This is a genomic window from Candidatus Hydrogenedentota bacterium (genome assembly GCA_012730045.1).
Lineage (GTDB): Bacteria > Hydrogenedentota > Hydrogenedentia > Hydrogenedentales > CAITNO01 > JAAYBR01.
The window spans coordinates 1-57,671 of sequence record JAAYBR010000099.1; the positions used below are offsets into that span (position 1 = coordinate 1).

General features: G+C 67.8%; 32 protein-coding genes. 24 read left to right on the plus strand and 8 right to left on the minus strand.

Annotation, left to right across the window (positions count from 1 at the left end; translation table 11 throughout):
• The 8 genes from GXY15_10145 to GXY15_10180 form a co-directional block, all read left to right on the plus strand.
• On the plus strand, positions 1–488 hold a 488-nt coding region (locus GXY15_10145; GenBank protein ID NLV41571.1), incomplete at its 5' end, for an RHS repeat-associated core domain-containing protein.
• A complete protein-coding gene (locus GXY15_10150; protein ID NLV41572.1) occupies positions 488–1,390 on the plus strand; it encodes a hypothetical protein in 903 nt (300 codons plus the stop codon). The genes GXY15_10145 and GXY15_10150, both read left to right, overlap by 1 nt.
• 512 nt (positions 1,391–1,902) lie before the next feature.
• Positions 1,903–3,207, plus strand: a complete 1,305-nt coding sequence (locus GXY15_10155) for an amidohydrolase family protein (protein NLV41573.1) — start codon at positions 1,903–1,905, stop codon at positions 3,205–3,207.
• Between the two features lie 18 nt (positions 3,208–3,225).
• A complete protein-coding gene (locus GXY15_10160; GenBank protein ID NLV41574.1) occupies positions 3,226–5,532 on the plus strand; it encodes a hypothetical protein in 2,307 nt (768 codons plus the stop codon).
• A gap of 64 nt (positions 5,533–5,596) precedes the next feature.
• A complete protein-coding gene (locus GXY15_10165) occupies positions 5,597–7,984 on the plus strand; it encodes a hypothetical protein (GenBank protein NLV41575.1) in 2,388 nt (795 codons plus the stop codon).
• A gap of 87 nt (positions 7,985–8,071) precedes the next feature.
• Positions 8,072–8,578, plus strand: a complete 507-nt coding sequence (locus GXY15_10170) for a flavodoxin (protein NLV41576.1) — start codon at positions 8,072–8,074, stop codon at positions 8,576–8,578.
• Between the two features lie 198 nt (positions 8,579–8,776).
• Positions 8,777–8,962, plus strand: coding sequence for a 30S ribosomal protein S21 (gene rpsU, locus GXY15_10175; GenBank protein NLV41577.1), 186 nt, complete (start codon positions 8,777–8,779; stop codon positions 8,960–8,962).
• A gap of 202 nt (positions 8,963–9,164) precedes the next feature.
• Positions 9,165–11,351: a hypothetical protein gene (locus GXY15_10180; protein ID NLV41578.1), complete on the plus strand. Its 2,187-nt coding sequence runs from the start codon at positions 9,165–9,167 to the stop codon at positions 11,349–11,351.
• Positions 11,352–11,412: 61 nt separating this feature from the next.
• On the opposite strand, the gene GXY15_10185 is transcribed toward GXY15_10180, so the two are convergent.
• Positions 11,413–13,098 (minus strand): hypothetical protein, encoded by a 1,686-nt coding sequence (locus tag GXY15_10185; protein ID NLV41579.1) that lies wholly within the window; start codon positions 13,096–13,098, stop codon positions 11,413–11,415.
• A 205-nt stretch (positions 13,099–13,303) separates the two neighbouring features.
• On the opposite strand from GXY15_10185, the gene GXY15_10190 reads away from it, so the two are divergent.
• From GXY15_10190 to queF, 6 genes are all read left to right on the plus strand, one after another.
• Positions 13,304–15,700: a DNA internalization-related competence protein ComEC/Rec2 gene (locus GXY15_10190; GenBank protein ID NLV41580.1), complete on the plus strand. Its 2,397-nt coding sequence runs from the start codon at positions 13,304–13,306 to the stop codon at positions 15,698–15,700.
• Positions 15,701–16,477: 777 nt separating this feature from the next.
• Positions 16,478–16,783 (plus strand): hypothetical protein, encoded by a 306-nt coding sequence (locus tag GXY15_10195; protein ID NLV41581.1) that lies wholly within the window; start codon positions 16,478–16,480, stop codon positions 16,781–16,783.
• 107 nt (positions 16,784–16,890) lie between these two features.
• Positions 16,891–17,553 (plus strand): cobalamin-binding protein, encoded by a 663-nt coding sequence (locus tag GXY15_10200; protein NLV41582.1) that lies wholly within the window; start codon positions 16,891–16,893, stop codon positions 17,551–17,553.
• Positions 17,554–17,640: 87 nt separating this feature from the next.
• Entirely contained in the window at positions 17,641–18,285 is a 645-nt protein-coding gene (locus GXY15_10205) for a radical SAM protein (protein ID NLV41583.1), read from the plus strand.
• Positions 18,286–18,290: 5 nt separating this feature from the next.
• Complete coding sequence (locus GXY15_10210; GenBank protein ID NLV41584.1) at positions 18,291–19,013, plus strand: hypothetical protein; 723 nt, start codon at positions 18,291–18,293, stop codon at positions 19,011–19,013.
• On the plus strand, positions 19,010–19,474 hold the full coding sequence (gene queF, locus GXY15_10215; GenBank protein NLV41585.1) for an NADPH-dependent 7-cyano-7-deazaguanine reductase QueF: 465 nt from the start codon (positions 19,010–19,012) through the stop codon (positions 19,472–19,474). The genes GXY15_10210 and queF overlap by 4 nt, the downstream gene beginning before the upstream one ends.
• A gap of 4 nt (positions 19,475–19,478) precedes the next feature.
• Here queF and GXY15_10220 read toward each other — a convergent pair whose 3' ends face one another.
• Positions 19,479–20,924 carry a Fic family protein gene (locus GXY15_10220; protein ID NLV41586.1) on the minus strand — a complete coding sequence of 482 codons (1,446 nt, stop codon included), beginning with the start codon at positions 20,922–20,924 and terminating at the stop codon, positions 19,479–19,481.
• 284 nt (positions 20,925–21,208) lie between these two features.
• On the opposite strand from GXY15_10220, the gene GXY15_10225 reads away from it, so the two are divergent.
• The 4 genes from GXY15_10225 to GXY15_10240 all read left to right on the plus strand — a co-directional run bounded on the left by GXY15_10225 (position 21,209) and on the right by GXY15_10240 (position 27,578).
• On the plus strand, positions 21,209–22,567 hold the full coding sequence (locus GXY15_10225) for a hypothetical protein (protein ID NLV41587.1): 1,359 nt from the start codon (positions 21,209–21,211) through the stop codon (positions 22,565–22,567).
• 157 nt (positions 22,568–22,724) lie between these two features.
• A complete protein-coding gene (locus GXY15_10230) occupies positions 22,725–25,574 on the plus strand; it encodes a hypothetical protein (GenBank protein NLV41588.1) in 2,850 nt (949 codons plus the stop codon).
• A gap of 37 nt (positions 25,575–25,611) precedes the next feature.
• A complete protein-coding gene (locus GXY15_10235; GenBank protein ID NLV41589.1) occupies positions 25,612–26,547 on the plus strand; it encodes a PHP domain-containing protein in 936 nt (311 codons plus the stop codon).
• A 35-nt stretch (positions 26,548–26,582) separates the two neighbouring features.
• A complete protein-coding gene (locus tag GXY15_10240) occupies positions 26,583–27,578 on the plus strand; it encodes an exo-alpha-sialidase (protein ID NLV41590.1) in 996 nt (331 codons plus the stop codon).
• Positions 27,579–27,844: 266 nt separating this feature from the next.
• Here the strand turns inward: GXY15_10240 and GXY15_10245 are convergent, their stop codons facing one another.
• The 5 genes from GXY15_10245 to GXY15_10265 all read right to left on the minus strand — a co-directional run bounded on the left by GXY15_10245 (position 27,845) and on the right by GXY15_10265 (position 38,589).
• Complete coding sequence (locus GXY15_10245) at positions 27,845–31,795, minus strand: PASTA domain-containing protein (GenBank protein ID NLV41591.1); 3,951 nt, start codon at positions 31,793–31,795, stop codon at positions 27,845–27,847.
• Between the two features lie 267 nt (positions 31,796–32,062).
• Positions 32,063–35,683, minus strand: a complete 3,621-nt coding sequence (locus GXY15_10250; GenBank protein NLV41592.1) for a PASTA domain-containing protein — start codon at positions 35,681–35,683, stop codon at positions 32,063–32,065.
• Positions 35,684–35,838: 155 nt separating this feature from the next.
• Positions 35,839–36,192: a DMT family protein gene (locus GXY15_10255; protein NLV41593.1), complete on the minus strand. Its 354-nt coding sequence runs from the start codon at positions 36,190–36,192 to the stop codon at positions 35,839–35,841.
• A gap of 310 nt (positions 36,193–36,502) precedes the next feature.
• Entirely contained in the window at positions 36,503–37,606 is a 1,104-nt protein-coding gene (locus GXY15_10260; protein NLV41594.1) for a glycosyltransferase, read from the minus strand.
• A 98-nt stretch (positions 37,607–37,704) separates the two neighbouring features.
• Positions 37,705–38,589 (minus strand): glycosyltransferase family 2 protein, encoded by an 885-nt coding sequence (locus GXY15_10265; GenBank protein NLV41595.1) that lies wholly within the window; start codon positions 38,587–38,589, stop codon positions 37,705–37,707.
• Positions 38,590–38,819: 230 nt separating this feature from the next.
• Between GXY15_10265 and rmuC the strand changes: the two genes are divergently transcribed.
• Positions 38,820–40,340 carry a DNA recombination protein RmuC gene (gene rmuC / locus GXY15_10270; GenBank protein NLV41596.1) on the plus strand — a complete coding sequence of 507 codons (1,521 nt, stop codon included), beginning with the start codon at positions 38,820–38,822 and terminating at the stop codon, positions 40,338–40,340.
• Here rmuC and GXY15_10275 read toward each other — a convergent pair whose 3' ends face one another.
• Positions 40,341–41,348 (minus strand): twin-arginine translocation signal domain-containing protein, encoded by a 1,008-nt coding sequence (locus GXY15_10275; protein NLV41597.1) that lies wholly within the window; start codon positions 41,346–41,348, stop codon positions 40,341–40,343.
• Positions 41,349–41,686: 338 nt separating this feature from the next.
• Between GXY15_10275 and GXY15_10280 the strand changes: the two genes are divergently transcribed.
• From GXY15_10280 to GXY15_10300, 5 genes are all read left to right on the plus strand, one after another.
• Positions 41,687–49,378, plus strand: coding sequence for a PKD domain-containing protein (locus GXY15_10280; protein ID NLV41598.1), 7,692 nt, complete (start codon positions 41,687–41,689; stop codon positions 49,376–49,378).
• 261 nt (positions 49,379–49,639) lie between these two features.
• The gene (locus GXY15_10285) at positions 49,640–50,863 is read left to right on the plus strand and encodes a nucleoside permease (GenBank protein NLV41599.1); all 1,224 of its coding nucleotides are present in this window, start codon (positions 49,640–49,642) and stop codon (positions 50,861–50,863) included.
• Positions 50,864–51,022: 159 nt separating this feature from the next.
• On the plus strand, positions 51,023–53,539 hold the full coding sequence (locus GXY15_10290; GenBank protein NLV41600.1) for a PKD domain-containing protein: 2,517 nt from the start codon (positions 51,023–51,025) through the stop codon (positions 53,537–53,539).
• Between the two features lie 197 nt (positions 53,540–53,736).
• A complete protein-coding gene (locus GXY15_10295) occupies positions 53,737–56,184 on the plus strand; it encodes a hypothetical protein (GenBank protein ID NLV41601.1) in 2,448 nt (815 codons plus the stop codon).
• Between the two features lie 187 nt (positions 56,185–56,371).
• Positions 56,372–57,661, plus strand: coding sequence for a PQQ-binding-like beta-propeller repeat protein (locus GXY15_10300; protein ID NLV41602.1), 1,290 nt, complete (start codon positions 56,372–56,374; stop codon positions 57,659–57,661).
• Positions 57,662–57,671 lie beyond the last annotated feature (10 nt).

Below are 57,671 nucleotides of genomic sequence, written 5' to 3' on the forward strand. Positions count from 1 at the left end.
TCAGCCAGACCAAATCCCAGACCGGCACGATGGAGTTCCTGCCCTACGGCGCCCGCCACACCGCCACCGGCACCCTGCCCCACCACCAGTTCACCGCCAAACCCTACGACACCGGCACAGGGCTCTACTATTTTCCCTACCGGCACTACTCCCCCGCCATGGCCCGGTGGACCGCACCCGATCCTGAGGGGCTAGCGGATGGGCCGAATGTGTATGGGTATGTCAGAGGCCGTTCAATTACGCACAATGACCCTATGGGCGAAATAATGTTAAGAATTCCGCCGACAGGACCAGACAGCAAGGATGATTGTATATCTGGCTGGAATAGATGTATTGATGCAGGGATACCACCGTTTCGCTGTTCCCTGTGCCTTAATAAATGTACTGCGCAGGCAAAATGGCCAAGGTGGGTACCAGACTGGCGTGGATGTGATCGCTGGTGTGGACCCGGTCCGAAAGCAAGATCGCCCAGAAGGACTAGCAAATAATGCTCTTCGGACATGAAGAAGAGACGGCTCTGGATGTATATTATCGGTATGCCTACATGGAGATACAACCATACTCCGAGTACTTCCAAGCGGCAACAGATGAACTCCTCCGAAGAGGAATTCACCATGACCAGAAAAAGTCAGCATCTCTTTTGATGGATTTATATCATCGTCGTTCGAATCTCTCAAGCGATAGAGAGGAATTACACCTTTTTCTGGCTTGTAGTCGGCACCCATCAGCAATTGACACGTGCTCGATGGAATACCTTGTTAACGCAAGGCTGCAAGCGACAGTCTTGGATGAGGTGTTTTTCATGGAAGAACCAACAATACAAATCGCGTGGCTTCCTCATATTGCGGACAATTCATATTGGGTATTTCAAACTATTCAGGATCTGCACGGGCGCGGCTGCTCAAGAGATGAAGTTCTTTCGTTGATGGATGGAAGAGAACTGCGTCTTTTTAGGTCTTTAGATGTCGTTGGCGACTTATTGAAGGAGTGCGGCCGGTTCATGACTGATGATGGCGCATCGAATTATGCGGAATTAGCACATATGGCTTGGTTGCCAAGGTTTGTATTATGCGACACCCTATTGAATGGGCTTGGCGTGTTGCTTTCCGAATCGTCTGACGGTATACCCAAGGGTGTCGTCCAATCAATTGTGGTGGGTTGCATTATTGATTACTCGCAGTCTATTCGGAAGGCGCGCGATGAACTGTTTTCGTACGCAGGTAAAGTGATAGAGCCATCTCCCGAGACAAGGCCCATAGAAACAGTGAATGAGCTTATTGAGACATATTGCAGTGTAAGCCATTCAATTCTTCGACATGTATTTAATCACGAGGGCGGTGTATATGAAGAGTCTCTTGCGCGCCTTGATGCAGTGGTTAATTCATTATAGCGAATAGGAACACAGGGGTTATTACGAACCCTCACCCTGTTGTCGCTTCCGTGTTCGGTTGTCCTGCGGCGACCTCCGCCGGTAATGCTGATATGATTTTTTTTCGAAAACAGTTTCTGGCGGCGGCGGGGCGGTTCCTGTGGTTTTCCGGACGCGGGGGTCCGAAGAGGACACAGAATTGCGCAGATGGGAGATGGGGACGAAAAACGTGCCCGTTGGGCGTTTCGTGTTCCCGGGAGGGGGGATGCGCTGAGGACGACAGGGAGGCGTATCCTGGGCACGCCGATCTCCTGATCGGCCTCCTCAAGACCGGCCGATCGGGAGATCGGCGTGTCCACGGGGGGGGAGAGGGGTGATGGTTGGGTGGGTGGCAGCGGAAGATTTTTCGCCCCTGCGGGACGGAATCCGCCCCATGCAATCCCCCCGCGTCCCGCTGGAGTGCCCATCGTGTGATTCGTATAATGGCCGGTGCGCCGGGACGCGGGGTTCCGGCGACAGGAAAGGGCCGGGCGATGCGCGCGTTTGAGGACATTCTCGGGCTGCTGGGGCAGATTCCCCTGGTGGACACGCATGAGCACCTGTGGGAGGAGTCGCACCGGATCGGGGCGCTGACGGAACCGGAGAAGTACGGCCGCATCGCCGCGCCGGATTTCGGGATTCTCCTGAGCCATTACACGGACTCGGACCTCTGCTCCGCGGGGATGCCGTCCGACCTGCTCCAGAAGATCACCTCGCCCTCCCTCTCGCCGAAGGAGAAGTGGGAGATCATCGCGCCGTGGTATCCCAAGGTGCGCAACACGGGCTATTTCCTCTGCCTGCGCGAGTCGCTGCGCCTGCTCTACGGCGAGACCGACCTGACGGCGGACAATGTGGAGTCCGTGTCGGCGCAGATCCGCGCGGACATCCAGCCGGGCTTCTACGACCGCCTGCTGCGCAAGGTTTCGAACATTGACTACTGCCACGTGAACAGCCTCGAGGGCGAGGTGTTCATGAAGACGGAGATGCCGGACCTGCTGGCGCAGGACCTGAGCTTCGTCGGCTTCTGCACGCTGGACGGCTGGGAAAAGAAGGCCGAACTGGCGGACATTTCCGTGGACTCCCTGAAGGACTGGCACAAGGTCATTGACTGGTGCTTTGAGCAGTACGGCCCGCAGGCGGTGGCCCTCAAGAACCAGATGGCCTACGGCCGCCGCCTCGACTTCGCCCCCGTGACGGCGGGCGAGGCGGAGAGGCCCTTCGAGCGCCTGCTGGCGGACGGGAAGGACCTCACGGCCGACGAGCGCAAAATGGTCCAGGACCACCTGTTCCATTACTGCCTCAAGAAGGCGGCGGAGTACCACCTGCCGGTCAAGCTGCACACGGGCTACTACGCGGGCCACGGGTCCATGCCGCTGGAGCGTGTCCGCCAGAACGCCGGGGACGTGTGCGGGCTGCTGCGGGCCTACCCCAACGTGCGCTTCGACCTCTTCCACATCGGCTACCCCTACCAGGACGAGTACATCGCCCTCGCGAAGCAGTACCCCAACGCGTGGGTGGACATGTGCTGGGCGTGGATCATCAGCCCCGAGGCCTCGCGGCGTTTCCTCGCCGAGTTCCTGGTCACCGCGCCGGCAAGCAAGGTGTTCGTCTTCGGCGGCGATTTCATCCCCGTGGAGATGGTGCCCGGCCACGCATCCATCGCCCGCCGGGGTGTGGCGCTGGTCCTGCGCGACCTGGTCGAAAGCGAATGGCTCGCCGAGGCCGACGTACCCGACATGGCGGAGCGCCTCATGCGCGGCAACGCCCACGAGTTTTTCAAACACCCCGCGAGGGGATGACCCTTTCCGGAGAACCCCATGCACGCCGACACCTTCGCCGCCGCGGGCCTTCTGGCCGCCTGTCTTTTCTTCGCCGCCACTCCGGGAGCCCGGGCGGCCGAACCGCTCACGGTGCGCACGGCGCAGTATGAGCTGCGCCTCAACGGCGACACCGGGGACCTGGAGTCCTTCGCCGCCAACGGCCGCGAACTCATCCTGGCCTGCGGCGCGCCGCGCGCCCTGTTCACCCTCCGCTTCCGCGCCGCCGACGGCGCGCCGACCGACCTGTCCGCCCTGTCGGCGCGGGCCTTTTCCGCCGCGCGCGAGGAGGCGGACGGCGAGACGCGCCTGATCCTCGCGTACACGGAGCTGGACGGGCGGCCGGTGGATGTGCGGGTGACGGTGCGCTGCCCCCACAACGAGCCCACGACCTACTGGTCCCTGTCGCTGACCAACGGCACGGGGCTCCGGCTGGACCATATAGACTTCCCCACGGTGGTCACGCCGGACGACCTCGTGGCGACGGGCGGCGACGCGCGCGTCTTCTGGCCGGGCATGGAGGGCGTGGTTGTCGAGGACCTGTCCCTGCGCGAGGGGTTCTGGTGGAAGTGGCGGCCCATCGAGCATCCGACCATGGGCTGGATCGGCCTGTACCCCTCGTCCTGCCCCATGCAGTTCATGGCGTACTACGGCCGCGACGCGGGGCTCTACCTCGCCGCGCACGACCCGGAGAGCCACCCCAAGGGCGTCGAGTACCACCCCCACCCGCAGGGCGGCATCTTCCTCGACTACCGGCTCTTCCCCGGCGGCGTCATCGCGCGCGAGTACGCCATGCCCTATGAGATGGCCCTGGGCGCCTTCACAGGCGACTGGCACGACGCCGCCGAGCGCTACCGCGCCTGGCTTGAGACGTCGGCGATGCCCCGCCCGCCCCGGCTGGCGGAAAACCCCGCCCTGCCGGACTGGTTTCAGGAGTCCCCCATCGTGGTCACCTACCCGGTGCGCGGCACGAAGGACCTCGGCGACATGGCGCCGAACGAGTATTACCCCTACACGAAGGCGCTCCCGGCGCTGGAATCCCTGTCCAGACAGTTCGACAGCAGGGTGCTCGCCCTGCTCATGCACTGGGAGGGCAGCGCGCCGTGGTCGCCGCCCTACGTCTGGCCGCCCTACGGCGGCACGGAGGATTTTTCCAAGTTCGTCGAGGCCCTGCACGCCGCGGGCAACCTTGCGGGACTCTACGCCAGCGGCACGGGCTACACCATCCGCAGCAACACGGACCCGTCGTTCACGAAGGAGGAGGAGTTCGGGGACCTCCACCTCGTGGACATCGTTGCGCGCGCGCCCGACGGCACGCCGGCGGAAAACGGCGTCTGCGCCGGGCCCAACGCCCAGCGCATCGGCTACGACATGTGCCCGGCGAACGAGTGGGTGAAGGACACGGTCGCCCGCGAGGTCGCCAAAATCCTCCCCTCCGGCGTGGACTACCTCCAGTACTTTGACCAGAACCTCGGCGGGGCCTGCTACCGCTGCTACGCCGCGACCCACGGCCACGCGCCCGGCCCCGGCCTGTGGCAGAACGCCGCCATGGCGGACATCTACCGGCGCATCCAGGAGCTGGTCGCCCGGAGCGGCCGCAGGGTGCTCATCGGCTGCGAGGCCGCCGCCGCCGAGCCCTTCATCCCCTACCTGCTGTTCAACGACAACCGGTTCCACCTGAACCTGCACGCCGGAACGCCCGTGCCCGCCTACGCCTACGTCCACCACGAGTACCTGAACAACTTCATGGGCAACCAGAACGGCGTGAGCGCGTTTGTGGACATTCCCCGCTCCCCGCTCAACCTGCACCAGCGCGTGGCCCTGTCCTTCGTGCAGGGCGACTTCCTGACGGCGGTGCTCAAGGGCGGCGGGAAGCTCTGCTGGGAGTGGGGCGGCTCGTGGGACGCCGAGGGCCCGGACCATGACTCCGTGGCGGCGCTCATGCGCAACCTGAACACCTGGCGGCGCGGCGCGGGCAAGCCCTACCTTCTCTATGGCCGCATGCTCAAGCCCTTCCCCGTCACCGGCGATTACGAGATTCCCGTGGTCACCCCCCGGGACCAGCGCATCCCGTTCCGGTCGGTGTTCACCACCCGCTGGCAGGCGGGAGGCAAGACCGCCCAAGTGCTGGTCAACTACACGCCCGAGGCCCAGCGCGTGACCCTGCTCTGCAGGGAGGCGGCGGGCCGCGCCGTGCTGTTCACCGGCCCCCGCGCGGCGGGGACCGAAGCGCCCAAGGCGGGCGCGGACGGCCTGACGCTGGAACTTTCGCCCCTCAACGCCGTATTGGTGGAGTGGGGGGAGTGACGGCGCGGCGGGCCGCGCGGCGGTTTGAGGGTTTTCCGCCCGGGACGGGCAGGGAGGACGATGCATGACCAGCCGTTTCTTTGGGTTCCGCCGGGCCGCGTGCGCGGCCCTTGCCCTCCTGCTGTGCGCCGCCGCGGAGGCCCAGACGGTCCGGCTGCGCGCCGGACAGCGCACCATCACCACGGACCGCTACCAGGTGGTGGTCCAGAAGAACGGCCAGGTCAACGTGGCTTTCCCCAACGGCGAGCTTCTCTGCGAGAACGCCCTGCCCGCCGTGCTGTTCGCGGGGGAGGAGGAGGCGGAGTCCCTGGGACTGCGCGCCGGGGACGCCGAGCGGATGACCGTCTCGGACCCCCTCGGGCAGGGCCAGGGCTTTATTTTCTCCGGCGAGGACGGTGAGTGGCACCTCCGCACCTACCCCGGAAAGCCCTTCCTCACGGTCAAAATGGTCTACCGCAACACGGGCAAGAAGCCCGTGCGCGTGGCGCGGCTGTCGCCGTGGACCGTCGGAACGCTCCGCAAGGGCGCGTGCATCCTCGGCCCGCAGGCCGCCCAGACCCTCGTGCTGGACAACGGCTCCCTCTTCCGCGACTTCAACGACTACGCCAAGGTGGCGCGCGGCGGCGCGGAGCATGCCGGGTGGAACCTGGCCGCGCACAACCCCGTCTCGGGGCGCACGCTGATCGCGGGCTTTCTCACCCACGACCGGGCGTGGACCGAGCTGTCCCTGACCCGCAGCGAAGAGGCCGCCGAGAACGCCTTTGACCGCCTCGCCTGCGACTGCGTGTACGACCCCCCGCTGGAAGTGGCCCCGGGTGGCGAGCTGGCCTCGGAAACCCTCTATCTCGCCGTTGCCGAGACCAACCCGCTGGCGGGGCTGGACCGCTTCGGCCGGGCGGCGGCGGCGGTCAACGGCGTCCCCGGCGCGCCCGCCTTCCTCCCCCACGGCTGGGATCCCTGGAGCACAAAGCTCCACAAGAACATCACCGAGCAGAACATGCTTGAGAATCTGGACGCCCTCGACCGCACGCTGAAACCCCACGGCTGGACGCATTTCGCCCTCGATGCGGGCTGGGAGCGGGAGGTGGGCGACTGGGAGGCCCATCCGGAGAAGTTTCCCCGCGGCATGAAGTTCATGGCCGACGAAATCCACCGACGCGGCATGACCGCCAGCCTGTGGCTCAACCCCTTCGCCGTCGCCCGCGGCAGCCAGACCGCCAGGGAGCACCCCGACTGGCTCGTGGAGCCGCGCCCCGGCGTGGGCAGGATGCTGGTCGGCGGCGACACGCTGCTCCTCGACGTGACCAAGCCGGAGGTGCGGGAGCACATTGCGGGCGTCGCCCGCCGCATCACGGAGGAGTGGGGCTACGACGCCATCGTCGAGGCCGACTTTGTCTATTTCCTCCTCATGGCCAAGCCGAACCCCGGCGACAACCTGACGGACGTGGAGCGCCTGCGCCTGGGCATGGAGGCCCTGCGCGCCGGCATGCGGAAGGGGGCCTTCCTCCTCACAATGACCCCGCAGCCCGTGAACGGCGCCCTGGCGGAGGGCGTGCGCACGGGCCGCGACTGCGACCCCGTCTGGAAGTCCGACAACCTCCAGAAGAACTGGGGCGCCGTGGACACCCTCACCAACACGATCCGCCGCTTCTATGTCGCGCCCCATCTCTACCTGCCCGACCAGGACTGCGCCTTCTTCGGCCACGAGGAAACGATGAAACGGTGGAACGCCCTTGACAAGCCGCGCCTCACCCGCGACCAAAGCGGCGCGTGGCTCACCGGCGCGGCCCTCACCGGCGGGGTGGTCAAGATCGGCGACGCCTTCGCCGACCTGACGCCGGACCAGGTGGACATCCTGCGCCGCCTCCTGCCCGTGCCGCCGAACCCCGCGCGGCCCGTGGACCTCTTCCAGGAGGACGCCCCCGCCGTGTGGTTCCTGCCCCTGCGCAACGGCGATGAGAGGTGGTATCTCCTCGCCCTGTTCAACTGGGCAACCGACGCCCCGCGCACCCACGACCTCTCCCTGTCCGCCCTGGGCCTGGACGCAAAGGCCTATCACACCGTCTATGACTTCTGGGCGGGGCGCTACCTGGGCCGCGTGGAGGGCGCCCTCCGGGCGGAGACCGCCCCCGCCGGCGTGCGCCTCTTTGGCCTGCGCCCCGACGAGGGCCGCCCCCAGTTTGTCGCGTCGGACAACCATCTCTGCATGGGCGCCCTCGACCAGCGCGGCCTCGCCTGGGACCCCGCCACCGGCATGCTCAGCGCCGCGTTCAACACCGTCGCGGGCACCCCGTACACCCTGACCTTCCTCTGTCCCGAGCCGTGGCGGCCCGGGGAGGCCCTGGTGAACGGCGCGCCCGCGCCCCTGGCGCAGGACGGTCCCGCGGTCAGCCTGCGGTTCACCTCCGCAGAGACCGGGGAGACCCGCTGGTCTGTGGCCTTCACCCGCTGACCCCCCGGCGGGGAATGGAACAGGCCCCCCCCGGGTGTTACCCCCATATCGGGGCGTGGGACGACCCCGGAACCGGAGGACAACAGCATGGCCTCTGTTACGCTCATTTACGGGACCACCATGGGCTCCACCGGCGAGGTGGCGGAACTCCTCGCGCGCGAGCTGGGCAATGTGGACGTGCGCGATGTCAGCAGCGTGGCCCCGGACGATTTCCTCGCGGCGGACCTGCTGGTGCTCGGCACCCCCACCTGGGACGACGGCGACCTCCAGCAGGATTGGGTTTCTTTCCTTCCCAAAATGGACGGGATGGACCTCGCCGGCAGGAAAGTGGCGCTGTTTGGTCTCGGAAACGCCTTCAGTTTCCCCGGCCAGTTCGCCAACGGCCTGGGAAAGCTCTACCGAAAAGTCGTCGAATGCGGCGCGACGGTCGTCGGTTTCTGGCCCGTGGACGGCTACACCTTCCACGCGTCGGACGCCGTGGTGGACGGGCGCTTCTGCGGCCTGGTCCTCGACCAGGAAAACGACCCCGCGAAGACCCCCGAACGCGTCCGGGCCTGGGCCGCCCAGATCCGGGGGGAGTCCGGGCTGGCATAGCCCCCTCCCCTTTCCGCAGCCCGAAGCCGCGCAAAGATTGACTGGGCGGGGGATGGCTGGTATACTGTCTTCCCCTGCCGGGACGGGCTGTCCATTCCGGCGGAAAGGAAGCACTGTCCGGCCCCCATGCCGGCAACCATGCGGCGGGCAAGAACCAGCCACGCCGTAATCCCACTACAGAGGGGAGGTTGAGCATAAGTGACCAAGGTTCGCGTAAAGACCGATGAGCCCTTCGAGAAGGCCCTGCGGCGCTTCAAAAAGAAGTGCAACAAGGAAGGCCTGATGCAGCGGCTCAAGGAACTGACCTATTTCGAGAAGCCTTCGGACCGCCGGCGCCGCCGGCTGGCCAAGGCCATCTCCCGCGCCGTCCTGGAGGAGACCTGAGCGGCGCGCACGGCATGCCGTTTATCCACGCGTTTTCGGAAGCCTCCCGCGACGGGAGGCTTCCTTTTTGCTGTCCGGCCCCGCCCGCTGAAACTCAACAACGGCGGAACGGGTCGGACTGGCGGGGCGCGCGCCCCGCGCGCTTCCGGCGCGGCGACTCCCGCCGGAGGCTGAACATCAACCCAGTCAAGGAGCCGAGACCATGAATGTCCGCATCCCCGCCCTGCTTCTCCCCTGCGCCCTGATCGCGGCCGCCGCCGCGTTTGCGGCCGACCCTGTCCCGCCGGTCAAGGTGGGCGTGTTCCCCCAGGAAGTCGCGCGTGCCTACGCCGGCAAGGACGGCCTTCCCGGCGCCGTGCTCGGCGTCACCCTGGTGGACGGCGTCCCCGTGGTCCGCTGTGACGGCGGTTCCTTCGCCCTGCGCGACGGGAAGTTCGCCCCCTCGGACCATGCCTGGACCCGCCTCGCGGTGGTGCCCAACGCCGGCGGATATGCGCTCCTCCGGCCCGGTGCAAAGGACGCGCTGCCGGAAAATGCGCTGGAAATGAACCACTGGACCGCGGACGCGCCCGAACCCGCCGTGCTCGGCGGCCCTGCGGGCCTCTTCGTGCGCCGGGAAGACGGCGCCTATGAGAAGACCGTGGCGGATGACGGCCTGGGCCGGCTCTGGGGCACGTCGGACGTGCGCGGCGTGGCCGTGGCCGCCGACGGCGCGCTGTGGTTCGCCACGCGTGCCGGGCTTGCCCGGCGCGCGGACGGCCAGTGGTCCTTTTACACGGGCGCCGAAGGGCTGCCCTACGATGACATCACCTGCCTCGCCGCGGGCGGCGACGGCTCCCTCTGGGCGGGCACCACGCGCGGCGCGGTGCGGTTCAAGGACGGCCACTGGGCCTACCGCCAGGGGCGGCGCTGGCTGCCGGACGACACGGTGACCGGCATCGCCGCGGACGGGCAGGGCCAGGCCTGGGTCGCCACGAAGAAGGGCCTGGGGTGGATCGGCCACCAGCCCATGACCCTGTGGGAGAAGGCCGCCTTCTACGAGGACGAGATGGAGCGTCTCATCCGCCGCACGGAGTATGGCTACGTCTCCGAGGTGGGCCTGAAAACGCCGGGGGACAAGAGCGAGGTCATCCTGACGGACAGCGACAACGACGGCCTCTGGACCGCCATGTACGGCGCGGGCGAGTGCTTCGCCTACGGCGCCACCAAGGACCCGGCGGCCAAGGACCGCGCGAAGCGCGCCTTCGAGGCCCTGCGCTTCCTCCAGAAGGTCACCCAGATGGGCGACGTCAGGCCGCCCGAGGGCTACGTGGCGCGCACCATCCTGCCGGGCGACGGCCCCGACCCCAACGAGGGCCGGCTGGAAAGCGACCGGCGGCAAAAGGCGGCGGGAGACAGCCTCTGGAAGGTCTACGAGCCGCGCTGGCCAAAGACCGCCGACGGCAAGTGGTACTGGAAGAGCGACACAAGCAGCGACGAGCTGGACGGCCACTACTTCTTCTACCCGCTGTACTACGAGCTGGTCGCGGACACGGACGAGGAGAAGGCGCGCGTGACGGAGGTCATCCGCAGCCTCACGGACCATCTAATCGCCAACGGCTTCCGCATGATTGACCACGACGGCACGCCGACGCGCTGGGCCATCTACGACCCGGCGTCCCTGAACAACGATCCGAACTGGTGGTCCGAGCGCGGCCTGAAATCCATCAGCATTCTCGCCTACCTCGCCGCGACGGAATTTGTGACGGGGGACGCGAAGTACGGCGAACTCGCCCGCGAGCTGGTGGACAAGCACGGCTACGGCCACAACGCCATGCGCTACAAGACCCACTTCGGCCCCGGCTCCGGCAACCAGTCCGACGACGAGATGGCGTTCATGTGCTACTACCTCTTCATGCGCTACAGCAAAGACCAGGCGCTGAGGGAGCAGATGCTCTACTCGTTCTACTCGGCCTGGACGATGGAGCAGCCCGAGATGAACCCCTTCTTCAACTTCTGCTACGCCCCCTTCGGCACGGGCGCCACGCACACGAACCCCTGGGGCACCCACGCCATCGGGCCCTGGCCCGGATGGCTGGACGACGCCGTCTTCACGCTGAAGGACTTCCCCCTGGACCGCGTCGGCTGGGGCCACCGGAACAGCCACCGGAAGGACCTGCGGCTGCTGCCCCGCCAGCAGGCTGCGGAGCCCTACGAGCCCGCCGGACGCGTGCGCGGCAGCCGCAACAACGGCAAGACCCTTCCCGTCTCCGAGCGCTTCTTCCACCACTGGAACACCGACCCGTGGACCCTCGACTACGGCGGCCGCGGAACCACCCTCGGCAGCGGCACCGTCTTCCTCCTGCCCTACTACATGGGCCTCTACCACGGGTACATCGAGAAGGACTGACCCCCCGCGAACACGGCGCGCCGCCCGGAATCCCCGGGCGGCGCGCTTCGCGTTCAGGCGGTCAGCGAGGCGCGACGGAGAGGCGCTCCCGCAGGTACCCGCCCGCAAGGTATTCCGCCCACACCCGTGCCACCACGTCGTTGCCGAACTCACTCAGATGCCCGTCGAGGGGATAGTACAGCTCGCCCTCCGTATCCGCGGCGCGCAGCGCCTCCGCCACGGCCACCCTGGGAATGCCCTCTGCGTCCAGGAAGGCGTCGAGGCGGCGGAGCCCCTTCATGCGCTCATAGCCCACGGACGGGTAGTATCCGGTAAGCTCTTCCCACGGGGCGTCCGACACTTCCTCACGGAGGGGTATGCTGTACGCCATGAAATCCACCCCGCGCTCCCGGCATTCGTCGCGCATTTGGAGGATATGCTCTTTCATGATCTCCAGCCCCTCCTCCAGCTCGGGATACCATTCGGCAAGATCCACCTCAAGCGTGTCGGGACGGTCCTCGGACGGCCGGTAGGACTCCCGGACCGGAGAGAACAGGCGCAGCGACTCCAGGAAACTGCGAATCCAGGGTTTTCCCGTGGACCGGCGAACTGTCTGGTACACGCGCACGTTCCGCAGCATCCAGCGCTCCGCCCGCACCTGGGGCAGGCTGCCAAAACGGTAGTCCCGGAGCGTGCTGTGCCAGTCCTCGTAATAGGCCCGCTGGCGCTTGCCCACCACCCCCAGCGCGTTGTCCACGTCGTTGCTGGGGAAGAGCTGCAGGATCACCAAGTCCGGCTTGAGCGGCAATATCCGCTCCCGAAGCATGCCCAGTTCCTGAAGCACCCCGCCGCCGCCAACACCGCAGTTGATCACCCGGATATTCGCGTCCGGCATCTCCGCCAGGATTCTTCCCTCAAGGAGGCGGGAAATGCAGTTCTCCTCGGCGACTGCGGAACCCATGGTGAATGAGTCGCCCAGCATCGCGATGCGAAACTCCCCTTCCCCCTTGGGCGGAAGCAAACGCTCCCGGATGCCCTGTTCGGAAATGACCATGGGTATGCGGCGCTCTCCGCCGTCGGAGAGGGGAACAACGTTTGTCGTGCTGCCCCCGGGCCGCAACAGGAAAAGGTACCTTGGGTCTGGCTGAAAGGCGCCGGACGGGCCCGCCTCAGCAAAGAGAAGACGCGCGCCGCCCTCAAGCAGAAGAAGGGAAAAGGCCAGGGAAAGCAGGAGCAGGACCAGGGTGAGCCGGGCAGTGCCAGCCAACAGCCTTTCTCCTGGGGGGGCAAAAGATCCCAGGCGCCGGCAGAGAAGGAAATACATGCACCCCAGCGCCAGGCAGGCGGGGATCGAAGCGGAACGAAGCGCAGTGCCGCACAGCGCCCCGGCGACAACCAGCACACAGACGGCTCGTGCCCGAAGCGCCCAGGGCGGCGGAAAGGACACGCCGGCCAGCAGTCCGCCCCCCATGCCCGGAAGACGCCGCGCCCAGGGCAGCGACACCGCCGCGACCAGCACAAGCGTGGCCGTCGCAGGGGGCACTTTTGCCCACAGGGCGAATCCCACGCCGAACACCTGCAGCGCCGACACCACGGCAGTGACCAGGAGTGCGGAGAGGCCCGCCGCCGGGGGGGATGCCAGAAGAAAGCACAGGAACAGCGCCGTCGGCAGCCACCAGGACCATCCCAGCTCCAGCCAGATGAAGACGAGCAGGACCGGGGCGATTCCCTTCAGCAACCACCCCCTGTCGCCTCTTGCCACGCTCATTCCGGACCCACCTTTCCCTTCTGACCATCGCGGTTCGCAAGCGGTGTTTGTCCACCCCGACGCCAAGTCTATCAGGCATCCGCGGGCGGCGGCAACCCCCCGCGGCTGCCCGCCCATTGACAGGCCCCCGCAGGGCCGGGGATAATGGTGCCGGGCTGCGGGGACGGCCTGCGGCATTGGGGAACCGGGACGGAAGCGCGCGCGCATGAACAGACACTGGGTGGTCATGGCCCTCGGTCTCGCCGGGGGCATCGCCCTTGGGGGGAGGCTTCCCCCCGGTCCCGCGGCTTCCCTGGGCACCGCCGCCTTCTGCTGGGGGCTTGCCCTGGTTTGGACCGCCGGGCGCATGCCGCTGCGCGACGTGGTTGCCGTGTTCGGCTGCTGCGCGGGCGCGGGGATTCTCCTTCTCCCTTTGTCCGCGCCGCCGCGCGAGGGGGATGCCCTGGCGCGCGCCGCCCTGCGGCACAACGGCGCCCTGTGCACGCTGGAGGGAACGGTGCGCGACGCCCCCGCCATGATCCCCCCCGGCGGCCTGTGCCGCTTTGCGCTGGACACGGAAACGGCGCGGGTCGGAGGGGGCGTCCTGCCGGTGGCGCCGTCGCGCTGCCTCGTGTACTGTGCCGCGCCGGAGTTCCTGCCGGTGGACGGGGACCGCGTACGGGTCACGGGTGCCCTGGACCCCGTCTTGTCCGGCGTGAACCACGGGGTGCCCTCCTATGAGCAGGTCATGCGGCGGCGGGGCGTGTTCTCCCGGATCACCGCCAAACCCCGCGACCTCCGCCGGCTGGGGGACGCCGGGGCGGGGCTTCGGTCCCTGGTCTGCCGTCTGAGGCAGGCACAGGCCCGCGCCTTTCTCCGGGCGCTTCCGGAATCCGCCGCGCCCTTTGCGCTTGGAGTCTGGCTGGGAGAGCGCACGGGCATGGACCGCGAGACAAACCTTGCCTACGTCCATTCGGGAACGGTGCACATCCTCTCGGTGTCCGGCATCCACGTCGGGCTGGTCTATCTGGCCCTTTCCTTTCTCGCGGGGCTGGCGGTGAAGTCCCCGAAACGCCGCGCCGTCCTGGTCCTGGCGGGGGTGTTTGTCTTTGCCCTGGCGGCGGGGGCGCGCCCGGCCACCCTGCGCGCCGCCTTCATGGCGGCGGTCGTCGTCTGCTACGACCTCTTCGACCGGGAACCGGACATCCCCTCGGCCCTGGGCATTTCTGCGGTGGTCCTCCTTGCGGCCAACGCCTCCTCGCTCTTCGACGCGGGCTTTGTGCTCAGTTACACGGCCATGGCGTCCCTGCTGCTGTTCCAGCAGCCGGTGGCGGAACGTCTGGGGCGGCTTCCCCGGGGACTCGCCAGCGCCGGCGCCACCGGCGTCTCCGCGCAGCTTCTCACCGCCCCCGTGGCCGCGGGGTATTTCCAGGTGCTTCCCCTGGCGGGGCTGCTGGCCAATTTGGTGGTGGTGCCCGTGCTGGGGCTGGTGTTGTGGCTGTGCCTCGCCGTGTCCCTGCTGGCGCCCGTGCTGCCCGGGCTCGCCCCCCTGCCGGGACACGCCTGCGCGCCCCTCATCGCCCTCATCGAGGCCGTTGTGCGGGGGGCGGGAAACATGCCGGGGGGGCACGCCGTGGTGCCGCCGCCGACGGTGCCCGCGCTCCTCTGCTGGACCGCCGGATGCCTCCTGCTGCGCCAGGTGCTCCTCGCCCGCCCCTCCCCGCGCCGCAACGTCTCAGCGGCCCTGGTTCTTTTCGCCGCCGCCCTCTTTCTTTGGCGGCCCGGATACCCGCCGGGAACGGTGGATTTCCTGGACGTGGGGCACGCGGACGCCGCGTTTCTCATGACTCCTGAGGGGGGCACGATGCTGATAGACGGGGGAAACCGGGTGGCCAACGCCGATTCGGGACGGGACACGGTGGCCCCGTTCCTGCGCGCCCACGGCGTGCGCGAAGTGGACGCCGTGGTGGTCACCCACGCCGACGGCGACCACATCGGAGGCGTGTTCCACATCGTCGAGAACTTCCCCGTCGGCGCGGTCTGGCTGGGCCCGGAGCCGGTGAAACCGGAGGCGCTTGAGGATGACCTGATCCATCTTTGCGAGGAACGGGGCGTCCCCGTGCGCCGCGCGGCCGCCGGGGAGAACATCCCGCTGCCGGGCGCCCGGGTGGACGTGCTGCACCCGCCCGCAGGCGGGCTCCCGGGCGCGGAGGCAAACGACAACTCCCTGGCCCTGCGCGTGTCCTGGGAGGGGCTGTCCGTGCTTTTCGCCGGGGACATCGAGCGGCGGGGGGAGCGGGCCCTCGCCGGACAGGACTGCGCAGCGGCGGTGCTCAAGTCCCCGCATCACGGGTCGGCCACCTCCAACAGCGGGGAGCTCCTGCGGGCCGTCCATCCCAACGCCGTGGTGGTCTCGACCCGCCGCACCTCGCGCTGGCGCGCCGTGGGAAAGGGGGTGATGGAGACCTTCGCGGAGCACGGCATCCCCGTGTGGCGCACGGACTGGCAGGGCGGTGTCCGCCTGCGCGCGGAGGACGGCGCGCTGGCGTTCACCGGCGCGCGGGAGCGGCTGGGATACTCCCTGAAGCCGCCCGAGCCGAACGACCTGCCGGTCCCCCCCTGACCGGCCTTTTTTTGCGATACAGGGACAGTGAATATGTCGGTATCGCTGTCATAATGCACTCATTCGGTCTCCCTACGCCGGATACAACCGAGACCCGTGCAAGCGTGCGCAGCCCCACCGCCAATTCCTGCGAACTCCTATCGCTCGTGTAGACATCATGTGCACATGCTGTATACTGCCAGCCCGTTTCCCGTCGGCCGGAAGCGTACATCGAAAACCTCGATAGTCAATAAAACCACTCTCCGCAACGAATATCTAATAAGACAATAGCCCACAAAATGATCGCGTTGTCTCGGTTTCTTTCCCCTGCAAGAAGCCCATGCCCGGGGATGTGAATGAATCCGTGGAAGCCGTCCCACAATAACGGAGAAAATGCCGCTCAAGACTGCATCTTGCTGCGCAACCGCGACCGCCCCGTTTGGAGTTCCGCGGGAGGCGGCCCTTTCTGGGAACACCAATCTCCCGATCGGCACGCTAGAAGGTGCCAATCGGGAGATTGACGTTCCCAGGGAGGGGTGGAAGGCCCCTCACTTTTCTGGCGGGGAATACCCATGTCTCAGGCCCCCGCCTTTTCTGTCTTCAGCGGCCCTCACCCTTGGATGATGAGGTCAACCCATGGTTTTAACTGGAAGTCGCTCTGGGGGAAAGCAAAAAGAATACTGCGCCCCGGTTTATGGGCATAATCGCACATTCGTGGACCTGCGTGTTTTTTCTTGCAAAAACTCTTCCGTGTGTGGTATCGTACATTCAACCCCCAACCTGAAAAGGAGATTGAAGATGCCGAGGATTGCAAAAGAGACCAAAGAACTCGCCTTCAAAATGAGCGACGAGGGCAAGACCACCCGTGAGATTTCGGAAGCGACGGGCATTAAAATCCCGACCCTCTACAACATGTTCCGCAAGGGTGCCGGTGCGGCCGCCCCGAAGACCGTGACCGGCAGCATCGGCTTCTCCCCGGACAACCCCTTCCTGAACAAGGCGCGCGAGTGGGAGACCGTGAAGGCGCTCATCAACAAGATTGACAGCCTCTCCGAGACCTCCCGGCAGATGGTCTTCGAGCACCTGGCCAAGAAGCAGTCCTGATTCCCCGCCCCTTTCCGGGCCGCGGCTTTCCGAAGGGAAAGTTGCGGCCCGTTGTGTTTTGTGCTAAGGTTTTCGCAACTTCAACCCCTGTTTGGGAGGTTTCGGTCATGGAGCTGTTTGAAAACATCGCCGTCTGCGTCACCCGAGGAAAAGTCAACCAGGCCTCCGCCTACCCGCCCGACCTTCGCGGCCAGGACGGGGTGTTTGAGCTGGTGCGCGACGCGCTGGCGAACGGGGTGGCGCCGAGCGACATCCTCACGAAGGGGCTGATGGTCGGCATGAACGAGATCGGGCAGAAATTCAGCCGGAACGAGGCCTTTGTGCCGGACCTGCTGATGGCGGCCAAGGCGATGACGGCGGGCATGGACCAGCTCAAGCCGGCCTTTGAGTCGGGCGCGGCGCAGCACCGCGGCACCTTCGTGGTGGGCACGGTCAAGGGCGACCTGCACGACATCGGGAAGAACCTCGTGCGCATGATGATGGAGGGCGCGGGCTACAGGGTGATTGACCTCGGCGTGGACGTTTCCCCGGAGAAGTTCGTGGCGGCGGTCCAGGAGAACCCCGGCTGCATCGTCGGCCTGAGCGCCCTGCTGACGACCACCATGATCAACATGGAGACCATCACGAAGGCCGTGAAGGAGGTCGCGCCCGCGACGGTGGTCGCCGTGGGCGGCGCGCCGCTCACGCAGGAGTTCTGCGACAAGATCGGCGCCGACGCCTACTCCGCCGACCCGCAGGGGCTGATTGACTGGCTTTCCTCGCGGAACTGACCCCCGCGTTTCAACGGTTGACGAGAGGGCGCGGCGCGCGTGCGCCGCGCCTTTTTTGACGCCCGGTCCCCGGGCACTCAGGATGCCATGCTGCGTGTGACCGAAATCTTCTTCAGCATCCAAGGCGAGTCCACGCGCGCGGGGCTGCCGTGCGTCTTCGTGCGCCTCGCGCGGTGCAACCTGCGCTGCGTCTGGTGCGACACCGCGTACAGCTTCCGGGGCGGCGACCCCATGACGGTGGACGCCGTGCTGGCGGCGGTGGACCGCTTTCCCTGCTCCCTGGTGGAGATCACGGGGGGGGAGCCCCTGGCGCAGAAGGAGTGCCCCGAACTGGCCCGGCGGCTGGTGGCCGCCGGAATAACCGTGCTGGTGGAGACCAGCGGCTCCCTGCCGATCGGCGCGCTGCCCCCGGAGGCGGTCCGCATCATGGACCTCAAGTGCCCCGGCAGCGGCATGTGCGACCGGAACCTGTGGTCCAACCTGGACCTGCTGGACCCGGCGCGGGACGAGGTGAAGTTCGTGCTGGCGGACCGGGCGGACTACGAGTGGAGCCGCGCCGTGATCCGCGACTATACTTTGGAGAGGCGTTGCGCGGCGGTGCTGCTGTCGGCCGTGTCCGGCGCGCTGCCCCTGGAAGACCTCGCCGCGTGGATACTGGAGGACGCCCTCCCCGCGCGGCTCCAGCTTCAACTGCACAAGATCATCTGGCCGCCCGACCGGCGCGGAGTGTGATTCCCTTGAAAATGCGCATTGTCAAGACCGTCTTCTTTGAGGCCGCGCGGCGCGTCCGCCGCGGCGACAGCGCCGAACCGCGCCTCACCGGCGCGAGCTACCGCGCCGACCTGGTCGCCGAGGGGGAGATTGACCCCGCCGTCGGCTGGGTGGTGGACTACGCCGACATGAAGGCCCTCTTCGATCCCGTGTGCCGCCGGCTGGACCACTGCTGCCTCAATGACATTCCCGGACTGGGGGACGACACCTCGCCGGAGCGGGTCGCCGCGTGGGCGCGCGAACAGATGCGCCCGCACCCGGCGTGGTTCAAGGACATCCGCGTCTCCATGGTGGGCGACGGCCGTTTCGTCCTGGAGACCCTGCCCGCCGACCCGCTGGAGGGGCTGCCCGGGCGCGTGGGATTCTCCTTCGCCGCCGCCCAGTCCCTGCCCCAGCTCCCCGAGACCCACCCCTGCCACCGGCTCCACGGCCACACCTACCGGGTCGAGGCGGCCGCGGGCGGCGGGGCGGCGCTGGAGGACGCCCTGCGGGAGATGCACGGCACGCTGAACGACCGGCACATCAACACCGTGCCGGGGCTGGAGCAGGCCACCTGCGAGCGCATCTGCGCGCACATCTGGCGCTTTCTGGAGGAACGGGGCCTCGGGCCGCGCGCCGTGGTCGTGCAGGAGACCCCGAACAACCGCTGCGTCTGCCTCGGCAACGCGGCCGGAGACAACGGAACATGAGCGACACCCCCTCCCCGCGCGACCAGTTCAGGGCGCTGGACAAGACCCTGCCCTTCGACGGGCCGGAGGCCGTGGACGCCGCCTGTCTCGAATGCTTCGCCTACGAGTACGCGGGCACCCCGCACGGCGGCGGCATGGAGATTGTCATCGAGACGGCGGAGTTCACCTCCGTCTGCCCCTTCTCTGGCCTGCCCGACTTCGCCACCATCCGGGTGCGCTACATCCCCGACGCCCTGTGCATCGAGCTGCGCTCGTTCAAGTACTACCTGCTCTCCTACCGCAACGTCGGCATCTGGTACGAGCACCTGGTGAACCGCATGCTGGAGGACCTGGCGGCCGCGTGCGCCCCGAAGCGGATGACCGTGGAGATCGTCTGCACCCCCCGCGGCGGCCTCGCCAGCACCCTGACCGCCGCCTACGACCGCGACACCATGGGCCCCGCTGACCGGTTCCGGAAGTAGGGGCTCACTCCGCCTTTCCCGCCTGTCCGGCGGCCTCCGCCACAATGGCCTCCAACTCCGCGCATTCCCCGTCCGTCAGTTCCGGAAACTGCGCCCGCTTCCGCGCGGAGAGGCTGCCGCCCCCCTGGAGGCAGAGACGGATGAACAGGTCCAGGCGGTTCTCGGGCATCTCGACCACGGCGCGCATCTCCGCGCGGGCGGCGTCGAACGCGGCCAGATAGGCCAGTTCCGCGCCGAATTCGGCGGTCAGCGTGTCCCGCACCACGCCGCACATGCCCTCGGCGATCCCCGTCATGTCGGGGTAACGGTAACAGGCCGCCGTGTCCCCCGTCACCTCCAGCGCGCCGGCGCGGGTAAACCGCCATTTCACGCGCCCCATCACCCTGCGCGCGTACCGTTCCAGCAGGGCGTCATAGCGGGCGGGGTTCTTCTGAAGCACCGCCGACACGGGAAACACAATTCCCGGCGGGGTAAACCCGCCCGCCGTCAGCAGATGGTGTATCAGATAGCGGTGAAGCCGGCCGTTGCCGTCCTCGAAGGGATGGAGAAAGACAAAACCGAACCCGGCCACCGTCGCGGCAACCACCGGGTGCGTCCCCCCTGCAGGCATCCGGCGGCACACCGCCTCCCACCCCCCCATCAGTTCCCGCAGGTCCTCCGGCCTGGGCGGCACATAATGGACCAATTCCCTCTCCGGCCCCAGACTCTCCCCGATGAAGTTCTGGAAATCCCGGAAGCCCTCCGCGCCGTACCGCTCCTCCACCATCTCCCGCTGCAGCCCGGCCAGGGCGGCCTCGGAGAAGCAATCCCCCCTGCCCGCCCGGCGGAGCAGTTCAACAAACCGCGAGGTGCGCCGGGCGTCCGGCCGCAGCCGCTCGATGGCGTAGGAGGACTTGGTCTCCTTGAGATAGAGGTACTGCGCCGCCCGGTACAGCACCCCCGGCGGGTAGGCCGCCATCTGGCGGCGCGCCGCCTCCCCCGGCCGCGCGGCGATGAATTCCGCCAGCACCGCCGTTCGCCGCACCAGCGGACAGTAGGCGGGCGTGCCGGGGAGATTGTTGAGGATGCGCTGCCTGCGCACCCGGTCCGCTTTTCCCGCACCCAGGCACAGGTGCTTTTCGGGGTCCAGCGCGGGAACATAGTTGCCCTGCGTCAGGTCCGGCAGCGGAAGGCGGTCTTCCGTCAGCCATTCGTGCAGGAACCAGGCCAGCCGGGTGTAGCGCCCCGTGGGCGATGCCGCGATCCAGGCCGTCAGCTCATCCTCCGAAACGCGGGCAAAGAGGGCGGCCAGCACCTCCAGGTGAACCCCCTCATGTTTCAGGGCGAAGCCCAGGTGAGCAGTCCAAGTCGGCCCCGGATCATATTGCGGGGGAAACCACTCCCGCACTTCCGTTTCGCACTTCTCCGTGCGGCGGCACCCGTGCGCGGCAAGCAATGCGACGCATTCCATGCCGGACACTTCCAGGGCAAACCTGTCTACCAAAGCCGCGTACCCGATGGGATGCATTGCTCTGCGCCCTCCAACAACGCTTACGCTCGTCAAAAATCAGCTTATGTGGGCCTGCGTCCTCATTTTATCATTAATTCAAGAACATCATGGGGCATTTGTGTTATCCCCTGCCAAGGCTGGAACTTTTCGGCGGCTTTCCGCGAAACCCGGCGGGAGGGTGCGCTGGTCTCTTGGGAAGGGGTGCCATGTGCCCGAGAAAAACCTACCAAGAGAGGGTTGCCAAAATGCGTCTCCTTGCCCGCCGCTCCGTGTTTGCCGCCTTGCTGCTGTCCCTGGGACTGCTCTGTTCCGGACTGGCCGTGGCCCAGTCCGCCGCGCTGGACTCCCGGCAGGTCGAGATTGTCGCCTCACCGGAGGTGAAACTGCTGGACCAGGAGGGGGCCGGGAAGCTTCTCCAAGTGGGCGAGCATCTGGTGGTGGTGATGGAGGGGACGCCGGAGGAGATGGGGTTCCAGCACGGCCGCCTGCTGGCGAAGAAGATCCACCACGTCATCAAGGAGGGCTACATGGCCAAGGCCCTCTGGGGCCGGGGGTACACACCGGAATATGTCGCCGCCCAGAGCGACCGGATGGAAAAGCATTTTCCTGAGTCAATCAAGGAGGAAATTCGGGGAATCGTGAAAGGCCTCAAGGCCGCCGGGGTGGACGACCTGGAGTACGCGGACGTCCGGATCGGCGTGACGCAGGCGGAGATTATGCACTTCCCTGCGGACAAGCCGCCGCAATCCTGCTCCAACTTCGCGGTCTGGGGAAAATGGACGACCGACGGGCGCCTGCTTCACGGCCGCAACCTCGACTGGGACGTCAAGGGCGGCGCCCAGGAGGACGCGGTGGTGCTGGTGTGGCGGCCCAAGGGCGGGTCGCCGTTCATGATGCCCGGCTGGGCCGGCGGCGTGGGCAGCGTCAGCGGCATGAGCGCCCGCGGCATCACCATCGGCGAGATGACCCTGCCGTCCCCCGACGCCACCTTTGACGGGCTGCCCCTCTTCCTGCAGATGCGCCTGGTGCTGGAGAAGGCCGCCACGCTGGACGAGGCAGTGAAGATGTTCCAGGAGTACCCGCGCACCACGGGGTGGAACTTCATCCTCGGCGACGGGAAGACGCCAGACGGGCGCGCGCTGGAGACGGACGCGAAATACTGCAACGTGTTCACCACGATGGACGAGAAGGAGGGCGCGGCCACGGGGCACTGGGGCATGGAGCAGTGCGTGCGCCGCACGAACCACCCGACGGACCTCGATCAGCTCTTTAGGCTGGCGAAGGCCTACGGCAGTGAATTTGGGCTGACCGTGGAGACCAGGGAGCAGCTCACCGTGCTGGTTCCCATGCTCCAGGGGCAGGACAGTTTCCAGCGCTACGAGTGGATGAGCCGCCGCATCGAGGAGGTCCCCGGCAAGATTGATGTGGAGCAGGCGGTCAAGATTCTGGCCACCGGCCCGGTCTACTGCGATGCCACGCTCCATTCCTGGGTGTTCGACCCGAAGAACCGCGCGGCCTACCTCTCCATCGCGGGCTACAACCCGCCCGTCACGGCCACGGACCGCCCCTTCACCAAGATAGATCTGACGGAGTGGTTCAAATAGCCCGGGCGCGCATTCCAACACCTCCGCCGCCGCACCCCAAGAGGGGGGCGGCGGCTTCCTTTTGGCTGGGAGACGCCGGAAGGCTGTGCTATACTGCGTGAGAGGAAAAATGTCTGCCTGCGCGCTCTGCGCGCGGGACTGAGCGAGGATCCACGGCATGAACCGCAGGGATTTCTTACGGAAGACGGCCACGGGCATGACGGCGCTGGGCGGGGGGGTGTATCTCCTCGGCGCGGCGTCGCCCAAAGAGGCGGACCGCGCGGCCAAACAGCTGTGGCGGAGCACCTGGCGGCCCGAGACGCCGCACCGGCTGCCGGACGCCACCCACGCCCTCGCCCAGCGGGCGATCGCCGGGGAGCACGGCCGCTCCATGATCCGCGCGGAGTTCCAGCTGGACCCCGCCGAGAGCCTCAACGCGACCCAGGACATGCGCTACGCACAGGCGGCCCTGCTCTGCGCCAAAAACGCCCCCCTGCGCATTCTGCCGGGGGAGAAGATTGTCGGGTCGGCCACGCTGCTGGAGGCCCCGGCCCACCAGACCCCGGTGCTCGGCTGCGCGAGCGTCAGCCACACGACCATCGGCTTCGACAAGGGGCTGAAACTCGGCTACAAGGGCCTGCGCGCCAAGATTGAGGAGCGGCTGGCCCGCGGCGGCGTGTACAAGCCCGAACCCCAGCCCCGGCTGGTGGCCGGGGACGGCGGCCCCGCGGCGCGGTGCGACGCCTCCGCCGCGTTCCACTGGACGGCGCGTCCGCTCCCCGCCTATGCGGGCACCCCCCTGACGGTGGAATGCCGCGCGCGCGTGACGGCGACCGCCGGATACAACATCCTCGTGGCGCACCGGGACAAGGCGTCCCCCAACCACTGGGAACTTTACACCGAGCCGGGCACCGGCTTCTTCTGCGCCTATGTCCCGGGCAGGACCCCGGCGGTCCACCACAGCCAGACCCCCATTTGCGACGGCGCGTGGCACGACCTGTCCATGACCGTGACGGACACCTCCATCACCCTCCATGTGGACGGGCAGGAGGCGCTGTCGGCGGCCCTGGCGGCGCAGCCCGGCGGCAACCAGCAGGACGGGCGCGGCGCGGACACGGGCATGCTGTGGATCGGCGCGTATCCCCCGGCCAGCACGGGCTGCTCGGGGGACATCGCCCGGGTGCGTGTGCTGAACGGCGCGGAGGCTGCGGCCGACTGGACGCCCGCAGCGGACGCCGACGGCGAGACCGTTTTCGCGGACGCGTCCCCCGCGGGCAACCCGGCGGCGGGTCCGCGCCGGGGCGGCGACCTGCTGGAGGCCATGCTGGGGTGCCTTGACGCGGCGGAGGTCTGGCGGCAGCGCCATGTGGAGCTGCTGGACGAGCGCATCGCCGCGAGCGACGGCGCGGAGCGCGCCGAATACGCGCGCGTGCGCGACACGCTCCTGCACGTTCCCGAAAACCCTCCGCGCGACTTCCGCGAGGCGGTCCAGTCGCTTTGGTTCATGTACGCCTTCCAGCGGCTCATGGGCAACTGGTCCGGCATCGGCCGGATAGACGAGATGCTCGGACCATATCTGGCGAAGGACCTGGCGGACGGGACGACCACGCTGGACGAGGCGCGGGATGTGCTGGCGCACTTCTGGGTCAAGGGCTGCGAATGGATCGGCGCCTTTGACACCAAAGGCTCCGGCGACGCCCAGCATTACCAGAACATCGTGCTGGCCGGCGTGGACGCCCATGGCAGCGACATCACGAACGAGGTGACCCACCTCGTGCTGGACATCGTGGAGGAGCTGCACATCAGCGACTTCCCCGTGGCCGTGCGGGTGGGGCGCAACACCCCCGACCGGCTCTTCCGCCGCATCGCCGAGGTGCAGCGCCACGGCGGCGGCGTGGTGGCCGTCTACAACGAGGACGTGGCCATCGAGGCGCTGGTGAAGTTCGGTTACTCCGTGGAGGAGGCGCGCTGCTTTGCCAACGACGGCTGCTGGGAAATGATCATCCCCGGCAAAACCTGCTTCAGCTATGTGCCCTTCGACGGGCTGGCGCTGCTGCACGAGACGCTGGGGCTCCACGACCCGGACACGCCCGCGCCCGACTACCCCGACTTCGACAGCCTTTACGCGGCGTTCCTCGCCCGGCTGGAGAGGTATCTGGAGGGGCACCACAAGGCGGCGGACGGCTGGTGCCGCAGCGGCGCGCCCACCCCGCTGCTTTCCATCTTCGTGGACGACTGCATCGAGAGCACCCGCGGCTACTACGAGCGCGGCGCGCACTACTACGCCCTCGCGCCGCACATCGGCGGGCTGGCCAACGTGGGCAACAGCCTGCTTGTGCTGCGGGAGCTGGTGTACGCGCAGGGGGCGGTCACGCTGCCCGAGTTTGTCCAGATCCTCCGCGACGACTGGCAGGGCCACGAGAACCTCCGGCGGATGGTGCAGACCCGCTTCGCGTGCTACGGCAACGACGACGACGGGGCCGACGGCATGGTGCGCCGCGTGTTCGACGACTACACGCGCCTCGCGGCGCAGACCCGCGGGCGCGAGGGCGTGCTGCGGCCCGCGGGCATCAGCACCTTCGGCCGCGAGATCGAGTGGGCCGCCCCGAACGGGAAACGCCGCGCGTCGCCCGACGGCCACAAACTGGGCGCCGTGCTGGCGACCAACTTCTCGCCGTCCCCCGGCACGGACGCCAAGGGCCCCACGGCGGTCCTGCGCTCGTACTGCAAGATGGACTTCACCAAGTGCCCCAACTGCGCCACCGTCGAGCTGAAGGTGCACCCCGACACGGTGCGCGGCGACGACGGCGTGACGGCCCTCGCGGGGCTGATGCGCGGGTTTGTGGAGCTGGGCGGCCTTTTCCTCCACATTGACGTGGTGGATTCGGCCATGCTCCTCGACGCCCAGCGCCACCCGGAAAAGTATCCCAACCTGGCGGTGCGCATCGCGGGATGGTCCGCGCGCTTCGCCACGCTCAACAAGGACTGGCAGGACATGGTCATCGCCCGGACCCAGCAGTACGCCTGACCGGCGGACCCGTCCCGAAACCGTCAAGGAGACCGACATGCGGCATTTCCACCCCATGGCCCTCGTTTGCTGCGCGGCGGCGCTGTGCGCCCTGCCCGGCTTCGCCGCCGAACTGGAGTCCCCCTACACCGACCCGTCCGCGCCGTGGCTGCGCGGCAACCTCCACACCCACACGACCAACAGCGACGGGCGGCAGGCGCCGCAGGCGGTGGTGGACGAGTATGCGGGCATGGGCTATGACTTTCTGATGCTCAGCGACCACGACCAGCTGACAGACCCGGCCTCGGTGGACCCGAAGGGCATGGTGATGATCCCCGGAAACGAGATCTCGGCCAAGGGCCCGCACCTGCTCCATGTCAACGCCGCGGCGAAGATCGAGCCGGACCGCGACCGCCAGAAGGTGCTGGATGCCATCGCAGCGGACCGCGGCTTCGCCGTCATGAACCACCCGAACTGGACCAAGAACTACAACCACTGCGACCTCGCGGTGCTGGAGCAGCTCAACGGGTACGCGGGCATCGAGATTTTCAACGGGGTTATCCTGTTCCTGGAGGGCAGCGAGTGCGCCACGGACAAGTGGGACCGCCTGCTCGCCCAGGGAAAGCGCGTCTGGGGCTTCGCCACGGACGACAGCCATGACAACGGCCACCGGGGCCTGGGCTGGGTCATGGTGCAGACCGGCGACCGCACGCCGGACGGCATCGTGGACGCCATGCGGCGCGGCAGCTTCTACGCCAGCACGGGCGTCACCTTCGACGAGATTTCCGTGGAGGGGCTGACCGTGCGCGTGCGCGCGGCGAACGCGCAGAAGCTGCGCGTCTTCGGCCCCCTCGGCCGCATGCTCGCCATGGCGGACGGCTCCGAGATCACCCACACCGTCAACCCGGAAAAGGCCGGGAACTACGTCCGCGTGGAGGCCTACGGTTCGGGTTCCGCCACTGCCTGGACGCAGCCGCTGTTTGTGAAGAACTGACCGGCACCCGGCCGGCACCCAGGGAGAAAACCGCCATGTCCCGGTTCGTCTGTCTCGCCGCCGTTGCGGCCTGCCTGTTCATGCCCGCCCTCTCCGCGCAGGACGCCGCCCCGTTCACGGCGGAGCTGGTCTCGTGCGCCAAGATATGGAACGAGGCGCCGCACAGCGCCTTCACGGGGCTGATCCACCGCGGCGGCGAGTGGTTCTGCGTCTTCCGCGAGGGCCGGGGCCATGTGTCGCCCGACGGCGCGCTGCGGGTGATCACCTCGAAGGACGGGGAGTCCTGGACCGCCGCCGCCCGGATCACCTCGGACACGGCGGACCTGCGCGACGCGCAGATCACCGAGACGCCCGACGGCCGCCTGATGCTCACCGGCGCGGCGGCGTGGCACACGCCCAAGCCCGCCACCCACATGACCATGGCCTACTTCTCCAAAGACGGCCGCGAATGGACGCCCGGCGTCGAGATCGGCGAGCCGGACTACTGGCTCTGGCGCGTCACCTGGCACAAGGGCACGGCCTACGGTGTCGGCTACGTCACCACGAAGGGCGCGAGAGGCACGCGGCTCTACAAGAGCGCGGACGGCATTACCTTTGAGACCCTGGTCCCCGATCTGGTGACGGACGGCGAGGCCAACGAGTCGTCCATCCAGTTTCTGGCCGACGACACCGCGGTCTGCCTGCTCCGGCGCGATGCGGGCGGCAACGGCCTCGTGGGCACCGCGCGCCCACCGTACACCGAATGGGCCTGGAAGGACCTGGGGCAGCGCATCGGCGGCCCGCATTTCATCGAGGTGCCCGAATTCGGGTTTGTCGCCGCCGTGCGTCTCTATGAGCCCGCCGCGCGCACCGCGCTCTGCTCTCTTGATCCGGCCACCGGCGTGTTCCATGAAATCCTCGCGCTGCCCTCCGGCGGAGACACCAGCTACCCCGGCCTCGTCTGGAAGGACGGACTGCTCTGGGTGAGCTACTACTCCAGCCACGAGGACAAGACCAGCATCTACCTCGCAAAGGTAAGCCTGAAAAAGTAAGCCGAGCCCCCTTTTTGGCGCATTTCAAGGTTGAAATGCCGGATATGAAGGAAGATGCCGGGGACGGGCACCGAGGTGGCACGGGCTTCCAGCCCGTGTTTCCTGGGTCGCATCCATGACCCAACACACGGGCTGGAAGCCCGTGCCACCTCAGTGCCCGCGCTCGACATCCTTTTGAAAATACCGCGGCTCAATCCGAGTTGCTCTGGAAAAGGAACCGCCCGCCGGAGCCTGCGCTCCGGCGGGCGGTCGCATGTGCGGGGGGATCAGACGCCCGCGCGGCGTCCGAGCACGGCGAGCAGGACCAGCGCCAGCCCGCCGAGGAAGAGATCGCCCAGGCGCTTCTTCACTCCGTCCGGCGTGAGGTCCGACTTGGAGCAGCCGCACCCGCACCCCGAATCCTCAATCCCCAGCTCCGCCGTGTCGAGCACCCCGTCGCCGTTGGCGTCGAGGAAGGTGAACACCGCCTGCGTCAGGCCGGGCACCGCCGCCTGCGCCTCGTCGAAGGTGAGGCCGCCGCTGCCGTCGGTGTCGGCCTGGTTAAAGGCGTCCCGCAGGGCGGTGCGCGCCGCCTCCCCCGCGGCGGGGTCCACGCCCTTGGACACTGTGAGGCTGACCGCCGCGCCGGGCGCGGCCTGCGCCCCCGCGGGGGGATTCTGGCCGACAACCGTGCCCGCCGGGGCCGTGTCGCTGTACACCTCCGTCACGCCGCCCACGGTGAGGCCCGCGCCGGTGAGGGCGGCCTCGGCGTCGGCCCGCGCCTGGCCGACCACGCCGGGCACCGCCACCGTGTTGTTGCAGGGTCCGCTGGAGACCACGAGGGCGACCTCGGAGCCCGCGGCGGCCTGGGTGCCGCCGCCGGGGTTCTGGGAGAGGACGCCGCCCGCCGCGACGGTGTTGCTGCACTGCTGCGTCACCGTCCCCACGGCAAGCCCCGCGCCGGTGAGGGCGGCCTCCGCGTCGGCCTGCGCCTGGCCGACGACGGTGGGCACCGTCACGGTGCCGCTGCCTGCAGTCTCAATGCAAACCTGATCCACGAAGAGGTTGAGCACGTCCGTGTCGGGCGCTTCCACGGCGCTCTCAAAGACCAGCTCGTGCGTTTCCCCGTCGGCATAGGCACTCACGTCCAGCTGGACCAGGGTCCATTCCGCGTACTGCACGGCGTCGGCCTCGGTCATGCGGAACAGCTCGTCGTCGTCCATCAGGAAGGCCATGTGGCCCGTGGTGCCGGCCGTGGGAATGCGGACATAGAAGGAGAGGGTCGCGGACGCGGCTGCGGGAATGGCCGCGTTCTGCGCGACCCACCCGGACTCCGCGGTGTTGGTGCCGCCGAACCAGACGAACCAGTCGCCCTCATACGCGGCAAAACTGGCATTGCAGGAGGCGTCGCACAGCGGGGTGCCGTAGTTGAGGGAATACTCCTCCCAGCCGAGGCTCGGAGAGCCGCTCTCGAACCCGCTGTCGGCCACCGGGTCGTCGGGACAGGGGTCCGCCGGCTCGCCCGCATAGGTCACGAGCACCGTGTAGGCCCCGCCCAGCTCGTCGTAGTCGGCCACGCGGATCAGGCAGGTCTCCCCCGCCTGAAGCGTCTCGCGGACCTGTGACTGGTAGTCGCAGTAGTCGTCGTTGTAGCCGATCTCCACCGGGTCGGCGCATCCGCCGAGGAAGACCGTCAGCGTGGTGTCGAACGAGGATCCGCACAGCGAGATGTCGTACAGGCCCATGGTGCCGGGTGTGAAGGAGAACCACACATCCGCGCCGTCCCAGTCTTCCGTGTCATAGTCCGTGCCCGCGCCCGTGCTGTCGCCGTTGAAGGCGACGCCCTCCTCCAGGGAAATGGCGTCCGCGCACAGGTCGTTGGTCATGGGCTCCACATAGTCCACAACGATGGTGTATGCGCCGCCCAGCTCGTCGTAGTCGGCCACGCGGATGAGATAGGTCTCTGCGGCGTTGAGGGGTGCGCTAACCCACGATTGATAGTCGCAGTAGTCGTCGTTGTAGGCGACCTGGACCGGGGCGTCGCAGGAGCCGCTGAACACAAACAGGGTGGAGTCAATGGCCGACCCGCACAGCGAGACGGTGTAGGTGCCGGTCTCCGCCGGGGTGAAGGTGAACCACACGTCGTTCATGTCGTACCAGTCGTCGTTGTCGTACTCCGTGCCCGCGGCCGTGCTGTCGCCCTCATAGGCGACCCCCGCCTCCAGGGCGACCGCGTTCCCGCAGAGGTCGTTGGGCAGGGGCGTGGACTCCTCCGCGGTCAGGGTGTAGTCTCCCGTCTCCCCGTTATACCCGGCCACGCGGATGTAACAGGCGCTCCCCTCTGTCATGGGAACGCGGACCTTGGACTGGTAGTCGCACCAGTCGTCGTTGGACGTGAGCGGAACCAGGGCGCCGCAGTCGCCGGAAAAGGCATGCAGCACCGTGTCAAGCGCCGACCCGCAGGTGAAGAAGGCGTACGTCGCGGTGGCGGGGGCGGTGAACGTGAACCAGACATCCGCGCCCGAGCCGTCCCCGGCGTCGTAGTCCGCCGCCGCCCCGGCGTTGCTTCCGGAGACGGGCGCGCCAATCAGCAGGGGCCACGCGTCCGCGCAGGTGTCGTTGAATCCGGTGGTGGTGAAAGTGAAACAGGCGCCGCCGTTGTCCGAGGAGGCCGTGTTGCCCGCCGCGTCCACCACGTCAACGGCGAAGAAGTAGGGGGTGTCGGGGACGAGTCCGACCACCGGAACCCCGGGGTTCAGCGCGGGGCCTCCGGTGGTCTGCGCGGTCTGGGTGAGGGAGGCGCAGTCGGTTCCGTAGCGCACCGTCGCGGTCACCGGCTCGTCGGCTTCCACGATGATGACCGCAGTGGTCCCGCCGACGGCGGTCGCCGACGCATTCGAGATGACCGGGGCCGTGCCGTCAATGGGGACGGTCTTCTCGACCACCGCCGGGCTGCCGGAGCCGTCGTCCGCGTCGTAGTAGCGCACCGTCATTTCCCCCCCGTCCACGACGTATAGTCCCTCCGTCGGAGTCGCCTTTCCGGATGTGTAAAGCTGCACGGCCCCGGTGAACTGGGTGACGGCGGCCTTGACCACCGCGTTCAGGGCCAGGGTCTTGGTGTGAAACTCGCCAACGATCTCCACGGCGGCCGACGGGGCGGCCAGCACGTCCTCCAGCATGATCTGCACGATGTCCGTCGGCTTGTAGGCCTCCTTGTCCAGCGTGATCTTGCCGGCCTCCGGGACGTACTCGGGGATGAACTGCGCGAAGGTGGCGGACTTGCTGACCTCCTCGCCCGCCGCGCTGTCCGCGAGCACATTGGAGTAGAAACAGGCGGAGTCGGAGTCGTAGTTGAAGTCCGTCTCTCCCCGGACGAGGATGCCCTCGACCACGCCCGTGGCGGCGTTGAACACCGGGGACCCGGAATTGCCGCCGTAGGTGTCCAGATTCGCCACAAAGTATCCGGGGGCGGCGTTGTCCGCGACTTCGGTGGTGGGGCCGAAGGCGATCTTCTTGGGCAGGCCGGCGGGGTGCCCGATCACGCCGACGGGCGTGTCCAGCGGCACGGTGTCCGAGCGGCGGATGGGCAGGGGCTGCGCCCCCGGCGCGGTCACCGGACGGTCCACCCGCACGATGCAGTAGTCCAGCCCCCCCGAAAGCGCCCAGCCCACCACCTCCACGGCGGTGTAGACCTGGCTTGCCTCCAGTTCGTACACGGGCGTCGTCGCGTCCGCCATCTCAAACCCGAAGATGAACCGCACATCGGCCTGCTCCCCGTCCGAGAAACAGTGCCCCGCCGTGGCGATCAGGTCGTCCCCCACCAGGAATCCCGTGCACCAGGCCGCCACAGGCTGGCTGCCGAAGGGCTCCCCGGGGCAGGCGGGATACCCCCCTGACGTGTAGTAGTACAAAGACAGTTCCCAGCGGCCCCCGCTGAGGGGGGTGAGGTCCGACGTGGCCACCAGTCCGCAGACCGACCCGGCCAGTTCCCGGCGCAGGGGGTCCGTCTCCTGATACACGTCAATGCGGTCGTCCGTGCCGTAGACCACCTTGTCCTGCGCGCCTGCGGGCGTCCAGGGGTCCTTGGAGATGGGGGTGCGTCCGGGGACCGCCGCTTTCCCCTTTTCCGCCTTCTCCGTCGCTTTCGCGCACTGTTTCCCGTTTTCCAGCGCGGCGGCCGACACGGCGGCCACGGCCAGCCCCAGCGCAACACACATCACCCGCAGAAGTTTTTTCATCGGTCCGTTCCTCATCCCTGGACAATCAGCCCACAGTCAAGACGGCCCCCGGAAGGGGACCTCCCTGCCTTGACTTCCAGTTCAAATTGTAGCACACCGGTTCTGGAATGGAAACCCGTTTCCCGTTCCCTGACCGCCGGAAAACACTGCGCGTCCCGTTCTTGCCCCCCCGTCCGGAGCTGGGGGGGAAGGAGCGGAAGGCGCCCACCAATAACGAACCGCCCGCCGGAGCCTTCGCTCCGGCGGGCGGCTGCATGGGTGGGGAAATCAGACCCCGGCGCGGCGGCCCAGCGCGGCGAGCAGCACGAGCGCCAGCCCGCCAAGGAAGAGGTCGCCCAGGCGCTTCTGCCATCCGTCCGGCGCAAGGCCCGACTTCGCGCAGCCGCAGCCGCCCCCGGCGGCATCCCCGAGCCCGAGTTCCGTCTTGTCAAGCACGCCGTCTCCGTTTGTGTCCAGGGCGCTGAAGACGGTCCGCGTCAGGACGACCGACTCCGCCTCGTCAAAGGTGAGGGTGCCGCTGTCATCCGCGTCCGCCTGATAGAACGCATTTTGCAGGGCGGTGCGCGCCGCGTCCGTGACGGCGGGGTCCACCCCCTTGGACACCGTCAGGCTGACGGCGGATCCGGGCGCCGCCGTTGCGCCGGCGGCGGGGCTCTGGCTGATGACCACACCCGCCGCGACCGTGTCGCTGTACACCTCCGTCACCGCGCCCAGGGTGAGCCCGGCGCCCGTCAGGGCCGCCTCGGCGGCGACCCGCGTCTGGCCAACCAGATTGGGGACGGTCGCCGTGACGGGGCAGGGGCCGCTGGAGACCACGAGGGCAACCGCCGCGCCGGACATGGCCGGGGCGCCCCCGGCCGGGGTATGGGAAATCACGCTGCCCTCGGGGACGCTGTCACTGCACTTGCGGGTAACCGCGCCCGCGGAAAGCCCCGCGTTGGCGAGGACGGCCCCGGCGGCGGCCTGGGACTGGCCGACCACGTTGGGCACTTTCACGATAGCCGGGCAGGGGCCGCTGGAAACGGTGAGGCTCACGGGCGTGTTGTCGGCGACCAGCCGCCCGGCGCCGGGATCCTGGCTGATCACCGTGCCCTTCGGAACCGAGGCGTCGCACACTTCGGTCACCGTGCCCAGCGTCAGCTGGGCCGCGAGCAGAGCCTCCTCGGCCTGTGTTTGGGTCGTGCCGACAACATCCGGAACCTCATTGTCTCCGGTCGGCACGGGGCCTTTCGACACGTCCAAGCTCACGGCGGTGCCTGGGGGCACGGTCGCCCCCCCCGCGGGACTCTGGCCCATGACCTGCCCTGCGGGAACCGTCTCGCTGTACGCCTCGATGATGCCGCCCAGGGCCAGCCCGGCGCCGACAATGGCCGCCTCCGCGGCGGCCTGCGTCTGGCCGACGACATTGGGAACCCGCACGGGGGCTTCGCCGGTTTCAATGCAGACCTTGTCCACGAAAATATTCAGCACGTCGGTCTTGGGCGCCGCCACGGCGCTCTCAAAAGCCAGCTCGTGCAGGCCACCGTCGGCATAGCCGCTGATGTCCAGTTCCACCCGGGTCCACTCCGCGTACTGCGCCGCGTCGGCCTCGGTCACGCGGAACAGCTCGTCGCGGTCCATCAGGAGGGCCATGTGCCCCGTGGTGCCCGCTGTGGGGATGCGGAGGTGGAAGGAGAGGGTCGCGGAGCCGGCGACGGGGAGGGTCGTGTGCTGAAGGATCCACCCCTGCTCCGCGGTGTCCGCCCCGCCGAACCAGACAAACCAGTCGCCCTCATAGGCGGTGAAATCGTCGTTGCAGGAGGCGTCGCACAAGGGGGTCCCATAGTGGAGGGAATAGCCCTCCCAGCCGGCGCTGGGGGATCCGGTCTCGAACCCGCTGTCCGCCACAGGGTCTCCGGGGCACGGGTCCCCGGGCACGCCCGCATAGGTCGCGAGCACCGTGTGGGCGCCCCCCGCGGCATCGCGGTCGGCCACGCGGATCAGGTGGGTCACCCCTGCCTGAAGGATCTTGCGCACCTGCGACTGGTAGCCGCAGAAATCGTCGTTGAAGCCGATATTAACCAGGTCGCCGCACCCGCCGAGGAAGACGGCCAGGGTGGTGTCGAACGAGGACCCGCACAGCGAAATGTCGTACATGCCGGAGGTGCCCGGCGTGAAGGAGAACCACACATCCGCACCGTCCAGGCCTTCGGTATCGTAGTCCAGGCCCGCGCCGGTGCTGTCGCCGTTGTGGGCGACATCCTCCTCCAGAGGGATGGCGTCGGCGCAGAGATCGTTGGATGCGGCGGTGGTAAAGGTGAAACAGGCGCCCCCGTTGTCCGAGGAGGCCGTGTTGCCCGCCGCGTCCACCACGTCAACGGCGAAGTAGTAGGGCGTTTCCGGGGAAAGGCCGCCCAGCGTGACAACGGGGTCCATCACCGGGCCGCCGGCGCTCAGGGCGGTCTGGGTGAGGGCGCCGCAGGCGGTCCCGTAGCGCACCGTCGCAGTCACAGGTTCGCTGGCCTCCACCCTCACCGCCGCCGACGCCCAGCCGATGGAGACCGCCGACGCGTTTGCAACGGCCGGGGCCGTGCCGTCAATGGCCACGGTCTTCTCAATCACCGCCGGGCTGCCCGATCCGTCGTCTTCGTCGTTGTAGCGCACCGTCATTTCCCCCCCGTCCAGAACGAAGAGCGATTCCACCGGGTCGGCCTTGCCGACGCTGTAAAGCTGCACGGCCCCGGTGAACTGGGTGGCGGCGGCCTTCACGGCGTTCAGGACCAGGGTCTTTGTGTGGTGCTCCCCCTCTATCTCCACATTGACGGAGGAAACCGCCAGCACGTCCTCCACCGTGATCTGCACCATGTCTGTGGGCTTGTAGGCCTCCTTGTCCAGCGTGATCTTCCCCTCCGCGGCGGCGGCCTCGGGCACGTACTGGGCGAAGGTGGTGGACTTGCTGACGTCCTCCCCCGCGGCGCTGTCCGGCAGGACATTGGAGACGAAGCAGGCGCCCTGCAGGACAAAATCTTCTGCGCCGCGCACGAGAATTCCCTCGACCACCCCCGTGGCGGCGTTAAACACCGGGGATCCGGAGTTCCCACCGTAGGTGTCCAGATTCGCCGTGAAGTATCCGGAGGCGGTATTGGCGGCCACTTTGGTCGTGGGGCCGAAGGCGAGCTTCTTGGGCAGGCCGGAAGGGTGCCCGATCACGCCAAGGGGCGTGTCCAGCGGCACCGTGCCCTCCCGGCGGATTTGGAGGGGCTGCGCCCCCGAAGCGGTCACCGGACGGTCCACCCGCACGACACAGTAGTCGAGTCCGCCCGACAGCGCCCAGCCCACCACCTCCACGGCGGTGTAAACTTGACTTGCCTCCAGTTCGTACACGGGCGTCGTCGCGCTCGTCATCTCGAACCCGAAGATGAACCGCACGTAGCTCTGGTCCCCGTCGGCGAAACAGTGCCCCGCCGTGGCGATCAGGTCCTCGCCCACCAGGAAACCCGTGCACCACGGAACCACCGGCTGGGAACCGAAGGGTTCCGAAGAGCAGGCGGGATATCCCCCTGCCGTGTAGGTATACAAAGACAGTTCCCAGCGCCCCCCGCTGATCGGCGTCAGGTCCAACGCGTCCACCAGCCCGCAGACCGACCCCGCGAGCTCCTGCCGCAGGGGGTCCGTCTCCTGGTACACGTCAATCCGGTCGTCCGTGCCGTAGACCACCTTGTCCTGCGCGCCCATGGGCGTCCACGGTTCTCCGGAAATCGGGGTGCGGGCGCCCGGGGCCGCCCCTTTCCCCTTCGCCGCCTTCTCCGGGAGGGGCGCGCACCGCTTTCCGTTGTCTGGCGCGGCGGCCGAAACGGCGGCCACGCCCAGCCCCAGCACAACACACACCACCCGCACGAAAGCATTCATCGGTTCGTTCCTCATCCCTGGACAGGCTGCCCACGGTCAACACGGCCCCCGGTTCGGGGGCCTCCCTTGATTGACTTCCAAAAACAATTGTAGCACAGGCGTTTTGGAATTTGAACGCGCCGCCCCTGGTCCCCGGACAAGAGTCCGCGCGGGGCTCAGTGGGCCGGCGCGCCGCCGCGGAACATGAAGTATGCGGCCCCCACCAGGCACAGGGACGCCCACACGAAGTCCATGCGGAACGGCTGCTTCATGTAGACCACGCAGAACGCGGCGAACACGGAGATGCTGATGATCTCCTGGAGCACCTTGAGTTGCGGCAGGGTGAAGACCTGGAATCCGATGCGGTTCGCGGGCACCTGGAGGCAGTATTCGAAGAAGGCCACCCCCCAGCTCGCAAGCACCACGAAAAAGAGGGCGCGGCCCTTCAGGTCGTTCAGGTGGCCGTACCAGGCATAGGTCATGAACAGGTTTGATCCGGCGAGCAGCAGAATGGTGTGCAGCTTATCCATGGGGAAACGGACTCCGTCGCAGGGGGAAGTGTGGGGAAACCGGGGGAGGACGGGCCGTAGTATACAACAGGTTTCCGCACGGGAACGTTTCCCCCGCACGCCGGTATTACATTGTCATCCGGCGTCCGGAGCGGCGCCGGGACGGACAGAAACGGAGGACGCGCGGCGGCGGGCCGCCGGCATGGGAGTCTTTGTTGTCATGCGCAACCATGGCGAGTTTCTGAAGGGCGGCCTGCTCGTGGTGATCGCCCTGTTCGGACTGATGCTGCTGCATGCGGGGTGATGCTTCCAGCAGCCGGGGGGGGAGGGGCTACGCGGACAGCGCCTCGTAGATGGTGGTGAGGCGGGCGGCGGTGGCTGCGGCGGAAAAGCGGTCCTCGACGGATTCGCGCGCGGCGCGGCCGAGCACCTCGCGGACGGTGGGGTTGGCGCCGAGTTCCTTGAGGGCCGCCGCAAAGGCGGGCACGTCGTCTGGCGGGACCAGCCGGCCGTTCATGCCGTTCTCCAGGGCCTCGTCGGCGCCGGGGTAGAAGGTGCTGACGCAGGGGAGCCCGCAGGCCATCGCCTCGAGCAGGGACAGGGACAGCCCCTCGTAGCGGCTGGAGAGGACATACACGTCGCCCGCCGCGAGGAGGTCCCGCACGTCCTCCTGAAACCCCACAAAGCGCAGGCTGCCGCCGAGGCCCAGCGTCCTCGCCTGGGCGTCCAGGGCGCCCCGGAGCGGCCCGTCCCCCGCAAGCAGCAGCACCGCCCGGGGCAGCTTCACCCGGACGCTCGCAAAGGCGTCCAGCAGCAGCGCGTGGTTCTTCTGCGGCGCGAGCCGCCCCGCCGCAATGAAGACGGGCTGGTCTTCGGCCAGGCCGAAACGGGCGCGGGCGACCGCGCGCTCGTCCGCGTTGAAGGGGCGGAAGTGCTCCATGTTGATGGTGTTGTGCAGCGCCTCGCCGTTGCGGCAGAGACCGACGGTGTTGAGAACGTGGCGGGAGCAGGCCAGCACCGTGCCCGCGCGCCGGTAGGCGTGGCGCTCGATCCAGTCCTGGTAGCGGCCGCTGGCGGCGACGGGGTTCTGCACGTGGACGATGAGCCGCCCGAGGCGGCGGGTGGACATCATGCGCTCGCACAGGAACGACGAGATGACGAGATGCGCATGAACCACATCGTAGTCGCGGCGCAGCCACGGCGCGAGGCGCAGGGGAATCGCCGGGTTCCACCGGAAGGGGGAAAGGTGCGCCGGGGGGAAGCCCGCATCGGCAAAGGTCTGCGACAGCAGCCCCGGCCCGAAGAGGGACACCACGTCCACCTGGAACCGGTCGCGGGGCAGGCGGCGGATCCACTCCAGCAGGGCGGTCTGCGCGCCGCCGCCGTTCAGGCAGTCCACGACCTCAAGCACGCGAATCGGACGCTCCGCATTCATGTCTCACCTCAACCGTCCAGCCCGTTGAACAACACCGTCCCCCGGCCCGCCGGTCCGGCGCGGGGAAAACACCATTATCGCAGATTCTCACCCGCGCTTCATCCGAAGGGCGGAAGCCCCTCCGCCTTGCGCCCGCGCCGGGTCCGGGCGTCGCGCAACTGCCTCAGGGGCTCCAGCAGCACGGCGGCGGGATGGTGCGCAAACGTGACGGGCACCCCCCACTCGCCGAGCCGCCGGTTGATTTCCGGCAGGACCACGGGCACCCAGTAGTCGCGGTAGCTGAAACAGGATGATTTCCCCGCGTTTTCCGCGTGGCTGCGCCAGGTGCCCAGCGTTTTCGGCCAGGAGCAGACGGGGCCGAGGGCCGCGCCGAGCCAGGCGACATAGGAATCCGGCGAGGCGGCCACCGCCTCCGGCACGGGAAAGATCTCCTCCAGCACGGCGCGGGCAAAAGCCAGCCCGCTCGACGGAACATGAAACACCGTCAGATCGTGGCGCAGGGCCGTGTTCACCCGGCCGCAGGCGCGCCACTGCGCCAGCAGGTCGCCGCTGCGCAAAATGCCCAGGCAGGCATGGCCCCGGCCGTCGTCGAGCTGGTGCTGGTACACCCCGCCCCCCGGCACGGCGCGCATGAATGCCACCATCTCCGCCACCTTCTCAGCCCGCCATTCGTCATCGCTGTCGAGGAAGCAGACCACCTCGCCCTCCGCCTGGGAAAAGCCCGCGTTCCACGCCGCGCCCTGGCCTTTGTGCTCCTGGAGAATCACCCGCATGGGGACCGGGGCCGTCTGCCGCGCCCGCTCCAGCAACGCGCGCGAGTTGTCCGACGACCCGTCGTCCACGGCGATCAGCTCCAGACGCGGCCAGGTCTGCGCGAAAACGCTGTCCAGCGCCGCGGGCAGATAGCGTCCGTAGTTGTAGCTCGACAGGATGACGCTGACCAGCGGGGTTTCCGAAAGCGGCGGTATGGCAACCTGTTTCATCGGGGGCGCGTGTCCTCCGCGAACAGAGTAGCAAATCCGCCCCGCAGGAAGCACCCGGGCGCCGGGGACGCCGGACAGGTCGGACAAGTCGGACAGGTCTGACCCGTCGGACTGGGTGGCGGGCAGCCCGCAGGGGCGCACGGTGCCCTCCACTTCCCAGCCTCCGCCTTGACTTCATTTCCGGGGGAACGTAGAGTAGGGGCCAAACCGCATCACGGGGGTGAACCGCCATGATTTTTCAGGTGCTTTCCGGATTCCTGCTGGGGGGGGCTGCCGCCGCGGCCGGGGGGTGGCTGCTGGCGCGCGGGGGCGCGCGGCGGCTGGCTGCGGAGCGCGACCTCGCCCTCAGCGGGAAGGCCGCCATGGAGGCGCGCGCCGCGCAGTTGGAGCAGGCCTGGGCGCGGCTCCGGGAGGAGGCCGGGCGCCTTGGAACCCAGCTCACGGACACACAGGCGGAACTGCGCCGGGAGACGGGCCTGCGCGCCGCAGCGGAGGAAAAAGCCCTGCGTGTGGCACCACTGGAGGGGGAGGCGGTGGCGCGGACGAACGAGCTGACCCTGCTTAGGGAGCGGGTGCGCGAAATGGAGACGCGGCTGGAGGAGGAGCGCAAGGCGGCGCAGGAGAAACTGGCCCTGCTGGAAGACGCGCGGAAGAAGCTGGCCGACGCCTTCCAAACCCTGTCCGCCGAGGCGCTGAAAAGCAACAGCACCTCCTTTCTGGAGCTGGCGGAGCAGAACCTGAAGCGGTTTCAGGAGACGGCGCAGGGCGACCTGACCAAGCGCCAGGAGAGCATCGAGCAGATGGTGAAGCCCATCCGCGAGTCTCTGGAAAAGGTGACCACCCAGATTCAGGAGGTGGAGAAGACGCGGGCCGGGGCCTACTCCGAGCTGTCCGAGCAGGTCAAAAGCCTCTCCCTGGGCCAGAGCCAGCTTCAGACGGAGACGGGGCGGCTGGTGAGCGCCCTGAAGTCCCCCATCACCCGGGGGCGCTGGGGCGAAATCCAGCTCCAGCGCGTGGTGGAGCTGGCGGGCATGCTGGAGTACTGCGACTTCGAGCAGCAGGCCACCGTGAAGTCCGAGGACGGCGCCCTGCGGCCGGACATGGTCATCCGCCTCCCCAACGACAAGGTGATTGTCGTGGACTCCAAGGTGTCGCTGGACGCCTACATCAAGGCCATTGAGGCGGACACGGAGGAGGCGCGGGCCGGGCACATGCAGACCCATGCGCGGCAGGTGCGCGACCATGTGACCCGGCTGTCGGGCAAGGCCTACTGGAGCCAGTTTGCCAACACCCCGGAGTTCGTCGTCCTCTTCCTGCCGGGCGAGCCCTTCTTCAGCGCGGCGCTCCAGGAGGACCCCGCGCTGATCGAGACGGGGGTGGAGAACCGGGTGATTCTGGCAACGCCGACCACGCTGATCGCCCTGCTGAAGGCGGTGGCCTTCGGCTGGCGGCAGGAGCGGCTCGCGGAGAACGCCGAAAAAATCAGCGCCTTGGGACGGGACCTCTACAAGCGCATCTGCGGGCTTGCCGACGCGTTTGTGAAGGTGGGCAAAGGGCTAGACTCCGCCACGGACGCCTATAACAAGGCCGTGGGAACCCTGGAGTCCCGCGTGCTCGTGTCCGCGCGCCGGTTCAAGGACCTGGGCGCGGCGCCGGGGGACAAGGAACTGGACCTGCTGGCCCCCGTGGACCACACGACCCGCGACATCCAGCGCCCCGAGCTTCTTGAGGGGCCCGCGGAGGCGGACTGATCACTCCTTCTCGCGGACATCCCTGCGCTCGTCCGGGGCGGGCCGCCATTTCACGCCGTCAAGCTGAAGCGACACCCACTCGTAGGCCTTGCGGGCCGGATCGAGGGTGTAGAGCTTCGCGCCCTTCCGGACAACCTCGTCGCCGTAGCCGCCCACGCCGGTGGCGCGGCCGTAGATGAGGTCCACGCCGCCGGAGACGGCGGAGTAGTCGTTCACGTGGTCGTGGCCGCAGATGACCGCCTTCAGCCCGGCCTCCGCCAGCACGGGGAGGGAGGACCGGTCCTCCTCTTCAAAGCACACGTCCTCGCCGATGATGCCCCGGGCCGAGCCGTCGTCCCAGATGTCCTGGTACTGCCGCACGGGGATGTGGAAGGCCCCGATGCGCAGGGGGCGCGGTCCGGCGGCGTCCAGGGTTTTCGCGGCGGACTTGGTGAACTCGCGCGCCTCGGCGTCCATGCCGCCCGTCTTGGTGTTCAGGCAGAACAGCTCCGCCAGACGCTCCCCGGAGGCGCTCTCCAGGCTGACCACGTAGTTGCCGTTGGATTCACGGCCCGCGTAAAGGCTGCCTTTCGCCTCCGCAAACGTCTTGTGGCCCGCCGCAAAATCGTCCAGCTGGTCGTGGTTTCCCCAGGTGAAGGCCCACGGCACGCCCATGCCTGACAACTGCTCCACGGCGAAGGCCATGTACTCCGCCCCGCGCCCCCCGTCGTTGTCGCACCACAGGTCACCCGTCACGACGAAAAGGTCGGGCTTCGCCAGGTCAAGCAGTTGCCGCAGGTGCTCAACCGTCTTCTGTCTCCTTTGCTTCTCCAGGGTGGGCATCTTCTTGATCCCGCTGAAAAAGTGCACATCCGTGAATTGCAGCACCTTGACCGCCGCCTGGTCCGCCACCTTCAGCCGCGACACCCACGGATTCACCGCCGCCTTTGCCGGCTGATGACCCAGCGCGGCGGCCGCCGCCGCTGTTGTGGTCACTGCAAGAAAACCGCGTCTTGAAACCTTTTCCATGCCGAAACTCCTTTTCCGCCCGGTCCGCCCGGCGGGAACCGTCCGCAGAGACTACCACAGAAGAGGCTGCCGGACGCAAAAGGACGTCCGGTGGACCGCCGGGTTGCTTGACATTTCGAACAGGATGAAATACCATGAAATCATGACGTGGCGCGCGCGTGGGGTCCGTGCCGGCCGGCGGAGCCCTTGGCGGACAATGCCGTCCTCCGGACAGGTGGACAGGCCCGGGCAGGGCGGAGGCTTGTTTCTATCCGTGCGGTTTCGGGCCGTGCGTTTGAGGCTCTTATTCTTTCAGGCAGGCCCGCCCCGTGAAGGCGGCGGGAGAAGGGATGGTCAAGATGCGTGCAGGCAGGTTTTTCTTGGGGATGTTCACCGCGGCGTTGCTGCTGGCAGTGTCCGCCGAAGCGGCCGTGCAGGTGCTGGACAAGGCTTCCACGAAGGACGAGGACAACGACTCCTCCTTAAACCTGGACTTCACGGCACCGGCGGGCACCCAGCTTCTTGTGCTTGGCGTGTCGAACCGGGACAACCGGGCTGTCTCTTCCGCCACGATAGACGGGGTGGCGTTTCACATGATCGTGGACTCCGACGAAACGGGGTATGGCAGCTTCCCCGACCGGGACGAGCGGGTCGCGCTGCTGTATTACAAGAATCCCCCCGTCGGTGTTGCCAAAACCATCGCGGTCACCCTGAGCAACGACTCCCGCCACAAGATCGCGGGGGTGCTCTTTCTCTCCGGCGTGGATTTGGCGCAGTTCTCCGACCCCGGCGCGGCCACGCCGCTGAAACCGGTGCGGCTGGTCAGCCGCGGCGGATCGGGCACGGCCACCATCACCTTCGACGGCACCCAGGCCCCGCTGGGGACGCTGGCGGTGTCCGCCATTGTCAACAAGGACACCACCCTGAACATCGTGGGCGCGCCGGAGCATGTGCAGCAGTGGCGGTTGGACACCTACTACTGGCTTGGCCTTCTCCGGAGCCAGGGCGGCGGCGGCACGCGGGCGGGGTCCGCGTCGGGCGCGTCCCTATCCTGGGCGCCCAACGACAACTACGGCATGGCGGCCTGCGTGATCCCCACGGGGAACCAGGGGCCCACGGACATCGCGGGAAGCCTGACGGTGTCCGACACGGCGCCCAACGGAACCGTTGCGGGAACGCTCACCGTGAGCGATCCGGACGGCGCCCCGCCCTATGTCTGGTCTCTGCTGGACAGCGCGGGGGGGCGTTTTGTCCTGACCCCGGCGGGGGACACCCTCACGGCCACGGTGACGCTCGCGGACGCGTCGCAGATTGACGCGGGGGCGGCGGCCGCCCATGTGATCCGGGTGTCTGTGGAGGACCCCGCGGCGGGGTACAACAAGGTTTTCTCGAAGGACATCTCCGTCGTGGTCACCGACGCCACCAATCCCGTGATCACGAACATCACCAGTTCGCGGAGCGCGGCGCGGCACGGGGCCAGCGTCACCCTTAGCGCCACGATCACAGACAACGTGTCTGTGGCGTCGGATCCCCAGATGACGGTCAACGGCGTTCCCCTCACTTTCCCTGTGCTGAACGGCGACGTGTACTCCTGGCTGTGGAACGTTCCCGCCGGGGCCCCGGAGGGGCCTGTGTCCATTTCCGTCAGCGCGGCAGACCCCTCGGGGAACATGGCCGAGGCGTCGGTGAACGATCTGCTGGTGGTGGACAACATCGCGCCCGTTCTCAGCAGCTTCTCCGTTTCCGACACCTTCGTGAAACCGGGGGACACGGTGGTGGTCGGCGTCACGGTGGAGGACAACGTGCAGGTGTCGGCAAGCCCGCCCCCGGTGTTGACGGTGGCGGGAGTGGACGCCGGCCCGCCGTCGGTTTCGGGCAGCCGGCATGAATGGGCCTATGTGATTCCGGAAGACACCGCGGAGGGGTACGCGGTCATGACTGTCGGCGCGCAGGACACCGCGGGCAACACCGTGTCTGGAACGGCGGCTGACCTCGTCACGGTTGACCGCACCGCGCCGTCCGTGCACTCGGTCCAGTCCTCCGTCGCGTGGGCCCGCGCGGGCGCATCGGTGAGCATTTCGGCCAGTGTCAGCGACAACTATGGCCTGGACGGGCTGCCGACACTCCGGTTGAACGGCAACATGGTCACTGCGCCGCCGGCAGTGAACGGAAGCCTGCACACATGGACCTTCGCCGTCAGCGCGTCCGAGCCGCAGGGCGCGGCAGTGATTGAGGTGTGGGCGGCGGACCGGGTCGGCAACGCAACCACCGCCTCTCCGCCGAGCACGGTGCTGAACATTGACCACGCGGCGCCGGAAATCTCGTCCTTGACGGCCTCTCCGTCCCTGGCCAAGGTCGGCACCGCCGTCACGCTGACTGCCGTGGTGTCAGACAATTTCCTGCTGGCGTCCCCGCCGGAGATGACCGTGAACGGGCTGGCTGTTCCCCCGCCGGCGGTGGCGGCGAATCTTTACACCTGGTCATTCACTGTCCCGGGAGGCGTTGCTGAAGGGCCGGCGGTGGTCCTTGTCAGCGCCGCCGACCTGGCGGGAAACGGGCAGACCCTTTCCAGCGGCTCAATTCTCTCCCTTGACCCGAACCCGCCCCTGGTTGCGGGGGTGACTGCCACCCCCTCCCAGCTTCGCACCGGCGGAACGGTTGCCATTCAGGCCACCGTTACGGACATGAGCGCTGTGGCCGGAACGCCGGCCTTGACGGTCAACGGGAGTGGGGCCACCTTCTCGCACAGAAGCGGGGACGTCTATCACTGGACGCACACGATTCCCATCGGCGTGGCCGAGGGTCCGGCCACGCTTCTTTTCTTCTCCGCCGACACCCTCGGGAACAGCGGCGAGACGGTCAACACGACAGCGCTGCTGATTGACCGGACCCCTCCCGAGATAAGCGGCGCGCAGGCGGTGCCCTCGGTGGCGCGCGGAGGCGACATGGTCCGGCTGCAGTTCCAGGTCACAGACCCGCTGACCGGCGTCTTCGGCCTTCCGGCTGTCACGGTGAACGCCCATACGGCCACCTTCCACAGCCGGGACGGCAGCCTGTACGAATTCCGCTACACCGTGTGGCCCACGGACCCGGACGGCGATGCGTCCATCGTCGTTTCGGCGCGTGACGCGGTGGGCAACGCCGGCGTGATGACATTCCCGGACGTGCTGAAAATAGACAACACGGTTCCGACCCTGTCGGGATTGACGGTGTTTCCCGAATATGCCCGCCACGGGCAGACGGTCGTTATGGGGTTCCGTGTGAATGAGCCGGATGGTCTGGCCGTCCAGCCCGAAGTGCTGGTGAACGACGTCCCGGCGGTGCTTTCCGCGTCAGAGGACATGTTCTTCGAGTTCTCCTACCTGGTTCAGAGCGGGGTTTCCCAGGAGGGTCCGGCAACCTTGACCGTGCGGCTGGAGGACGCCTTGGGCAATGTCGGGAACACGCAAAGCACGGGCCTGCTCCACATAGACACCCTCGCGCCCGCCGGCAGTCTGCTGATTAACGGTGGCGCGGTGTTCACCCGCGTCCCCTCCGTGATGCTTGCGCTGGTGCCGGACGACGGCGCGCACTCCAGCGGGATCTCGCAAATGAGTCTGAGCGATGGCGGCGCCCTTTGGCTTCCCTGGGAGCAGTACTCCCCGGAACGGGCCTGGACGCTCACCCCCGGACAGGGATGGAAAAAGGTGTACGCGAAACTCAAAGACCGCGCGGGGAATGTGACAACCGCGCCGATTCAGGGAACCATTGCCCTCAACCCCAACCCGCTGGCTGTTGACCAGCAGAGTCCGGCGGAGGTGAACGCCGTCGCGGGAAGCGTTGTCATGCTCGAGGTCGGGGTTAGGAACGCCTTCGGCTCGGTGGTCACCTACGCATGGTACAAGGACGGCCAGGCGCTGGAACCCCTGCTGGGGCCGGGCAAGGCAGACGGCCCCGTCTTCGCCCTCGAGGATCTCGGTTCTGGCGACGTCGGGACGTACGTCTGTGTTGTCTCGGACGAGTTGGAAACGCGCGAATCCGAGCCGTTCACCGTCTCTCTGGAGACAGCGCTCCCCGTGGCGCGCGGGGCCGCCCTGCTGTGCCTCGTGGCGCTGCTGGCCGTCGCGGGGGCGCTCCGCGCCCGGATGCGCGGCGCCGGCGCGGGCCGCGCGGCGGCGGCACTGCTGCTGACGGCGGGTATCTTCCTCGCGGCATCGGCCCCGGCCGAGGTGGCCGTGGTCTACTCGGCCCGGACGGAGTCTGGAAACCTGGGCGACGATGCGCTGAGGGCGCTGGCCCGCGAGCGCGGGTCCGTGGAGCTGTGGACCCCGAACCCCGATGGAACGCTCCGGCGGGACATCGTGCGCATGGGCGAGCCCGGCGTGGGCAACCCCCTGTTCATGACACGGCAGTCTGAGCAAATGGACGTGTGGGCCGCCAGCGGGGCCAAGTCCGACCTGCTCAAGGACGGATCCTCCATGGTGACCGTGCCCCTGGAGAAGGGGCTGGACATGGTCTACCAGCGCCCCAAGAGCCTGGACGGACCCACCTTTGAGGTGCGCCTGCTGCGCGGCGGCGAGGTGATCCTCACGGAGTCCTGGTGGGAGCAGCCGGTCGGCGACACCCTGCGCCCCGTCTACATCCGCATTGACGACGGGCGGAGGGTGATGGTGCAGGTCTTCGAGTACACCGACCTGCCCCCGCCGGTCCTGCCCTCCATGAACATCGTGAAGGAGGGCTACGGCGCCCTGCCCGAGGGCATGAAGCCCGTGACGCTGCCCGCCGCCCCGGCCGGGGACAAGGCGGAGGACACACAGAGCCGCGAGGTGCAGTTCGTCGTGCCCCAGCAGGGGCTCGACACCCTCGGGTTTGACACCGGGTGGATCCCCAGCGGCGGCATGGGCGACCCGGGCGGATTCGTCATCCAGCTGCGCGTGCGCGCGGCCGCCGGGTACAACTACGACGCGGCGGTCAACGGCATCGTCAGCCTCACGCCGGAAAACCTCCTCGGCGTGGGACCCGCCCGGGGCACCTGGGGCTTCTATTTCGGCGCCGAGTTCAGCCTGAAGGCCGCCGCAGACCTCTCCTGGATCCCCCTCATCGGCGACTACCTCGACCCCTTCACCATTGACATCCCCTACGTTCCCGACTTCAACCTGGTGGCGTCCGACCGCGACAACTTCAACAACTGGCTGCTCGACAGCGTGTCGGAGGTGCGCGACGACGCGGGCCGCACCAATGTCGTGAAGCTGGACATCATCGCCCTGGCCATCACGCAGGGCGTGCTTCCGGAGCTTCCGAGCTGGCTGCCCATCAAGCCCACGATCATGATCGGGCTGGATGTGGCCGCCATCGCCGACGGCAGCCTCACCTGCGACAGCATCTCCCTGACCGACGGAAACGCCTTCACGCAGGAGGCGCAGCAGCTTCCCGTTGTGGTGCCGCCGGAGGGGTACTCGGCGATTGCCTCCTACAACGACTACACGTCCCTGAATCTGGGGGCAAAAATCTACCCCTACTTCACCGCCAGCATCAAGGTCTTCAGCTGGAGCTGGGGCTACACGTATCCCAGCGCGGACGACCCCAACAATTTCCTGAACAAGATCGAATGGCTGCCCATCAGTCACACCAACTTCCCGTTCTCCGAGGCCGAGCTTAACTTCACCGGCCAGCCGTCGCCCGGAAACCCCAGTGACTGGTTTACCCAGAAGTTCACGCTGAGCACGAACGATCTGGACTTCAAGCGCGTCCGGTTCACGCCGAACCTCGGAAACAACTTCTATGTTTCCTGCCTGGAGAACCCCGTTTCGGGGTTCCGGACACCCGTATCCGGGGCAACCGTCGTTCCCCTGGGGCGCGACACCTTTGCCAGGGTGGAACTCACGGGCGGCCAGAAGGTCTCGCTCTACGGCCGGCAGTACGACGCCCTGTATATCGGGTCGAACGGCTACATCACCTTCGAGGCCGGCGACTCCACGCACGACAACACGCTGGAGAACCACTTCAGCCAGCCGCGCATCTCGGGCCACTTCACGGGGCTCAAGCCGGACGAGGGCGGCACGGTCTATTTCCAGCAGCTGCCCAACCGCGCCGTGGTCACCTTCGACAAGGTCGTCATCACCAAGGTGGGCATCGCCCTCACCGTCAGCTTCCAGGTGGAGATGTTCTTCGACGGGCGCATTGTCATCACCTGGCTCGCCGTGGACGACCCCTACGGCCTGGTTGGCCTCTCGCGTGGCGGAGGCCTGCCGGAGGGCTTTGAGAACAGCAAGTTCACCTCCTACGGGGGATGCCTGTCCGGCATCTCGGACGAGGGCGGCGTGCGGGTCACCTTCCAGCCGCCCGCCGTGCTCGCCCAGGAGCCCCGCTGGCGCCTGGACAACGGGCAGTGGCTCGCGAGCGGCATGAACGCCTCCGGAATCCTGGGCCAGCACACCGTCAGCTTCAACCACATCCCCAACCTGTGGCAGGCCCCCGCACCCGTGCAGCTGAAGCTCGCCATGCCGGACGCCTTTGTGTACCTTGAGCCCGTGTGGACACGGCAGCTCGGGACAGTGCGCGTCTATGTCGAGCCGGCAGCGGCCTCGTGGATTCTGACGGACGGGGACGGCGTGCAGCACACGGGAACCGGCGGCGCGGAGCTGACCGGAATCCCCACAGGGGACTGCGCCATCACATGGCAGCCCCTCCCCACCTACGCCACCCCGAATCCGCAGACGCAAACCCGCTACCTCTATCCGGACGCGTCGGCGGTCTTTAACGGCGTCTACCCGCCCATCATCGGCGAGGGGCGCGCCGACCTCACCATGATCCTGGCCCCCGAGACCGCCCTGCTTCAGGGCGCCCAGTGGCGGGTGAACGGCGGGCCTTGGCTGGACAGCGGGGTGACGGAGACCATTCCGGACGGGGACGGCACACTGGAGTTCACGGACGTGCCGGGGTGGACCGCGCCGGCCGCAGAGACGCTGTTCTTCACGCGCGACACCGCCACCACCCTCACCAGAAACTACGTCCGCCAGACGGGCACGGTGGTCATAGACGTTGATCCCGCCGGCGCCCCATGGACCCTGGTGGACGGCAACGGTGTCGAGCGCCAGGGAAATGGCGACATCACCATTCCCTCCGTCCCCACGGGCGACATTACGGTGACGTGGGGCGCCGTCTTCAGCTACTCGGAGCCGGACCCCAACCCCTTCACCGCCAGCCTCTCCAACGGCCAGACGCTGCGCATCACGGGCGCCTACGTGCCCGTGATCGGCGAGGGGGAGGGGATTCTCCGGGTCACGCTGCATCCCGCGGAGGCTGTGAACGCCGGGGCCATGTGGCGCGTGATCGGCGGCGAGTGGCGCAGCAGCGGCGGCATGGAGGCGGTGGCGGACGGCCCGCGCACGGTCAAGTTTCTTGAAATGCCCGGCTGGACCACCCCCGCAGACCTCGTGGTGGAGGTCGTCCGCGACCAGATCAACGACGCCTCGGCCACCTATGCCCGCCAGACCGGCACCGTCCAGATAGACGTGACGCCGGACAACGCGCCCTGGACCATGACCACAGCAGACGGCGCCGTGGTGGTCGGCGCGGGCGACGAGGTCTTTGAGGATGCGCCCACCGGCCAGGTGTCGGTGCAGTGGGGCCTGCTGGAAGGCTACACGGCCCCGGCACCCAATCCGCTGGCGCAGACGCTGGAGGAAGGGCAGACCCTGCTCTTCCCGGGTGTTTACAGCGAGAACATCGTGACGGCCGACTTCACCGCGTTTCCGCTGATCGGGCCGCTGCCTCTGGAGGTGACCTTCACCGACGCGTCCACGTCGACAAACAAGGACATCCTGGAGTGGCGGTGGTACTTCGGCGACGGCAAGTCGGGCACGGAGCGCAACCCCCGGCACACCTATCAGGCCGCCGGACAGTACACCGTCATGCTCACCGTCAGCACGGGGGAGGATGCGGACGTCGTGGTGAAAAAGCAGCACATCACCGTCACCCAGGGGCTGCCCGCCGCGGGAGGCCTGGCCTTGGCGGCCCTGGCGGGCGCGCTGGCCCTCGCCGGTGCCCGGAACGCGCGCCGGAAGCGCTGACAACCCCCGGATCCTCTGCGGGGCGGGACTGAACAGTCCCGCCCCGTTTTCTTTTGTTTTCCACCCAACGGGCCCATTCGCGGCGGCCCAAAAGGGCGGCTTGACACCCCCCGGGGCATCTGTTAGGATTGAGGTCAAAGAGGGCCGGAAAGCGGCCGGGTTGCCGCCCGTGCGCCGTCTTAAATTGGGGCGGTCCCTGTCGAAAGGCGCGGGCAACCTCATGTTTGCCGTGTGTGTTTTTATCAACCGGAGAGACTGCAAATGAACAGTGCAACGAAATTGAAACTCAGTGTGATGATGTTCCTCGAGTTCTTCATCTGGGGCGCCTGGTGCGTCACCCTGGCCACCTACCTTGGAGAAGGCCTCAAGTTCAACGGGGCGCAGATCGGCAACGCCTTCCTGACCATGGCCATCGCCTCCGTCATATCACCCATCTTCGTCGGCATGGTGGCGGACAAGTTTTTTCCCGCCCAGTATCTGATGGGCATCCTGCACCTGCTCGGTGCGGTGCTGATGTACGCCGCGAGCAGGGTCACCGATCCCGGCCTTTTCTTCTGGGTGCTCCTGGGCTACACCCTGTGCTACATGCCGACGCTGTCACTGGCCAACGCCATCGCCTTCAACCAGATGAAGGATTCGGAAAAGGAGTTTCCGCTGATTCGCGCCATCGGCACGAGCGGCTGGATTGTGGTCGGCCTGCTGATAGGCTATGCCCTGAAAGACGTCGAAAAGACCAACATCCCCCTGCAGATTGCCGCGGCATCCTCGCTGCTCATGGGCTTGTATTCCTTTGCGCTGCCCCACACGCCGCCCAAGGGCGCGGGCAAGAAGGTCACTCTGGGCGACATCTTCGGCATTGAGGCCTGGGGGCTGCTGAAGGACTGGTATTTCCTGGTGTTTGTGCTTGCCTCCCTCGTTGTCAGCGCCACGACTTCCTTCTACATCAATCTTGGAAACCTGTTCTTCAACCAGCAGAATCTTCCCTATCCCGCCGCGCTGATGACCGGCGGCCAGATATCCGAGTTTGTTTTGACCGCCCTGCTCGCCTACTTCTTTGCCAAGGTGGGGGTGAAATGGATGCTGGTCATGGGCATGCTTTCCTGGTCATTGCGCTACTTCCTGATGATGGGCGGCGCCGGCCCGGGATATGCGATGTGGATCCTTGCCATCATTGTTCACGGCTTCTGCTACGGTTTCTTCTTCACGGCAGGGCAGGTCTATGTGGGCAAGGTGGCGCCAAAGTCCATCCAGGCAAGCGCGCAGGGCTTTATCGCCCTCATTACCTTCGGCCTGGGCCAGGGGGCGGGATCAAAAATCTCCGGGTATATCATGGACATGAACACGGTTGATTCCGTCACCAACTGGTCCCAGGTCTGGCTGGTGCCCGCCGTGGTGTCCCTGATCGCGGGAGTGCTTTTCGCCGTGTTTTTCAAGGTAATACCCGCCGAGGACACTGCGGCGAACGCCCCGGACACTGCGGCGTGACCGGGCCGGACACCCAGACATTCTCATAATTCGCAAAATAGCTTGGCAAATCCGCCCCGGGGCGGCATAATGAACGCCCAAGGCGCCCTGCGCGCGCCTTGGGCGTTTCAGTGAGTTGCGGGGAATTCTCCCCTAAGTGGTCAACAAGGAGAACAGGCCATGAGACCCTCACACACGATGAAACTTTGTCTTGTGCTGTGCGCGCTGGCGCTTGCCGGAACCTTTGCGGGCTGCAAGCGGACGCCGGTGCCCAACTTCACCGCCGACCAGGTGGAGGGGGCCGCGCCCCTGACAGTGCAGTTCACGGACCAGTCCACCATCGGCAAGGCCAACAAACTCGTCAAATGGGAGTGGGACTTCGGCGACGGCGGCACCTCCACCGACCAGAACCCCTCGCACACCTACACCGCCGCCGGGACTTACACGGTGAGCCTGGTGGTGACGCACGACAACGGCCGAGGGGCGGAGATGATCAAGCCGGACTACATCACCGTCGCCGGCATCGCCGCGGACAAGACCACCCTTATGGGCTATGTGACGCTTCCCGGAGGCGCGGCGCTTCCGCTGGCCACGGTCAACGTTGGAACGCTCACCGCAACCACGGACTCCACGGGGCACTACGCCTTCACGGATCTCGACCCCGCCGCGGACATGGTGGTCCGCTTCTCGAAAGAGGGCCATGCCGGTAACGCCGTCGTGGTGGCGGGCATCGCGGGCGGCATCACCACGGCGAACGCGACGCTGAAGCCGCTGGCGGACCCGGTGCCGCTGGACGCGGCGGCGGGCGGCACCGTAGCCGACGGCCTGAGCAACACGGTGACCTTCGGGGAGAACGCCTTTGTCACCAAGAGCGGCCGCAAGTCCGTGGCGGGCACCGTGGACGTTAGCATCACGCCGCTCGACGTGACCGACGGCGACGATCTGGCGGCGTTTCCGGGCAACTTCCTGGCCGTGGGCTCCGCAAAGGACGGGGACACGGTGCAGCTGGAAACCTTCGCGCTGGCGGACTACACGGTGACCCAGGACGGCGAGGAGCTGGACCTGGCCCCCGGCAGCAGCGCCACCATCGAGCTTTCCCTTCCGGCCGGCACCCCGCTCGCGGGCGGCCAGAGCGTGCCGCTCTGGTCCTTCAACGAGGCCACCGGCCTCTGGGTGCAGGAGGGCGAGGGCCAGGTGGTCGCCTCGGCGCGCAAGGCGGGCGGGCTGGTGTACCAGGCCACCATCACCCACCTGTCCTGGTGGAACTGCGACGCGCCCCTTTCCGACAAGAACTGCGTCACCGGCACCGTCGTTGACGAGGCCGGCGCCCCCGTGGCGGGCGCGCCCGTGGAGGCGGCCGGCGTCACCTACAACGGCGTCACCTCCGGCGTGACGGGGCCCGACGGGCGCTTCTGCGTGGATGTGAAGCGCGGGGCCACCGTGACCGTCCGGGTCTACCTGCCCGGCGGCCGGGTGGTGGTCCGCGAGGCCACCGTCACCGTGCCCGACGCGGAGGCCTCCTGCGCCACCGGCGGCTGCGTTGACGCGGGCAGCCTCCAGCTCACCTTTGACTCCTGCGTCAGCGGCCGCGTCCTCGGCGAGGACGGCACCCCCCAGGCCGGGGTTGGGGTGCGGGCGTCCACCGGGAACACCGCGGTGACGGACGCCAACGGCGACTACTGCATGCCCGCACCCGCGGACATCCCGGTCTCCGTGTACGTCCTCGGGCGCCCGCCGGTGGTCGTGACCACGCCGCCGGCCGCCTCCTGCGGCGCGGGCGGCTGCGCCGTGGCGGACATCACGGTGGACTACCCGGAGGACGGCGATCTCGTGGGGACCCTCACTGTCAACATGGTCAACCGCACGGGGCAGACGCCGATCAAGGCGGGGGAAACCGCGCTTTCTGGCTCCGCCTCCTTCTTCTCCTGGGGCGGGGACGCGGAAGAAACCGGCCCGGTGACCTCCGACACCTGCGTGGTCAACCGGCGCACCATGCAGGACGGCGCGTGGGACATGGAGGACATCATGGGGAATGTGGGCGCGCTGGATCCGGGCGCGCCGGGAGAGATGTCCGCCAACGCCGCCGTCACCGCGATGCTGCGCCTCTCCGATGTGATGGCGGATGAACCCGCGGAGGAGGGCGTGCCGGACCTGACGCCCTTCTACTTCGGGGTGTTCGACTCCGAGACCGAGCTGCCCGGCGCGGGGGCGGACACGGTGACCTTCAGCTGGCCGGGCGGCGTGGACATCGGCCCCTTCTCTGCGTCGGTGCAGACGCCCGCCCAGATTGTCCTTCAGTCCCCCGCGGCGCAGGACATGTACCCCGACCATCCCGGTCTGGTCTCTTTCGTGGACATTGACCCCGCGCAGGACCTGCTGGTGCAGTGGGACGCCTCCACGCCCGCCGACGGCGTCATGCTGATGCTGAGCGCCGGCTTCGTCAACGAGGCGGACCAAACCTACGAGACTGGGTCGGTGGTGTGCACCCTGGTGGACGACGGATCGCACATCGTGCCCGTGTCCCTGCTCTCCCAGCTTCCTGTCAGCCCCACCCAGGGCATCGCGCTGAACATCGTCCGGATGAACCGCACCCAGGCGCAGGTGCCCCTCACCCGGGGCGGCAACGGCTGGGTCATCCTCCGCGGCGAATCCTCCTTCGCCGCGGCGGGCAAGCCCTCCTGGCTGGTGGGGAAGTAGAGAATCACGCCGGCACAGACACGCTTTTCCGGCCCCCGCCGCCGCGCGCGGCGGGGGCCGTCTCTTGCCCCTCTTTGTCCCGGGCGCGTATACTTGCGGGGCGCGTCCGGAACGGGACCGCTGGACGCCGGCGCGGCGTCTTCGAAACATTTCACCTCCACGCGGGGTTTTGTCTTTTCTTTCCGGGCGGTGTGATCATGGGCGGCAAGTCGGTAAAAGAACCTGTTCCGCGGCGGGCGGCGGGCCGAGGGAACGCGGCGCGCCCCTCCCCCGAGCTGGCCGCCGCGCTGGAACAGATCCGCGGCGCGTGGTTTGCCCGCGCGCTGGAACTGCTGGAGACCCCACCCCTCGCCGACACCCCGGACGGCCTCTACCACCGCGCCCTGGTGCTGGTCCTGCTCAACCGTTCCGGGGAGGCCTTCGAGGTGTGCCGCAGGCTGTGGCAGACCCACCGGGATCCCCGCGCGCGCGCGCTGGCCGGACAAATCCGCGCGCGCAAGGAGCCGGTTGCCGAGCCCGCCGCCGCGCCGTCGCCGCCGCGCCGCGTTCGCCGCCTCCTGCGGCGCGCCGCCGCCGTGCTGGCAATTCTGGCGCTTGGGGCGGGCGTCCTTCTGTTCGCACTGCTCGGCTACCCCTTCCTCCGCCACTGGCAGGAGATGGGCGCGCCTCTGCTCTCCGAGTCGCCCGCCGTCTCCCTGCCGGTGCTTCCGGCCGCCGGGGAGTCTTCCCCCGCGCCGCCGCCGGAAACGGTCCCCGACGCGTCCCCCTCCCTCGGCAGGGGTGTCATCGCGCTGCTGGACGGGAAGGCCACCGCCCCGTCCGACGGGGCCGAAGAGAAGAAGCCCGGAGAATGGAAAGAGGGGCTGCTGGGGGGGCTGCGCGCAGCCATGAAGCGGAGCCCGGCGGCCGCGGCCGAACACCCCGCGATGGTGGAATGGCGCGCCCGCACGAAGGGCATGACGCCCGCACCCATGCCGCAGGGGCCCGTGGCGTCCGTGGTGGAGCTTCAGCCGAACCGGCGCGCGGAGACGCTGGAGAACGCCGGGGGCGACCGCGCCACACTGGTCAACCTGAACCCCGCCATTGGCGCGTGGCACTTGCTCGAGACGCGCTTCGGCGGAAAGACCTCGGTCCTGCACCTGGAGTTGTTTCCACTGGAGGCGAGCCTCGGCCAGCGGCCCACGCCGCACCTGTGGTCCGGCGGCCTGGAGCTGGAACTGCTGGGCGAGCGGAAGCGTTTTGCCCTCTGGACCCCCGACCCCGCCAACGCGGACCGGCCCGGCGTGTTGGCGGACACCCCCGCCCTCTCCGCCGAGATCACCGCCGCCCTCCAGGGCAAGTCGCCGTACCATGTCCTGTGCGACGGCATGGTGCTGCTGCGCACCCCCCGGCCGGGGTCGGCCTCCGCAATGGAGCTGGCCACCGACGTCCTCCGGCAGCACCGCCTCGGCGAGTGGTTCGTGGACGCCATGAAACCCGCCCTCATTGACGGCGGCGAGGCCGGAGACGCGGCGGCGGCCCCCGCGGCCCCCTCTGAAGAGGACAAAGACGCGCCCCGCGCCGCGTGGCTCAAGCCCGCGGACACGCCGCCCACCCACCTGCCCAAGGCCCTCGGCATCGCCACCGACGCCGGCGACGCGCCCATGGCCTGCGGCCGCTGGTACCGCGCCGTGAACCATCCCGGCGTCCACGTGGGCATCATGATTCCCGCCCTGGCCGACGACACGGTGCTGGCATCCTACCCCGACCGCGTGCGCGGCGCGGGCGTGGCCGACCGGGCCTCCGCCGAAATGGCGAATGTGGCGTACATGCTGGCCTTCGACCTCGACGTCCACCGCTTCGGGTGGGCCGCCGGGGCGGAGCATCCCTCCGCCGAATGGTCCCCCCTCGCGTGGGCGGTGAAACAGACCGGCCCCGGCCCCGACGGGTTCAAGGCGCTGGCCCCCGTGGCTCCTGTGGGCGCGGTGCCCCCGTGGCTGGCCGACCGCACCGTGGCGGTGTTCGCGGGCGGGTTCAAGCGCAAGCACGGCGTGCTCAACGCCCACCCCTTCGGCAAGGTGAACAACGGCACGCACTACGGCTTCATGCAGCAGGGCGTCGTGCTGAGCCGTCTCTGGCCGGGCCTGGCGAGCGCGGCCATTCTCCCGGACGGACGCTTCGACCTGCTCACCTGGCCCGCCGGCGGGGAAAGCCGCCTCACGGAATTCCTCCACATACGCCAGAACGGCCTGCCCCTGGTCGAGGGGGTGGACGCCGCGGGCGTCCCCGTGCCCGGCGAATACGTGAAGGACTGGAAGGGCGGCGCGTGGTCCGGCAACGTCGAAGGCCAGCAGCTCACGATCCGCATGGGCATGGGCATCCAGAGGCACGGCGGCCGCAGCCGCCTGCTGCTGGGCTACTTCACCGGCGCCACGCCCAACGCCATGGCCCGCGTGTTCCAGGCCTACCACTGCGCCTACGCCATGCACCTCGACATGAACAGCCGCTCCCTCTGCCACACCGCCCTCATCACCCGCGACCCGGCCACCGGCGCGGCCCGCGCCGAATGCCTTCTGCGCGACATGGCCCCCGCCGCCGGCGCCCCGCTCCGGTTCCTCCAGACCGGCGACACCCGCGACTTCTTCTACGTCACCCGCGAAGGCTGAGGGCGGGCAGTCCTGCGCACCGGCCGTCGGACAGGTCCGACAGGTCTGACCGATCCGACCGATCCGACCGATCGGTCCGATGGCCCTCCCGTCCCTCTTGCATTCCCGCGTGCCGAGGCCCAATAATCGCCCTTCCGCCCGGGCACCTCCGCCGGGACGAAGACACCACACCCCTGGGAGTTTACGCGTGAAGAACAGGCATTCGAGTCACCGGTTCTGCGCGGCGTTGAGGGTCGCCGCCGCACTGGCGTGTTGTGCCGGCGCAAACGCCGCCGAAGGCGTCACCAACTGGCCAGACTGGCGCGGCCCCGCGGCGGACGGCCACAGCGCCGCGACGGGGCTCCCCCTGACCTGGTCCGAGACCGAGAACGTGGTCTGGAAGACCCCCCTCCATGACCACGGGTATTCGACCCCCGTCGCCTGGGACGGCCAGCTCTGGATGACCACGGCGAAGGAGGACGGCTCCATTCTCTACGCCGTCTGCGTGGACTTCGAGACCGGCGCGGTGGTGCACGACGTCGAGGTGTTCCGTCCCGAGAACCCGCAGCACAACAACCCCAACAACACCTACGCGACGCCGTCGGCCGTGGTGGAGGAGGGGCGGGTCTATGTCCACTACGGCACCCACGGCACCGCCTGCCTGGACACGAAGACGGGGGACGTGCTGTGGCGGCGGGCCGATCTGAACTGCGACCACATCCAGGGCCCCGTGTCATCGCCCATCCTCTTCGAGGACCTGCTCATCGTGCATCTCGAGGGCGGCGACGTGCAGTTCATCGCCGGCCTCAACAAGGCCACCGGGGAGACGGTCTGGCGCTACGACCGTCCGCGCGAGCTGTACGAGGGCGTGGAGCCCGCCTACCTGGTCAAATCCTACCAGACCCCCGTGATCGTCCAGGTCGGGGGCAGGCCCCAGATGCTCAGCAACGGTGCCCTCCTCGTGACGGGCCATGACCCGCGCACCGGCGCCGAGCTGTGGCGCGCCCGCTACCGCGACGACAGCACCATCTCCCGCATCGTCAGCGGCCTCGGCATCCACTTCGTCAACACCGGCGGCTCCCCCGACGCGCCCCACCTCTGGGCCATCCGCGAGGGCGGCTCGGGCGACGTCACCGACACCCATGTCGTCTGGAAGATGACCGAGGACGCCCCGCTCAAGGTGTCCCCCGTCCTCGTCGGCGACCTCCTCTACACCCTGACCGACCGCGGCGTGCTCCAGTGCGTCGAGGGAACGACCGGCGCCATCGTCTGGACCGAGACCATCCGCGGCGACTACGGCCCCTCGCTCCTCCACGCCGAGAACCGGATTTATATCCTCAACATGAAGGGGAAGACCACCATCATCGAGCCCGGCCGCGAATACCGCCCCCTCGCCGAGAACGCCCTCGACGGAAAGTTCGGCGCCTCCCCCATCGTGGTCGGAAAATCCCTCGTCCTCCGCAGCCGGACCCATCTCTACCGCATCGAGGGGGAATAGGGATAAGAGG

What these genes read in the sequence shown, in the direction of transcription:
- GXY15_10150 (NLV41572.1), top strand. Translation starts at nt 488, where the DNA reads ATGCTCTTCGGACATGAAGAAGAGACGGCTCTGGATGTATATTATCGG.
- GXY15_10155 (NLV41573.1), top strand. Translation starts at nt 1,903, where the DNA reads ATGCGCGCGTTTGAGGACATTCTCGGGCTGCTGGGGCAGATTCCCCTG.
- GXY15_10160 (NLV41574.1), top strand. Translation starts at nt 3,226, where the DNA reads ATGCACGCCGACACCTTCGCCGCCGCGGGCCTTCTGGCCGCCTGTCTT.
- GXY15_10165 (NLV41575.1), top strand. Translation starts at nt 5,597, where the DNA reads ATGACCAGCCGTTTCTTTGGGTTCCGCCGGGCCGCGTGCGCGGCCCTT.
- GXY15_10170 (NLV41576.1), top strand. Translation starts at nt 8,072, where the DNA reads ATGGCCTCTGTTACGCTCATTTACGGGACCACCATGGGCTCCACCGGC.
- GXY15_10180 (NLV41578.1), top strand. Translation starts at nt 9,165, where the DNA reads ATGAATGTCCGCATCCCCGCCCTGCTTCTCCCCTGCGCCCTGATCGCG.
- GXY15_10185 (NLV41579.1), bottom strand. Translation starts at nt 13,098, where the DNA reads ATGAGCGTGGCAAGAGGCGACAGGGGGTGGTTGCTGAAGGGAATCGCC.
- GXY15_10190 (NLV41580.1), top strand. Translation starts at nt 13,304, where the DNA reads ATGAACAGACACTGGGTGGTCATGGCCCTCGGTCTCGCCGGGGGCATC.
- GXY15_10195 (NLV41581.1), top strand. Translation starts at nt 16,478, where the DNA reads ATGCCGAGGATTGCAAAAGAGACCAAAGAACTCGCCTTCAAAATGAGC.
- GXY15_10200 (NLV41582.1), top strand. Translation starts at nt 16,891, where the DNA reads ATGGAGCTGTTTGAAAACATCGCCGTCTGCGTCACCCGAGGAAAAGTC.
- GXY15_10205 (NLV41583.1), top strand. Translation starts at nt 17,641, where the DNA reads ATGCTGCGTGTGACCGAAATCTTCTTCAGCATCCAAGGCGAGTCCACG.
- queF (NLV41585.1), top strand. Translation starts at nt 19,010, where the DNA reads ATGAGCGACACCCCCTCCCCGCGCGACCAGTTCAGGGCGCTGGACAAG.
- GXY15_10220 (NLV41586.1), bottom strand. Translation starts at nt 20,924, where the DNA reads ATGGAATGCGTCGCATTGCTTGCCGCGCACGGGTGCCGCCGCACGGAG.
- GXY15_10225 (NLV41587.1), top strand. Translation starts at nt 21,209, where the DNA reads ATGCGTCTCCTTGCCCGCCGCTCCGTGTTTGCCGCCTTGCTGCTGTCC.
- GXY15_10230 (NLV41588.1), top strand. Translation starts at nt 22,725, where the DNA reads ATGAACCGCAGGGATTTCTTACGGAAGACGGCCACGGGCATGACGGCG.
- GXY15_10235 (NLV41589.1), top strand. Translation starts at nt 25,612, where the DNA reads ATGCGGCATTTCCACCCCATGGCCCTCGTTTGCTGCGCGGCGGCGCTG.
- GXY15_10240 (NLV41590.1), top strand. Translation starts at nt 26,583, where the DNA reads ATGTCCCGGTTCGTCTGTCTCGCCGCCGTTGCGGCCTGCCTGTTCATG.
- GXY15_10245 (NLV41591.1), bottom strand. Translation starts at nt 31,795, where the DNA reads ATGAAAAAACTTCTGCGGGTGATGTGTGTTGCGCTGGGGCTGGCCGTG.
- GXY15_10250 (NLV41592.1), bottom strand. Translation starts at nt 35,683, where the DNA reads ATGAATGCTTTCGTGCGGGTGGTGTGTGTTGTGCTGGGGCTGGGCGTG.
- GXY15_10255 (NLV41593.1), bottom strand. Translation starts at nt 36,192, where the DNA reads ATGGATAAGCTGCACACCATTCTGCTGCTCGCCGGATCAAACCTGTTC.
- GXY15_10260 (NLV41594.1), bottom strand. Translation starts at nt 37,606, where the DNA reads ATGAATGCGGAGCGTCCGATTCGCGTGCTTGAGGTCGTGGACTGCCTG.
- GXY15_10265 (NLV41595.1), bottom strand. Translation starts at nt 38,589, where the DNA reads ATGAAACAGGTTGCCATACCGCCGCTTTCGGAAACCCCGCTGGTCAGC.
- rmuC (NLV41596.1), top strand. Translation starts at nt 38,820, where the DNA reads ATGATTTTTCAGGTGCTTTCCGGATTCCTGCTGGGGGGGGCTGCCGCC.
- GXY15_10275 (NLV41597.1), bottom strand. Translation starts at nt 41,348, where the DNA reads ATGGAAAAGGTTTCAAGACGCGGTTTTCTTGCAGTGACCACAACAGCG.
- GXY15_10280 (NLV41598.1), top strand. Translation starts at nt 41,687, where the DNA reads ATGCGTGCAGGCAGGTTTTTCTTGGGGATGTTCACCGCGGCGTTGCTG.
- GXY15_10285 (NLV41599.1), top strand. Translation starts at nt 49,640, where the DNA reads ATGAACAGTGCAACGAAATTGAAACTCAGTGTGATGATGTTCCTCGAG.
- GXY15_10290 (NLV41600.1), top strand. Translation starts at nt 51,023, where the DNA reads ATGAGACCCTCACACACGATGAAACTTTGTCTTGTGCTGTGCGCGCTG.
- GXY15_10295 (NLV41601.1), top strand. Translation starts at nt 53,737, where the DNA reads ATGGGCGGCAAGTCGGTAAAAGAACCTGTTCCGCGGCGGGCGGCGGGC.